Source organism: Haloplanus sp. XH21 (assembly GCF_023276355.1).
Lineage (GTDB): Archaea > Halobacteriota > Halobacteria > Halobacteriales > Haloferacaceae > Haloplanus > Haloplanus halobius.
In genome coordinates this window covers 556,251-613,302 of record NZ_JALLPL010000001.1, presented here as the reverse complement: position 1 = coordinate 613,302, position 57,052 = coordinate 556,251, and the positions used below count along the sequence as shown (strand labels likewise).

The window sequence follows — 57,052 nt, the reverse complement described above, 5'->3', positions numbered from 1 at the left end:
CAGGTGTACGGTCGCGCGATGAAGGCGGTCATTCACGAGGAGTTCGGCGACGGCATTATGAGCGCCATCGACTTCGAGGTCGATGTCCAGCGGGAGGAACACCCCGACGGCGACCACGTCGTCATCACCTACGACGGCAAGTTCCTGCCGTACAAACGCTGGTGAGGCGTCACAGCCGGGTAGCACCCCGCGCCTGAACCACGGCGACCCAGTTCGCCCCGCTTCTACCCGCTCAGGAACAGGACGAGCCAGATGCCCAGGCTCGCCACCGGGGGGATGGTGAGGTTGTCGTCGATGACGTAGCCCCGAACGACGGGCGTGAAGCCGTCGGCGGCCGTCGCTCCCGCCCCGCCGACGGCGGCGGCGACGGCGGCCGTCGGCAGCGGGACGCTCCGGACGAGCACGACGAACGCGAGCGTAAAGCAGACGACGAACATCGTGGCGACGACGCCCGCCCGTTTGGCCCGGCCCGCCTCGTTCGATCCGAGCAGCCCGCTCACGGGATCACCGAGCGTCAGCATGAGCATTCCAGGCACCGCGACTCGCGGGTCGAACACCCACGCGACGGCCGTCATGCTGAACATGTAGAGCGCGTAGCCGGCGACGTTGTCCGCCTCGTACTCACGAGTCAGCGTCTCGTAGACGGTCCAGTCGAGACCGACACCGAGTCTGATGGCTTCGAGACCGGCGGCGACCACCGAGGCAACGACGAGGAGATAGCCGAGCGTCACCCAGTCCACGATGTCGAGCAGATGCAGCGCCGGAAAGCCGACGCCGCTGGCGTGGACCGCCCGCCGCCGGAGTTCGTCGCCCATTATGTGCGCGTCACGTCGGTGTCCACCTGCTCGTAGTCGGCCAGCAGGTCGTCGACCGTCTCCTGGCCGTCGAGGATGGCGCCCAGGCGCGCCGGCAGGTCGGCAACCGGCACCCGAACCTGCGCGGTCGTATCCCGGTCACGGACCGTCGCCGTCGGCGGGCCCTCGCCCTCGACGCCCTCGTGGTCGACCGTCACCGAGAGTGGCGTCCCAACCTCGTCCTGTCGGCGGTAGCGCCGCCCGATGTTGCCCGAGTCGTCGTGGGCAACCGAGAGGCCGGCGTCGCGCAGGTCGGCGACCACGTCGTCGGCCAGCGTCTCCAGCGTCTCGTCGCTCACCAGCGGGAACACCGCCACGTCCGTCGGCGCCACCTCCGGCGACAGCGAGAGGTAGGTCCGCTCCTCGCCGTCGATCCGGTCCCGGTCGTAGGCGTGCGCGATGAGCGTATACACCGTGCGGTCGACGCCGAACGACGGTTCGACGACGTGCGGCGTGACGTGTTCGCCGGCTTCGGTCTGCTCCTCGATCCGGAAGTTCGCCACGTCGGTGTCGACGGTGACCCGTTCGCCGTCCACCTCGACGGTCACGGCGTCGGCGTCGAACGCGTCGGGATCACGCTCCGCGAGCGACCGGAGGGCGTCGGCCACGTCGCCCGCCTGCCCCTCGAACTTCGGGCCGAGGACGCTCATGTCGGGATCGACGACCGCGCGCTCGATGGTTCGGGGTTCGTCGTACTGCTGGAAGACGGTGAAGTCGTCGTCGCTGTGGGCGGCGTGTTTCGAGAGGTCGTAGTCGCCGCGGTAGGCAAAGCCCGCGATTTCGATCCAGTCGCCCGCCGTCGGATCGGCGAGGCCGTCGGCCGCACCGCTCACTTCGCTTTCGGCGTCCCAGCAGTCCGCGGCGTAGTGGGCGCGCTCGCCCGGGAGATGCTGCCGGAAGCGGAACCGGTCGCCGTCGACGCCGATCCGGTCGTACCACTCGCGCGCGACGCCCAGATAGTAGGCGACCCACTCGCTGGCGATAATGCCCTCGGCAACGGCGTCGCCGACCGTCGTCTCGACGTAGCCACCATCGTCGGCGTCCTGCTCGTCGGCCGGATAGAGGCGCACCGAGACGTCGGCGACGCGGTGCAGGGGCGGATCGTCGTCCTCGGGATCGATGAACTGCTCCAGTTCCGCCTGCGTGAACTCCCGCGTGCGGACGATGCCCTTCCGGGGACTGATTTCGTTGCGGTAGGCGCGGCCGATCTGGGTGACGCCGAAGGGGAGTTTGTTGCGCGCGTACTCCTTGAGCCGGGGGAACTCGACGAAGATGCCCTGCGCGGTTTCGGGGCGGAGATAGCCTGCCTGTCCCGAACCGGGGCCGATCGTCGTCTCGAACATGAGGTTGAACGCCTCGACCGACCGGCCGGCCAGGGGCGCTCCACAGGAGGGACAGGCGATCCGATACTCGGCGACGAGGTCCTCGACCTCGGGGATCGGCAGGCTCTCGGCCTCCTCGATGGCCGTCGCGTCCTCGATCAGGTGGTCGGCGCGGTGGCTCTCGCCACACTCCCCGCATTCGACGAGCATGTCGTCGAACCCCTCCAGATGGCCCGACGCCTCGAAGACGGATTCGGGCGCGATGGTCGGCGCTTCGATCTCCTCGTTGCCCTCGCGGACGGTGAACCGGTTGCGCCACGCGCTCTCGACGTTGCGCTTGAGTGCGGCCCCCTCGGGGCCGAACGTGTAGAATCCGGCGACGCCGCCGTAACTCTCGTTCGCCCCGAAGAAAAAGCCCCGGCGCTTCGCGAGTTCGGTGATGGCGCGCGCGTCGCTCATAGCCCCTCGAGGAGGTCGATGTCACGGACGATGCCCGCGAGCGCTCCGCCGTCGGTCAGCGGCACCTGTTCGATGTCGTTCGTGAGCAGGAGTTTGGCCACCTCCTTGGCGGTCTTGCTCCCCGACACCGTCACCAGGTCGTCGCTCATGAACGTGGCGACCGGTTCCCGCGGAATCTCCACGTTCCGGGTCGGGTAGTAGCGGTTACCGACCGCCTTGATCCCTTCCCACATCCACTCGTCGTCCTCGTTGGCGAGGCTCTCGCCGGTGTCGTCCTCGCCTTCGACGACGCGCGCGACATCGATGATGTCGACTTCGGTGAGCATCCCCGTCATCTCGCCCTCGGCGTCGAGGACGACCGCGTACGGGACGTTCGCGTAGTTGATCTCGCGTTCCGCGACCGGTAGCGGCGTCTCGCGATACGTGGTGTTGACATCACGCGTCGCCAGGGAATCGACGCGCGTTTCGCCGTCGATGTCGCCGCGAGCGATGGCCCGCACCACGTCGGTGACGGTGAGGATGCCTTCGAGTTCGCCGTCGACGACGGGCATCCGGCGCGCCCCCTCCGCGGTCATCGTTCGCGCCACGTCGATGAGGTCCGCGTCCGCCGTCGTCGTCGGGACATCGCGCATCAACAGCGCCAGCTGGTCCTCGTCAGGGTTCTCGATCAGATCGTCCCGTGAGATGAGGCCGCGATACGTTTCGCCGCTCTCCGTCCGTTTGACGACGGGGATCGACGAGAAGCCCCGCTCCTGCAGATATTCGAGGGCGTCGTCCCGGGTGCCCGGGAGTTCGACCGTCACGACGTCCGCGCGGGGCGTCATCGCGTCGGCTACGTGCATGTCACCCGTTCCGCCGCCCACCCTCTAATACTCTGCGAACATCTCGAGTAGCGTCTGCGCTGACTCACGACGGTTCCAGGGGCGTCGTATCGATGTTTTTATATGAGGTTGTGACTATCTATCACACATGACGCCCGACGTGACGGCCGCAGGGGGGACGGAATCGGATGTCATGGCTTCCGTGGACGACGCGAGGGATGCCCCGGAGTTCGTCATCGCGGACGTATCCCGTGACGACGCCTGGGTCTCGATCCACCTCACGGACGCGACAGGCCTCGACGACTGGCGATAGCGTTCCGCGAGCTTTATTCGCGCGACTGTCTCAGGGTGAGACATGGCTAGCGACGCCCCCAGCAACGTCCTCTTCGTCGTCATGGACACGGTTCGGGCGGACCACCTGACGCCCTACGGCTACGCCCGGCCGACGACGCCCGGCCTCGCCGACTTCGCCGCCGACGCAACCGTCTTCGAGGCGGCCGTCGCCCCCGCGCCCTGGACGCTCCCCGTCCACGCCTCGCTTTTCACGGGGCTGTACCCCAGCCAACACCGCGCCGACCAGGAGAACCCGTATCTCGAAGGCGCGACCACGCTCGCCGAGACGCTCTCCGGCGCCGGCTACGACACCGCGTGTTACTCATCGAACGCCTGGATCACGCCCTACACCCATCTCACCGACGGCTTCGACGACCAGGACAACTTCTTCGAGGTGATGCCCGGCGACCTGCTCTCCGGCCCCCTCGCCCGCGCGTGGAAGACGATGAACGACAACGACCGCCTCCGGGCTATCGCCGACAAGCTCGTCAGCCTCGGCAACGTCGCCCACGAGTACTTCGCCGGCGGCGAGGGCGCCGCCTCCAAGACGCCCGCCGTCATCGACCGCACCCAGTCGTTCGTCGAGGACGCCGACGACTGGTTCGCGTTCATCAACCTGATGGACGCCCACCTACCCTACCACCCGCCCGAGGAGCTCGCCGAGGAGTTCGCTCCCGGCGTCGACCCTGCCGATGTCTGCCAGAACTCCAAGGAGTACAACTCGGGCGCCCGCGACATCGCCGACGACGAGTGGGACGCCATCCGCGGCCTGTACGACGCCGAAATCGCCCACATCGACGCCCAACTCACCCGTCTGTTCGACTGGCTGAAAGCCGAAGGCGAGTGGGACGACACGATGGTCGTGGTCTGTGCCGACCACGGCGAACTCCACGGCGAACACGACCTCTACGGCCACGAGTTCTGTCTCTACGATCCGCTGGTGAACGTGCCGCTCATGGTCAAACATCCCGCCCTCGACGCCGACCGCCGCACCGACACCGTCGAACTGCTCGATCTCTATCACACCGTCCTCGACGCTCTCGACGTCGACGGCGGCGACCCTGCCGAACCCGGCGATGAAGCGGTCGCCCGCGACCCGACTCGCTCGCTGCTCTCCTCGGACTACCGTGCGTTCGACGCCGCGACGGACCCCGACCCCGGTCAGGAGGCCGCTCCGAGCGGTGAGTACGGGTTCGTCGAATACTCCCGCCCGGTGGTCGAACTCAAACAACTGGAGGAGAAAGCCGCCGACGCGGGCATCGACATCCCGGAAGAGTCACGGTTCTACGCTCGGATGCGCGCCGCGCGCCGCCCCGACGCGAAATACGTCCGCATCGACCGCATCGAGGACGAGGCGTATCGCCTCGACATCGACCCCGACGAAACCACGAACCGCGTCGGCGACGACGAGGCGATTCGGGAGACCGAACGCACCCTCGCGGCCTTCGAAACCGGCGTCGGCGGGGCGTGGACCAGCGCCGAGGCGGCCGACGTGACCGACGACGCCGTCAACGAGATGGACGACGAGGCGCAAGAACGCCTCCGTGACCTCGGCTATCTGGAGTAGTGGGCTGTTTTCCGCCGGGCGCTAGTCCTCCGTCCAGTAGTAGAGTTCCTCGCGCGGCGCTCCGCAGTCCGGGCATTCGTCCGGCATCTCGTCGATGTCGCCGACCGCGCCACACTGCGAACACCGCCACACCAGTTCGGCCTCGCCGAACTCGTGGCCCGCGCGCTCGTGTTCGACCGACAGCGCCGCGATGCCGTCCCGCGTCGTGACGAAGAAGCCGTCCTCGTCGAAGCCGCGGACGACACCTAGTTTCGTCCCGTCGGCGTCGTACACCGTCTGTCCGACCCCGAGTCGTGTCTCCTCGGTCATACCCCACCTTCGCGTTCGCGCCGCTTAAGTGTGTGCGAGCGGTCACGAATCGCCCGACGCGGTTCGGCTCCCGTCGAGGGCGTACACCGTCCCCTCGACGCCGACGAACGCGAGATCACCGGCGGTGGCCGGGCCGGCGAGAAGCGGTCCGGGCGCGAACCGCCAGCGCTCCGTGCCGCTCGCGGGGTCGAGGGCGTGCATTCGGTCGCGGCCGACGGCGGCGAAGACCGTGGTCGAGGCGTGGACGGTCACGTCGACTGCTCCGGGCGTGAACGACCACGCGCGCTCGCCGGAGACCGGATCGAGGGCGTAGACGCCCTGTCCGCCGACGAACAGGCGTTCGCTCGTCCGGACGACGTGCGGTCGAAACGCGTCGGTGTCGACCGACAGCGTCCACCGCGTGCTCCCGTCCAACGGGCTCAGGGCCAGCAGTCGCCCGGCGCGATCGGCGACGAACACTGTCGTGCTCGCGGCCGCGTGCGGCGTCAGCACCCCCGATATCGAGAAGTCGACGTCGCGACGCCAGCGTTCCCGCCCGTCGGCGAGTCCCACCGCTCGTACCGTACCGTCGTAGCCGACGAACACCCGTTCGTCCCGGACGGCCGGCCCGTACATCACGGTCGGACTGTCGATCCGCCAGCGCTCTGCACCCGTCTCGACGTCGAGTGCCCGGAGGCGTGCCGGCGTCCGCGCGAGAAGCGTGTTCCGGCGAACCGCGTGGCCGGTCGCGAGCGCGTCACCGCTCTCTACGCGCCACCGCTCGCGTCCGTCCTCGGCGGCCAGCGCGTGGATGGCCTCGCCGCTCCGCGCCACGTCGTCGTCCCGCGTCCCGACGAACACAGTGTCGCCCGTCGCACCCATCGGGTAGACGCGCCGTCGAGCGGGGGCGTCAAACCCCCAGACGCGCGTCCCGCGCGAGGGGTCGAGCGCGTACAGTTCCGCCGTCTCACTCGACACCCGCGTGGCGACGTAGACGCGCGGCCCCGCCTCGCCCTCGGCGTACACCGGGCTGGTCACTGCCGGCGTCGGGAGCGACACGCGCCACTGCTCGGTGCCGTCCGCCAACCCGATGGCGTGGATGGCGTGGCCGTCCGCGCCCTCGCTCCCGCCGTCGCTGCCGACGTACACCGCCGGCCCGTCGGCGCCGGGCGCGAGCGACACGATGTCGAGCGCCTCGTGTGGCGTCTCGTGTCGCCAGCGGACGGGGACCGATCCGTTCGTGGGCGTCGATGTCGGTGTTGGCGACCCGCGCGCCGTTTCGCTCGGCGTCGCGGTGGGAGTCGCATCGGGCGATCGGTTCGTACAGCCGGCCATCGCCGCCAGCGCGGCGAGGTACGCTCGTCTGGAGGGCATCGTCCATCGATGACGGCCCCCCTCGGTATGTGTGCTTCGCTCGCCGCTACATGAAGTCGTCGAGCCGCGACGGCTTGTTCTGGTCGTTCTGGAAGACGCTCTCGAGACTCTTTTCCAGCACTTCGAGGCGCTGTTTGGTGTACGGCCGACAGCCGAACTCCTCGGCCACGCGGATGGCGGTGTCCATGTACTTGTTCACCGACCCCTCGTGGACAGTCAGGTTGACCCGTCCGCCACACTCCCGGCAGTCGCCCGACAGCGGCACCCGGCGGTAGGTCTTCCCGCAGTCTAGACACCGCGTCTCCTGCCGGGAGAACGCCCGGAGGTTGCCGATCAAATCCGGCAGGAAGTGGTATTCGATGACGCGTTCGGCCACGTCCGTCTCGTCCACCGCCCGGAGCTTCCGCGCCAGCTCCAGCTGGGCGTCCATCTTGTCCATCATCGACCCGAGCGTCTTGTACGCCGACAGGTCCGGTCCCAGGGCGATGTCCGACGTGTCGTGGGTGTGATCGAAGCCGTGGTACGCCCCTTTCGTCTCCAGCGAGTCCTCCGCGATTTCGATGTCCACGTCCTCGGGGTCGGCCATCTCCTGTGTCGCCTCGTAGAACTCCAGCGGATACTCCCGCACCGTGTCCATGTTGTGGGCCTCGTCGTCGATTTCGGTCGGATCGATGCGCGAGGACATGACGAGGGGTGCGTCCATTCTGCCACCTCTTTGGTTTGGCAGGAACTCCTGACTGAAGTTGAGCAGGCCGTCCATGAGGAGCATCACGCAATCTTCGTCGCCATCGCATTGCTTTTGAGACGTGTTGTTCGCGATCAGTGAGTGCGTGTCCGCGACGGTGAGACAGTACGTGTGATCCACATCAGCAGCCGTGTGCGACACGCCCACGACCTCGTCGGGGGCATACGCTCCGCTCCCCCCGTCGAAGACGCGTCGCGTCCGTGGTTCGATTTCCTCGATCCGTGCGTCCAGTCGATCTCGCTTTCGAGTCAGATGCAGGTCGACGTTCTCGTGGAACCGGACTGCGTCCGAGGACGTGATTCGAATGACGAACGATTTTTCCGACATCGCGTCCCCTTCGTCGTAGAACTCGGGGAACTTCTCGACGAGCGGAACGGGGTCGACTGTATCGACACGTGCCGTGATACCGAGGCGAGTGAGCAGCGCCAACAGGTCTTCTTTCAACTCCCGGCTGACCGTGGTCGCCGACACTTCCAACGCCGTCTTGTCTACCGTTCCATCCCCACTGAAGTAGCCACCGAGATACGCTGCGACGATGTCGTCCGGAGCGTCGAAGATACAGCCGGGGACACGCTTGTCTTCGGAGCTGACACCACCGTCGAGTACGGACTCGATGAAGACACGTGGCAACCGGCCCGAAGCGGTGACCTTCTTGTCGTTCTCTCGGTACGCATCGACGCCGAGTGCGGTATCGAACGCGTCGACGAAGAAGTCGCGTGCTTCCGTTTCGACACCCGAGATGGTCGTCTGGTGAATCGTTCCCTTTGGCGTGGGCTGTTCGCGGGCGAAGCCTTCGGCAGCGTAGTATCCGAGGAAGGTAGCGAAGTCCGTGTCCAGGTCGACGAATCGGTCGATTTCGACGGTGTTCCGCTTCATCCCGAGAGTGATGTCATCGGGAACTCGTTCGACGACGGCATCGGCCGAGCCGAGCAACTCGACGAGGAGGGACGCTGGCACGCTATCGCGATAGATATAGTTGCTCAACGCTTGCTTCGTCAGTCCGAGGTGCTCTGCCGTGCTCTTCAACGGATAGAACTGTCCGTCCCAGTCGTCTTCGAGCGTCTCCGTAAAGAGGTCGTAGAGTTCGCCTTTGTCCAATCCCTTCAACATCAGCGACTCGTTCGGAACGTCGTCGCTTTCGAGGAACTCTTCGAGGAGGTCGAAGCGAGTTGCAGAGCCGGATACGTCCAGCTGAGCCGGGACCACGAGTGAGTCCGATTCCGTGACTTCACAGGCTCGTCTCGACGTTAGCCCGCCATCGAAGACGTGGATTTCGTGGTCCGGTGTTACGGTGAGTTCTCTGCCTCCGCGTGTTTCGATCTCGACCAGATGATCGGGCGCCCGGTGTTTCGACACCGCGTCGACCGGCTTCAGCACCTGCTCGCCCTCGTCGTCGATACTCGGAACGTGCACGTCGCCGTCGAGTTCCTGCACCAGCGTCCCGAAATCGTCGGTTTCCGGATCCGACAGCCGTTCCTCCACGAGCGTCTCGATCCGCTCGTGGTGCCACGCGCCGTCTTCGTCCCGATACCACACCTTCGTCGCCGGGTGGAAGCAGTTCCGCCGCTTCGCCGCGTGGAAATACGGATGCGCATAGCCCACCGACGCCGACGTGAACCCGACGACGCGACCCACCACCGCCGCGGACGTGTGCGGCGCCATCCCGAAGACGAGTTCGCCCACGAGGTCGGACCGCTCCTCGACGTCGTAGAACGCCGGCAGATCGTAGAACTCCGTCAGCAGGTCGTCGACGAAATCGGCCGTCTGCAGCAGGTGTTCGGCCGCGCCGTCCGAGAGCACGATGTCCTGCACCTTGAGTTCGACCAACTGGTCGTCGAACCGGAGCGGCTCGCCGTCGATGTCCGTCTCGTAGCCGAGTTCGCGGAAGTCCTCGGCGGTCACGTCGAGTTCCTCGGGACGGACGGCCGTGACCGGCAGGTCCGTCATGTCGTAGCGGACGGTGCCGTCCTTGAACGCGCTCACGTCGTGTTTGGCCCGGAGGACGCCCTTCTCCATCGGTTCGGGCGTCTTGTTCGCCGACGTGAGTCCCTTGACGCCTTTGAGCATCTCGAACGCCGCCTCGCGTTCGCCCACGGCGTCGAGGGCCTCGTGATACCGCGCCCCGATGTCGAGCTGCCGGCGTTCGGCGCTGGTCACGTCGCGGTCACACCGGTCACAGTGGACGCGCCCCGACTCGTCGGGGTCGACGACCTGTTCGCAGGAGCCACATTCGTAGACGGGTTCGGTGTGGCTCCCGCAGTCCGGGCACTGCGTCCGGTAGGTCGTTTCGCCGCAGTCGTCACACGCCCGTCGGCCCACCTCGACGCTCACGACGCCCTGGCCCTCGTCGGTGCGTTCGCGGGCCGCCGCGCCGATGTCGCGCTGACTCCCGCCCGCCTCCGCGATGGGGGTGAGGGTGTGGACGGCCGGCGAGAGGTCGCGGCGCTCCGATTTCTCCGGGCGGCCCATCCGGTTGCCGATCCGGGTCGGTGCGCGTTCCCGGACGGTGAACGGCGCGACTTCGTTGATCGCCCGGACCGCGTTCTCGCCGTCCGCCCACTCCCGGGCCGCCGCCGAGAGGTCGTCGACCGTCCACGCGCCGTCCAGCTCCGCCGTGAGACCGAGCGACCGGACCAGCGGCCGCCAGTCGGCGATTCGCACCTCCCCGTCGGTCGCGACGTGTTCGACCAGGAGGCGTTCGAGGACCCGTCGGACCGTGTCCGTCGCCTCGACGACGAGGACGGTCTCTTCGGCGTCTCCGGAATCAGGCGCCGCCTCCTGGACGCCGCCGTCGCTCTCGACGGGGACGACGGCGCCGTCGTCGACGGCGTTCGCGAGCGCCGCCGCGTCGTCGACGCTCACGTCGTGCCAGAGGAAGGTGTAGGCGGGATGAAGCGGGCAGTCGAACTCGGTGGCCCACCGGAGCGCCTCGCTCGCGGTCGGGTTCGCGAGGTCGGTCCGGGGGTCGTCACGGAGCGCCTGCACGTCCGCGTCGGTCTCGGCGAACTCCTGGCGCCACCATTCGACGGTGTACGAGGACGGCGCGAGCGGATGGTTGTTCTCGACGAACTCGCCGTAGTTGACGAGATACTCGCCCAGATCGAGGATTTCCTCGACGCCGTTGCGGACGGCGAGCGCCTCGGCCGGGTCGTCGATGCGTCGCACCTCGCCGTTGGCCAGGCGGACCGTCGGCCCCTCGATGGTGTCGACGGGAACGACGCCGGCGGCCTTCCCCGGTCGCTCGGTCTTGATCTGGGTCCCCGTCGCGAGGAAGTCGTCGACGAGATGCATCGTCGCGGGATGCACGCCGGCCGTCGCGAAGCCGTGATTGCGCGAGCGACCGTAGCGCAGGCGAAAGCCCCCCGATTCGGAGGGGTGGCCGAACACCGGTCGCCCGGCGATGAGGTCGCGCAGGTATTTCTCGGAGGGGTCGACCCGCTTCGGTCCCGTCGCGTCGGTGTCGCCGTCGGCGTCGCCCTCGTCGTCGTCAGCGTCCGCCGCGTCGTCGTCGTCCGCGTCGTCCGCCTCGTCGCCGCCGATGGTGCCGTCGATGAGGTCCTGTAGCCACGGCCACTCCACCTCGTCCAGGTCGCGCGTGTACCGCTGGATCTTGGGCGCCTTCAGCGCGATCCCCTCCGCGAGGACGAGACACATCCCGCCGCGGGCGGCGTTGGTGTCGACGCGTTCGAGGTCGCGGAAGCCCGACACCTCCTCGTCGCCCGTCGCCTCGCCGTCGAGCATGATCGGCATGTGCTCGGCGATGAACTTCGTCTCCTTGTCCTTCGGCGTGTACTGGAGTCCCGTCTCGGAGTCGTACAGACCGATCTCCTCGGCGTAGCGCTCGATCTCGCCGTCTCGGGGTTTGAACTCGTCGATACCGAGCAGCGACCGGGCGTAGTCGGCGACGAGGACCGACAGCGCCTGGGCCGTCCCGCCCGCCGAGCGAATCGGCCCGGCGTAGTAGACGTTGACGAACTCGGTGCCGTCGTCGTTCTCTAGCAGCTCCACCCGGTCGATGCCCTCGATGGGCGCGGCGACGACGCCCTCGGTCAGGAGGGCGACTGCGGTGCGCACCGCCCCCTCGATTTTGCCCGCCGGGGTGTCGTAGTCGCCCACCGCGCCGTCGACGAAGTCCGTCACGAGCGCCAGCGCCGCCTCCTCGCGGCTCATCTGCCCGTCGAGTTCGCGGACGCGCTCGGCGACCCCGTCGATGCCGAGGATGTTCTCAACCCGGTCGGCCATGTCGCGGGCGACCGGAATCTCCACCTCGGTCTGGGGGTCGGCGCCCTGCGATCGAGCGCGCTCCGCGCGGTCGAACGCCTCCTCTAAGCGGGCTTCGATCCCCTCGAAATACCGCTCGTCTTCCGGCGTCATCTGGGGGTCCGATCGTCGAGTATCCAGTCGAACGGTTCCTCGAAAGCCCGCAGCGCGACCCTGCCCCCGACGGCGGTGGCGGCGTTGAGATAGCCGCCGACCGCCTGCCCGCTCGGCCGGGTGAGCACGGCGTGTGGCCGGGCGGCGGCGTCGCCGTCGTCGGGCGCCGAAACGGCGCCGACGCAGGCGGCCACCGACAGCGGTTCGTCGAACCGAACCGAGCGGTGCTCCTCGGCCGCCGGATCGTAGTGCCACACGTCCGCGTCCCGCACCGTTCCCGTGCCGGTGAACCACGCCGCAGTGATGTCTTCGGCGTCTGCGAAGTCCTCGATCGCCGCCCGCCAGTCGTCGCCGTCCTCGATGGCGACGAGATACTCCGCACTGACGGTGAGTTCACGAGCGTCCATAGACGCGAGACGGACGGCCCGGACTAAACCTTACCGCACCGGCGCCGATCCCGCGGACGGCGCAGTCGCTGGCCGGCCTGAAAAACGGGGCAAACTGAAAAACTGAGATCCGGCGTTAGAACGGCGCCTGCGGTCCTTCGTCTCGACCCTCGGATTCGTCGGTCGTCTCGCCGGGGAACGACGGCTCCATGCCCTCCTGGGCACCCTCGCCGCCCATGCCTTCCATGCCGGTGTCGGCGTGGACTTTCGTGATCTCGGGGATCTCCTTGACCATCCGGCTTTTGATCGCCTGGATCGTCATCGGAGAGATGCCACAGCCGGAACAGGCGCCGCCGAGCTGGATGCTGACCTCGCCCGTCTCCTGGTCGATGTTCTGGATCGCTGCGCTCCCGCCGTGCATCTGAATCTGCGGGAAGTTCCGGCGCAGGAAGTTCGTGATGCGCTCGCGCAGGTCGTCGTCGTCCGTCTCCTGGGCGTCTGTACTCATAGACGTGAGTTGGGTTCCAACGGGCTTAGGCCTTTGGTTCGTCTCGGTCCTCGAGGCCGAACACGTTCCGCAGCTCCGCCTCGATTTCCTCGACGTACCGCTCCAGCGTCGCCTCTACCTTCTCATCGGCGACGACGACGGCGGTCACTCGATCCGTCGGGTTCTCGGGCAGTTCGATTCGGAACTCGCCGTCCTCGTAGAACGGTTCGGACTCGTTGAGCACCTGCTGGTCGATGGCGTGGACGAGTTCCGAGTCGAACCGGTCGTTCATCGTCTCGAAGGCGTTCTTGTACGCCCGCTGGAGTTCGGTGAAGTAGTTGGCGTACTTGTCCTCGAACTTCTCGGGGTCGAAGTCGGTCATACCTGCTCTTTCCCCGGCGTGGGCAAAAGTCGGACGGTCCGGCCGTCGGCGATCCAACAGCTCACGCCTCGGCCGTGAACAGGTCCGTGGACAGATACCGCTCGCCCGTGTCCGGGAGGACGACCACCGTCGTCCCGTCGGGGTTGGCCGTGGCGTACGCTTCGGCCGCGGCAAGCGCCGCCCCGGAGGAGATGCCGACGAGCAACCCGGCCTCGCGCCCGAGACGCCGGGCTGTTTCCCGCGCGTCTTCGGCCGTCACCGCCCGCACCTCGTCGAGCAACTCCGTGCGCAACACGTCGGGGACGAAGCCGGGGCCGATACCCTGGATGTCGTGGCCGTCGCTGGACTGCGCCGAGATGGTCGGCGAGGCGTCGGGTTCGACGGCGACGGTCCGGACGGACCGTCCCTCCGCCTCGAAATACGCCGCAACACCGGTGATCGTTCCGCCCGTGCCCACGCCCGCGACGACGGCGTCCACGTCGCCGCCGGTGTCGCGCCAGATTTCCGGCCCGGTCGTCCGCCGGTGGGCCCGCGGGTTGGCGTCGTTCTCGAACTGGCTCGCCAGGACGGCGTCGTCGGCCGCCGCCAACTCCTCGGCCCGGCGGTTCGCCCCCGTCATCCCCTCCGACGCCGGGGTCAACTCCAGGTCCGCACCGAGAGCGGCGAGCATCGTCCGCCGCTCCTCGGACATCGACTCGGGCATCGTCAGCACGCAGTCGTAACCCCGCGTCGCCGACACCGCCGCGAGGCCGATGCCCGTGTTCCCGCTCGTCGCCTCCACGACGGTCCCGCCCGGCGGCAGGTCGCCCGCCGCCTCGGCGGCGTCGAGCATCTCCCGCGCGATCCGATCCTTGACCGAGTAGGGGTTGGCCGCCTCCACCTTCGCGAGGAGGTTCGGGGCGAAGCCGTCGAGGCGGAGCAACGGCGTGTCGCCGATCAGCTCCTCGATCGAGCCGGCGACGCGTCGCTCCTCCCGTTCGGCCGTGGAGAGTTCGCTCATCAGTGGCTCTACCGGGGAGCAACGCGTAAGGCTTGACGCGAACATATGCGCCGTCGACGTTCGACGGGCGGTCGCTCGGGTTCTCGCCTCACCCGAGTTGGTCCGCGACCAGCTCGTCGACCGCCGCGACGAACGCGTCCCGTTCGGCCGCGGGAATCGTCGCCCCCGCGGCCACGTCGTGCCCGCCGCCGTCGCCACCGACCGACTGCGCCGCCTCCCGCATCACGGCCGAGAGGTCGAGACCCTGCCGGACCAGGCTGTGTGGACTCCGGGCCGACACCTTCAGCTCGCTCTCGTCGTCGTCCCCATCCCTGTCGTCCGCATCCTCGACGGCCGCGAACGCGATGATCGGCCGGTCGCGACGAACGCCCGACGACCCCAGCGCCATCCCGGCGACGATGCCGACGATGGTCTCCCGGATCCGGGTGCCGGCGTCGAACCACTGCACGTGCTCCTCGACCGTGACGCCCTCCGAGGTCACCAGTTCGATCCCCTCCGAGAGGTTCTTGCGATGGTTGCGGAGGAGCGTCCGGGCCTGATCGAGGGGTTCGTCCCGCTCGCCAAGGCACACCGCGAGGCCGACGTCGGCGCGGTCGTACCGCGCCGTCGCGTTCAGCAGGGTGGAGAACTCGCTCACGTCGCGCAGTTCGCTGCCGACGGGTTCGTCGACGAGGGTGTACGTCGTCCCGATCAGGCTGTCCACCTGGTCGGCGGAGACGCCGCTCGCGACGGCGCGCTTGAGCAGTGCGCTCGCGACGGTCTGGCGCTCGGAATCGGTGAGGTCGACCCACCGCTTCCACTCGCCGTCGGCGCGCAGGTCGGCGTCCAGCTCCGCGAGAAAGCCGATCGCTCCGGCCTCGTTTCCCGTGATGCCGGGGATGCGCACGTCGCTCGCGTACTCCAGCAGTTTCGGGAGCGGGCGAGTCTGCCGGCCGTACATCGCGAGGTCGGTCCCCTCGGTCAGGACGCCGGCCGCCTGTCCTTCCTCGACGATTCCCTCGTTCGCGCCGGTGAGGCCGTCCACGCCGCCCTGCATGTCGCCGACGGCGCCGACGACCGCCAGCGCCGCCAGGTCGCGGTTGTCGCCTCCCTCGGGTTCCAGTGCCCGGGCGAGCGTGTACGCCGCCCCCGCCCCGGAGAGTTCGCTCGCGCCGTCGAGGCCGACGAGCAGGGGGTTGCAGTGGTACGCGGTCTCGGCGTCCGCGGGCTGGTGGTGGTCGACGACGACGGGCGTGAAGGCGTCGGCGTACTCGGTGATGATGTCGAGTTGCCCGCTCCCGAAGTCGGTGAACAGCGCCGTCTCGTGGTCCGTCTCAGCGATGCGCGCGACTGCGGCCTCGTCGAGTTGTTTCTCGAAGATGGTCTCGACGGGGATCCCGGCGCGTTCGAGCGCCGTCGTGGCGATGGCGGCGCTCGTCAAGCCGTCGGCGTCGATGTGCGACGCCAGGAGGACGGTGTCGGCCTGGCGCAGGCGGTCCGCACACGCCGTCGCGCGCTCCGCGAGTTCGGGAACGGGACCCATTGTCCCTCTCTCGGCCGTCATCGGGGATAAATCATCGGCTGGCGTCGTCGACGGTCCGTAGTCGAGCCACTGTCTCCCGGGCCAGCGCCTCGAACGTCGCCTCCGCGGGGACTACGTCCACGGTGATTCCGTGGCTCTCGGCCGTTTCGCGGGTCGGCTCACCGATCACGCCCACGACGGCGTCGTTCAGGCCGGCGATGGCGGCTTCACGGACGCCCCGCTCCGCCGCGGCGTCACGGAAGTGTTCGACCGTCAGCGACGACGTGAAACAGGCGGCGTCGAGGCGCCCCTCGGCAGCGAGAGTGGTCGAGTTCCCCGCACCCTCGGGACGGACCAGTCGATAGAGCACCGTCTCGCGTACGTCGGCCCCTGCCTCGCGCAGGCCGTCGAGGAGGACGGCGCTCCCGTGGTCGCTGCGCGCCACCTCGACGCTCGCGCCGGCCGCGCGGTCGGCGAGCAGGTCGACCAGCCCCGACGAGGAGTAGTCGTCGGGGAGCAGATCCACGGCGTAGCCCGCGGCTTCGAGCGCCGCGGCGGTCTTGGGGCCGATGGCGACCACCGTCGCCGCGCCGGGGGTCCAGCCTGCTGCCGCGACGAGTTCCGCGCCCGTCTTGCTCGTGAACACGACGTAGTCGGCGCCGCGCGGCGTCGCGTCCGTCGGCTCGACGGCGAGCATCGGATCGGAGACGGGATCGACGCCGAGTTCGTCGAGGAGCGCCCGCGCCTCGGCCAGTCGGTCGTCGTTCGGGCGGAAGACGGCGACGCGGAGGCGGTCATCGCCCGACGCGGACTCGCTCACTCGTCGGCCTCCTCGCGTGCGCGGTCGATGAGGTCGGCCGCGCCTGCCTCGCGGAGGTCGGCCGCGATCGACGCCGCGGCGTCCGCGTGGTCGGCGATGGGCAGGTCGACGCTGCGTTCGATCGCTTCCGAGCCGTCGAGCGACAGCACCTGTACCGTCACCTGGACGTACTCGCCCTGGACGAGGGCGTGGACGCCGATGGGGGCGATACAGCCACCGCCGAGTTCGGCGAGGATCGTTCGCTCGACCGTCGTCTCGACGCGCGTCACGGGGTCGTCGACGAGGTTGTGGATCGTCTCCACCGCGTCGGTGCCCGCCTTCGCCGTCACCGCGATGGCGCCCTGGCCCGGCGCGGGTACGAACGACTGCTTCGGGAGGCGCACCGTCTCGACGGCGTCGAACAGGCCGCTCCGGCGGATGCCGGCCTCAGCCAGCACGATGCCGTCGTATTCGGTCTCGAAATCGCGCTCCAGCGCCTGGCGCTCCAGTTCGTTCAGCGCGTCGAACCACTCCGCAGCCGTCCGGTCGAAGGCGTCCGGATGCTCGCCCTCGTCCTCGTCTTCGGCGTCCAGTCGACGCTGGTGTTCGCGCTGGAGGGGCGGCGCGAGCAGTTTCTCCAGGCGCGTGTCGACGTTCCCGCGGAGCGGTTCGATCTGCAGGTCGTCGCGTTCGCGGCGCAACTGCGCGCCGCGGCGGAGGGAGGACGTGCCGACGACGGCGCCCGCGGGGAGGTCGTCGAGGTCGGTCCCGTCGGGCGTCACCAGCACGTCACCCGCCGGCGCGCGGTCGGGCACGCCGGCGACGACGAGGTCGTCCGGCGACTCCGTGGGCATGTCCTTCATCGAGTGGACCGCGGCGTCGACGTCGCCGTCGAGCACCTTCTCGTCGAGTGCGCGGACGAAGGCCCCGGTCTTCCCGAGGCGATGGATGAGTTCGTCTCGGATCCGGTCGCCCTCGGTCGACACCTCGACGACCTCGATGGTGCGGTGCCGCCCCGAAAGCGCGTCGCGGACGCTCGCCGTCTGTCGCAAAGCGAGATCGGATCCGCGCGTCGCCAGTCGTACCGTTCCGCGCGTGTTCATACCCAAACCGTCGCTCCGGAGGGTGAAAAGCCCGCCTCTTCGCGGCTATAGTGCGTCCTGATACGCGTCGAGCGTCCGCTGGATGTCGTCTTCGGTGTGGGCGTAGCTCACGAACTGCGCCTCGAACTGGTTGGCGGTGAGGAACACGCCCTGGTCTTTCATCTCCTGCCAGAACACCCGCTCCCAGCGGTTGGTTTCGGCGGCCGCCACGTCGGCGCCGGTCTTGGGACAGGCGTCGTACTGCGGGCAGTCCTCGCGCTGGCGGCAGCCGGCTTCACAGCGCCCATCGCCGCCGGTTCCGTCGCGGGTGAAGATGGTCTTGAAGATGCTCCCGGTGCCGACGACGGTGTACTCCGGCGCGCGCTCCTCCAGGATGTCCGTGATGCCGGCGCGCAGCCGCTCGCCGAGTTCGTTCACGTGGTCGTACACGTCGTTCTCGGCGGCGTAGCGGAGTGTCTCCAGGCCGGCCGCCATCGTCACGGGGTGGCCCGAGAAGGTGCCCGACTGGAACACGTCGCCGCCGGGGGTGAACTGCTCGACGATCTCCGCCCGCCCGCCGACGGCGCCGACGGGGAAGCCGCCGCCGACGATTTTGCCGAGCGTCGTCAGGTCGGGCGTGATGCCGAATTCGCTCTGGGCACAGCCCAGGCCGCCGACGCGAAAGCCCGTGATGACCTCGTCGAAGATGAGAAGCGACCCGTGCTCGTCACAGAGATCACGCAGCGTCTCGTGGTAGCCGTCGACGGGCATCACGACGCCCATGTTACCCAGGATGGGTTCGGTCAGGACTGCTGCGATCTCGTCGCCGTGTGCCTCGAACACGTCCTCCACGGTCTCGGTGTCGTTGAAGGGGACGGGGATGGTGTGGTCGGCGAAGGAGTCGGGGATGCCGGGCGAGGAGGGCTGGGCGCTCTCGGGACCGCCCTCGACGAGCGTCGACTCCTGGGCGCCGTGGTAGCCGCCCTGCATCACGACGATCTTGTCACGGCCAGTGTAGGCGCGCGCGAGCCGGACCGCGGAGACGGTTGCCTCGGTCCCCGAGTTGACGAAGCGGAGCATCTCGACGGAGGGGACGTGTCGCGCCACGAACTCCGCGAGGTCGACTTCGACTTCCGTCGGCGCGCCGTACATCGGCCCGGCGCTCGCGTGTGACTGGATGGCCGCCTCCACCGAATCGGGGAGGTCGTGACCGTACAGCAGCGGGCCGTAGCCCATCACGTAGTCGATGTAGCGGTTGCCGTCGGCGTCGATGAGGTGCGCACCGTCGCCGCGTTCGGCGAAGAACGGGTACGGCATCGACGCGCGCACCGACGAGTTGACGCCGCCGGCGAGCACCGACAGCGCACGGTCGTACAGGGCCCGTGATTCGTCGTGGTTCATGGCTAGCGCTGTGTGCCACGGCGGAAAGAATGTACTGGGTTGCGTCGGTGACTGCCGCAAAAAAAGTCGCGCCGTCGGTGGTGCTCGCGTCGTCTCTCCGCCGATCAGACCGCGTCGGGCCCCTCCTTGCCGGTCCGGACCTGAACGGCGTTGTCGACGGGCATGATGAAGATCTTGCCGTCGCCTGGTTCGCCCGTATTGGCGCTTTTACGGATCGCCTCCGCCACGTCGCGGGCAGGCACATCGGCGACCACGCATTCGACTTTCACCTTCTGGTGCAGGTCGACGGTGTACTCCTCGCCGCGCCACTGTCCCTTCTTCGCGGGCTGTGAACCGCGACCGGAGACGTTCGTCACCGTGATCGAGGGGGCGCCGACTTCGGCGATGGCCTGTTTTACGTCGCCGAGTTTCTCCGGACGGAGCATCGCGACGACCATCTTGATGTCGCGGTCGTCGGTGCCGCCGTCGGTGCGGATGATCTGGTCTTCGCCGCCGTCGGCGACGACGTCGGGTTCGCCGAATTCGGGGTAGGTGTTGACGCCGTGTTCGGCCACGTCGAGGCCCTCACGCTCGTGTTCGGGCGAGACGCGTGCCTGACCGATCGCCTTGAGGACGCCGAAGACGATGGCCGTCGCGGCGATGGTCCACGCGGCGATCACCGCGACGCCGACGATCTGGCCGACGAAGCTCACCGAGTAGCCGGGGATCGCGAACAGCGGGAACAGCACCGCGCCGAGGACGCCCGCGCTCCCGTGGACCGGGAACACCGCACAGACGTCGTCGATCTTGAGCCGTTTCTCGACGAATTCGAAGACGACCGGCAGCTGTGCACCGGCGAGGCCGCCGATGACGAGCGCGCCGATCCACGTGATCGCGTTCGTGTTGCTCGTGATGCCGACCAGGCCGGCGAGCATGCCGTTGGCGACGTACAGCGTGTCGACCTTGCCGGTCTTGGCCAGCGCCGCCGTTCCGGCGCCGATGGCACCCGCGGCCATGCCGAGCGTCGTGGTGAGCGCGACACGGCCCAGCTGGTCACCGAGCAGGCCGCCGTCACTGAAGATGGCCGACGTGCCCACGTTGAAGCCGTACCAGCCGAAACAGAGGATGAGCGTTCCGAGCACCGCGAAGGTGAGCGAGTGCCCGGGGATGATGTTCACGCTGCCGTCCTCCTCGTAGCGGTCCATCCGGGGTCCGAGGACCCACGCGGCCGTGAGGCCGGCGATGCCGCCCATGCCGTGGACGATCATGCCGCCGGCGAAGTCCTGGAAGCCCGGTCCGATGGTCGTCAGGAAGCCACCGGCCCAGGTGAGGCCGGTGACGACCGGGTAGATGACCGCCGAGAGCAGGATGGTGTACGTAACGTACGCGCGGAGTTTCGCGCGGCCGGCGACGGCCCCACTCACGATGGTCGCCGCCGTCATGGCGAAGACGGCGCCGTAGAGCCAGCCGACCCAGCCGGCGGCGTCGCCCATGATGTAGCTGAACGGATCGGCACCGCCGCCGACCATCGTCGAAATCCCAGCGCCGATCAGGAAGTAGACGATGACGCCCACGCTCCAGGTCAGCATGTTCTTCGTGAGCTGGTTCGCCACGTTCTTCGAGCGCACCTGCCCCGCCTCGAGCATGGCGAAGCCGGCGTGCATGAAGAAGATCAGGAAGCTGACCGTCAGGATCCACGCGTTGTTGACCCCGGAGGCGAGCGCCGAGGGGTCGACCTGCAGCGGCGCTACCATTCCGTCACCTCCACCCGCGCTATTTCGCTATCGATACTTGGACAGTCGTCAGTGTTTCCGATTTCTTCTTCCATGTTCGTTCTCCAAGTTGCGATAGAAGGTACTGTTACGGCATAATATAAGATTTAGCGTTTACAAATGTCTATATTAGATGCGACTGGTGGATGTTCGTCCGATTTAATAGTGGATACATGTTGTATAAGGTTGTAAAATTCCTGTTCGATGGGTGGACAACGTATCAAAACCCGACGAACGTAGTGTAAGGTAACTTATAGTTCTCCGCCGCCTGCCAGCAGCGCCGCGCCCTGACGAGGCCGAACGCCCCGTCAGCAGTGCGGAGCGACGTCCTCGGCGAAGTACGTCACGATGAGATCGGCGCCGGCGCGCTTGAGCGAGAGGAGCGACTCCTGCGCCACCGCTTCGAGGTCGAGCCACCCCTTCTCCGCGGCGGCGTGGAGCATCGCGTACTCGCCGCTGACGTTGTAGGCCGCGACGGGCCGGTCGAACTCCCGGCGGATCGTACTCACCACGTCGAGATAGGGGAGGCCGGGTTTGACCATCAACACGTCGGCGCCCTGTTCGACATCGAGCCGGACTTCCCGGAGCGCCTCCCGGCCGTTCGCGGGGTCCATCTGGTAGTGTCGTCGGTCGCCGAAGGCGGGCGCGCCGTCGGCGGCGTCGCGGAAGGGGCCGTAGAAGGCGCTCTCGTATTTCGCGGCGTAGGACATGATCGCGACGTCGGTGAAGCCCGCGTCGTCGAGCCCCTGCCGGACCGCGCCCACCATCCCGTCGGTCATGCTGGAGGGGGCGACCATCTCCGCGCCCGCCTCCGCATGGGAGACGGCCGTCCGCGCGAGCAGATCCAGGGTCGCGTCGTTGTCGACGGTCAGGGTCGGCTCCGTTCGGGCGTCCGGTTCCAACACGCCGCAGTGCCCGTGATCGGTGTACTCACAGAGACAGACGTCCGTGATGACCGTCGCGTCGGTCTCGTCGGTGATGGCGCGCGTCGCCCGCTGCACGACGCCGTCGGTCGCCCAGGCGCGGGAGCCCTCGGCGTCCTTCGATTCGGGGATGCCGAAGAGGATGATCGCCTCGACGCCCGTCGCCAGCACCTCCTCGACGCGGTCGACCGCCTGATCGACGGGCACGCGTTCGTGTCCCGGCATCGACTCGATGGGGACCCGTTCGTCGGTCGTCGCGTCGACGAACACCGGCGCGACGAGGTCGGCCGCGTCGAGGTCGGTCTCGCTGACCAGCGACCGCACGCCGTCCCGGCGGAGTCGCCGCGGTCGGTCGGGCTGATTCATACCGCACCCGTCGGTCGGAGCGCCCAAAACCCCGTCGTTCCCGCCCGTTCGACGCGACGACGCAACCGATATAGTTCTCCGCGCTCCAGAGGCGGGTGTGCTCTCGCCGCTGCAGATCGTCCAGTTGCCGGACACCCTCCGCGAGTTGCTCACGGCCGACTACGGGCTGCTCGTCCTCCTCGGCGTGTTCGTCCTCGAGGGCGCGATGTTGCTGTACATCGTCCCGAGCGAACTCGTCGTCCCGGGGGCGCTTGCCCTCCTCGGCGGCTCGGCCACGGACGCCATCGTCGTCATCGCCGTCGCCGTCGCCGGCGCCACCGTCGGGCAGTTCGCGCTGTTCACGCTGGCCAAGCGCGCGGGGCGCGAGCGCCTGTTGCAGGCGCGGTGGTTCCGCGTCAGCGACGACGCCCTCGCCCGCTTCGAGGGCTGGTTCGATCGGTGGGGACCGGTCGTCGTCCCCGTGAGCAACACGCTCCTGTTCACGCGCGGGATGGTGACGGTGCCGGCCGGTCTCGCGGGGATGGACGACCGGCGATTCGTGATCCTGTCGGCGCTCGGGACGCTCTCCTTCGAAGTCATTCTCGCCGGACTGTATCTCTGGTTCGACACCGTGCTGTAGCGCTCGTTGCTTCGTAAGTCAGTGCACACCTGATCGCAGGGCTGCGTGCGATCAGGTGTCCAAACAGTTCCAAACGACGAGGGAAACGAACGAGATACCGCGAAAAAACTACTCCGTGCGGTCGATGTCGATCCTCTCGCGGAGGGCAGCGAGATCGTCGGACTCCGCGAGCTCCTCCAGTCGCTCGCGGAAGTGGTCCTCGCAGAGGCCGACGCGAACGCCTTCCTTCTCCGCCGCGTAGGCGGCCTCGCGTTCGCAGTAATGGCAGTTCATGGCTCTCGGTAGGGACTCCCTCCGGTTTAACCCTGCGCATCCGGCAGACGCGACGCGAACCGGGCGTACGCGTCCGCCGACAGGCCGGCGACGCCGAGCCGTTCGTCGTGGGCGTCGCTCCCTCCCGTCGCCAGCAGGTCGTGCCGGTCGATCACCCGGTCCAGACGCGTCTCGTCGACCTCCCGATCGTACGGGTAGTACCGCTCGACGGCGTCGAGATCGGCCGCGAGTTCGAGCGCGGCGTCCGTCTCGTCGTAGCGGAACGGGTGCGCGAGACTCACTACGGCACACGCCGCCCTGAGAAGCCGCACTCCCCGTTCGGCGGGCGGCACGTCGCGTGGAACGTAACACGGCCCGTCGTTCCCGATGAGGCGGTCGAACGCCTCCTGGTAACCGCAGTCGGCGTCGCTCTCCGCGATCGCTCGGGCGATATGCGGTCGGCCGACGCCGTCCTCGAACGCCACCGCGAGGTCGACATCGAGCCGCGCTTCCACCCGTTCGGTCATGCGCCGCGCGCGCCGCACGCGGTCGGTCTGGATGTGGTTCAGTTCCGTCCGGAGCGCCTCCGTCTCCCGGACGCCGTAGCCGAGGAGGTCGACTCGCTGGGTCGGCGTCTCGACCCGGAGTTCGATCCCGCGGATCACGGTCACTCCCTCGCGGGTCGTCACGGGCGCATCCAGTCCCGGATGGAGTCGGTCGTGGTCCGTCACGGCGACGACGTCGACGCCGCCGCGCCGGGCCGCCCCCGGCAGCGTGGACAGCGACAACTGACCGTCCGACGCCGTCGTGTGTACGTGCAGGTCGGCGACCACGTCCATACGTGTCCCTCCCCGTCATCGCCGATAGACCTTGTGCTCCGGTAGGGGTCGGGACTGTCAGCATCCCTGAGCGCACGCAGCCCGGGGATTCGACGTGTTCTCCGTGCCCATGATTGGTGTGAGCTACCGAGGGACGAATCCTCAATTAAGGATGATTAAAGACTACTATCGGTCTAAGGATGCGCATGGAAAACCATTATAGTTATCGACCATGTGGAATACAGTGATGATATTCAACGGCACTGTCGATCAGATCGACGCCCTCGACTACCCCGCAACGACGGACGAGATCATCGACGAGTGCGGCGACTGTGAACTCGAACTTCAGCGTGGGACCGAAGAGCTCGGCGACGTGCTCTCCCGCCTGGGCGCCGAGGAGTTCGACGCGCCCGAGGACGTCCGCCTCTCGATTCGCTCCGCCGTCGGTCACAAGGCCATCGGCCGCCGATTCTACAGCGACCGTGATCCGACCGCGCTCGGCGAATCCGGGCCGACGCCGCTGTCGCTCTAACGAAGCGTGTCTAGTTCCAGCGGAACCGTCCCTTTCGTGTATCCAGTCACACTCCCGTCGGGACGCATCCGGTAGACCACCGCCGGTCGGTGCCCTACGTCGGGTTGCCCGTCTTTCACCGCAAACCAGTCGTCGTCGGGGAAGGACGAACAGTCGACGAACAGCACGACGCCGCCGGCGTGGGCCGCGAGTTGGCCGTCCGTCTTCGTCTGGGCCGTATCCCGCACGGCGGCGCTCGGCGTTCCTGCCGACCGCCGGTTCGGCGGAAGCGGGCGCGTCACTTCCACGAGCGGTTGCTCGCTCTCGTCGTCCGTTCGCGCCTGGAAGTCGATGGAGTGACCCGTCGTCACCTCGATCTCGGGCACCGCTTCGTAGCCGGCGTCGACGAGGAGTTTCGCCGCGTGAAACTCCCCCATCGTCGCCGCCATCCGCGTCAGGTCGAGTCGTTCGGACGTGCCGAGTTTTCCCGCCATCGTCTCGCGCTCGTCGTCGAAGACACCCGTCGAGAGAAACGCCTCGTAAAAGTCGAGAACGGCCCCGCGGTCGGCGTCGGGGAACCCCGCCGCGTGCTCCTCGAAGAACTCCCGGGTCGTCCACCGGCCGTCCTTCGAGAGGAAGACGGGGAGGAAGAACCACGAGAGATGGGGGTACGGTTCGAGCCACGGCGACTGGTCGTGCAGCTCCGCGAGCAGTTCGCGCTCCGCCCAGTCGGCGACGGGGTTCGGCACCTCGTCGAAGCCGTACTTCTCGGTGCGCCAGAGGCTCGAGGGGGTCTCCGTGTTGCCGAGCCAGTAGGCGCCGTCGTCACTCCAGCAAAACAGGGCCGTATCGCCGTTGTCGACGTCGAACCGGCGGGCGGCGTACCCCTCGGGCGGCTTGAACCAGGGCTGACGGCTGGTCGCGCCGAGGTTGTCGTCCAGCGGATCGAACACCTCGGAGCGCACGCGGCCGTCCGTCCAGCGTCCGGGGGCGTGTCTGAAACGAAGGGGTCGTGCCACGTCGGCTGTAGGCGGTCGGATGATTTACGCGTTCCGTCCCCCCGGTAGCTATATAATCTCCCCTGTCCAAGGCAAAGCGTACCATGTCAATGGGTGCCTATGACGAGGCCGAACACGAACGTCGCGCACAGAAAACGGGACAGGTCGACGTCCAGTCCGACGACGACCGGTCGCAGTTCAGAGGGACCCTCTCGTACGACGCTGGCGACTCCACCGACGCCCTCCTCGATCAGTTCGAACGGCTTCGGGACGAGTAGCCCGCGCCGCCAGACTGGCAGCCACAGGACTTTCCCGCTTCGCCCACCTCCATCCGGTGATGAGCACCGACCCCTGTGGCGGCTGTGGGAAGGAGGTCCCCGTCGCGGGGGGGATCGCCAACCTCTGGACGTTCGACGCCCAGACGACTGGCGGCATGACGCTCGAACTCGCCGACGGCACCGAGTATTTCCTCTGTTTCGACTGCATCGAGCAACTGCCCGACGACCGCGAGGTGACCGCCGACGACGTGGCGGCGCTGTCCGAATAGTTTAGTTCTCCCACCAGCAGTCACCACCGTGGACCCCGACCGCATTCCGTCTGCGTTTCCCGCCCCCTCGTTCCGCGGTAACCAGCGCGAGGCCCTCGAAGCCATCCGCGACGCCTTCGCCGCGGACAACGACGTGGTGCTCGTGCGCGCGCCGACCGGGAGCGGCAAGTCCCTCCTCGCGAGGGCCATCGCGGGCGCCGCCCGCACGCCCGACGAGGCCGACCCCGCCGACGCGACGGACGCCTACTACACCACGCCCCAGGTGTCACAGCTCGACGACGTGGCCGAAGACGATCTGCTCGACGACCTCAACGTGATCCGAGGCAAGAGCAACTACACCTGTATTCTTCCCGACGAGTCGACGACGCCGGTCGACCGCGCTCCCTGTGCCCGCCAGTCGGGCTACGACTGCTCGATCCAACACCGCTGTCCGTACTACGCCGACCGCGCCATCGCCTCGAACCGATCCATCGCGGCGATGACGCTCGCCTACTTCATGCAGACCGCTGGCTCCGAGGTGTTCGGCAAGCGCGACGTGGTGGTCATCGACGAGGCTCACGGCCTCGCGGAGTGGGCCGAGATGTACGCCACCGTCGACCTGCGTCCGGCGACGGTGCCCGTCTGGGACGACGTGGGCGTTCCCGACGTGGCCGGGGCCGACGATCCGGTGGACCGGACGGCGCGCTTCGCCGAGACGCTCGCCGGCGTCTGTGAACGGGCCGCGTCGGATCTCGCCGCCAGCGCGGAGCTCACGCCCGCCGAGGCCGCGCGCCGGGACCGCCTGCAGGACCTCCGCTCGGAGCTCAAGTGGTTCGTCTCGGACTACCGCGACCCGACGAGCACGACGACGTGGGTCGTCGACCAACCCGACGGCGAGGGGACGCCCATCACGATCAAACCGCTCGACCCCGAGCGATACCTACACCACACCGTCTGGGACCGCGGCAACGCGTTCGCGCTGCTCTCGGCGACCATCCTCGATAAGGCGTCGTTCTGCCGGGGCGTCGGTCTCGACCCCGCGAACGTCGCCCTCGTCGACGTGCCTCACACCTTCCCCCTCGACAACCGCCTGCTCTACGACGTGACCCAGGGGAAGATGACCTACGAACACCGCGACGAGACGCTGCCCGACGTGGCGCGCCTCCTCGTCCGTCTGATGGCCCAGCATCCGAACGAGAAAGGTCTCGTTCACTGCCACTCCTACGCGATTCAGGACCGACTCGCCGACCGCCTCGACGACTTCGGCGTCGGCGCCCGCGTGCGCACTCACGACCGGGAGGACCGGGACCAGGCGCTCGAATCGTGGAAGGCGAGCGGCGACCCCACGCTCTTCCTCTCGGTGAAAATGGAGGAGGCCCTCGATCTGCGCGGTGACCTCGCGCGCTGGCAGGTCCTCTGTAAGGCGCCGTATCTCAACACGTCCGATTCGCGGGTGGCCCGCCGCCTCGAAGACGGCCAGTGGGCCTGGTACTACCGCACCGCGCTACAGACGGTGATCCAGGCCGCGGGACGGATCGTCCGCGCGCCGGACGACCACGGCGCCACGTATCTCGCGGATGCGAGCCTGCTCGACCTGTTCGACCGCGCCCGCGGCGACATGCCGGACTGGTTCGCCGACGCCGTCGACCGGTGTTCGCGGCCGGACCTGCCGACCTTTGATCCGGCCGCCGCGCTGGACGGGATGGCGGCGACGCCGAACGGACGGTCGGGCCGCACCCGTCGGCGACAGTCGGGCGGTAGCGCGGCGTCGCAGAGCAAGGCTCGTGATTACGATTACGCTGACGACGACACCGGCGATGACAACACCGACGCCGACGCCGGTGACGATCACCCGCTGTCGGACGTGTGGTAACGCCGCGACGGCGCCGGCCGATTACTCGGGCAGGACGTGCAGGCCGGCCCGCGTCTTGACGACGGGCACGGTCTCCGCGTCGGGATCGAAGAAATCGGGGCGCGGGATCGTCTTCGCCGCGTAGGTTTCGGGGTCGAGCACCTGGACGGCGTGGTCGTCCTCGACGGTCACGACCGTCGTTTCGGTGGCGTCGTCGCTGGTGGCGAGGCGCCGGGCGGCGATCTCCTCCTCGAAGCGCGCTTCATAGGGGTCGCCCGAGTCGAGACGGACGCCTTTCAGGTTCCCGCTCACGCTCCGGACGAGAACGGGACCGTCTTCGTCGTTGGGGGCGATCACGTCGCCGGGCGCGAACTTCGGCAGACGCACTGCGTAGGTGACGCGGTACACTTCGTTGCCGTCGCCGTCCTCGGTGACGAGGGTGGGGTAGCTCTCGTGAGTGCCGCCGAGTTCGCGGGTGATGCGGCGGGCCACCTCCTCGCCGAGGCCGTTGGTCGACAGTTTCACGTTCGGTCCCTCGTCGGTTTCTTTGACCTCGGTGACGAACGCCTCGCGGTCGCCGTCGCCCTCGCGGTCCGCGACGTGGCTCTCCGCGATTTCGACGGCCCGCTTGCGCTCCTCGGGCGTGGGCGTGCGGTCGGTCGCTCGCACCTGGACGGTGCTCGCGTAGTAGCCGCCGGCGATGCGGCCACAGCGGTCGCAGGTCCCGCGACCGATCTTGACGGGGACGACGACCGACTCCTCCAGCGGTGTCTCGCGCACGACGCCCGTGAACTGGCAGTGCATCCGGATCGTCGTCTCGTCGACCTGTTCGGGGTCGACCGCCCAGGTGACGTCCTCGGCGTCGAGGTGGATGCCGAGCGCTTCGCTCACCTCGTCGATGGCGACATCGGTGTAGTCGCGGGCGCCGACGTCGACCCAGCGGTTGCCCCGCTGGATGGCGCCACACCCCGAACAGACCAGTACCTCGATCCGGTCGGGGGCGTCGACCATATCGAAGTCCTCGAAGTAGCAGGCGTCACAGAGCAGTCGGTCCCGGTCGCGGGGCGCACCCGGAAGCGGTTCGTCGCGAACCGGTCTCGGATCGCCACAGCGGGGACAGAACTCCCGTGACTCGGAATCGCTCATTACCGCGTGGTAGGCGCTCGGCGTGGTTAAGCCCCGCGAAGCGCCCGCGGTTGAGCGACTTCGAGCGCGCCGCTCGCCCCCGGCGACGATATGTTTACCTGCGGCGGCGCGTACCTTCGGGTATGCAGTGGAAACCGGACTGGGGACTGCGGGGCCGCATGGTCCTGACCATGTTTCTCCTCTTTCTCCTCTACATCGTCTTCATCGCCGTCCTCTCGCAGATGGGGATCGGGCTTCTCGGCATCGTCCTCGTGATGGGGCTGTTCTCGCTCGGGCAGTTCTTCTTCAGCGACCGTCTGGCGCTGTACAGCATGGGCGCCCGTCGCGTCGACGAGGACGAGTACCCGCGTCTGCACGCGATGGTCGGTCGACTGTCCCAGCAGGCCGACCTCCCGAAACCGGACGTCGCCGTCGCGGATACGCAGATGCCGAACGCCTTCGCAGCCGGGCGATCACAGAAACACTCGACGGTCTGTGTCACCGACGGGCTGTTGCGAACCCTCGACGAGGAGGAACTCGAAGGCGTCGTGGCCCACGAACTCGCCCACGTGAAAAACCGGGACGTGATGGTGATGACCATCGCCTCCTTCCTCTCGACGCTCGCCTTCATGGTCGTCCGCTGGGGATGGCTGTTCGGCGGCGGTCGTAACCGACAGGGCGGGGGCGGCGTCGTCGTCGCCGTCCTCGTCTCGCTGGTCGTCTGGATCATCTCCTTCCTGCTCATCCGGGCGCTCTCGCGGTACCGCGAGTACGCCGCCGACCGCGGCGCCGCGGCCATCACGGGCCAGCCATCGGCGCTCGCCTCCGCGCTCCTGAAGATATCGGGACGGATGGACGACGTGCCCAGCGAGGACCTGCGCGAACAGTCCGAGATGAACGCGTTCTTCGTCATCCCGCTCCGGAGCGGCGTCGTCGGCAAACTGTTCTCGACGCATCCGCCGACCGAGAAGCGCGTCGACCGCCTCCGCGACCTCGAGGGGGAACTGGAGCGGCGATAGATGGGGCTGTTCGACTCGCTCCGCTCGGCGCTCGGTCTGCGCGCCGAATCCGACGCGACCCGCGAGGCCGATCCCGAGGATCTGTTCGGCATGAGCACGGCGTATCTCACGATGGAGGCGGAACTCGACTTCGCCCCCGTCGACGCCGCGGCGCTCTGTTTCTCCGCGGTCGACAGCACCGACTTCGCCGACGCCGTCGACGAGGTGGAGACCATCCTCCACGCGGGCGAGGAGGATACGGGCACGACGTTCCGGCGCCACGAGGACGACCACGGCTACCACTGGGTCGTCCTCGAAGACGACGACCCCGAGGACCTGGTGACGAGCATCCACTTCGCGGCGGACACGTTCGTCGAACGGGGATATGGCTCGCGCCTCCTGGCGGCCGTGTTCGGCTTCGTCCGCCCACGCGACGACACCCGCGCCTACTGGATCTACTCCTTCCGCCGCGGCGCGTACTACCCCTTCGCCCCGAAGGGGGATCGCGAACGGGACAACGGCGTCGAGTTCAAACTCCAGTCCGTCCTCGACGGCGAACTCGACGTCGAGAGCGACGAACGCTACTGGTATCCGCTGTGGCCCGACGGCGACGGCCACCCCTGGGGGTAGCGCCACTCCGTTTGAACCTCGGCCCAGTGTGTCATCGGTAGCCACGCTGTCGGCGTGTTTCACTTCCACCGTGGTGTTAACGAGGCTTTATGTGCGGAGGGGCACAAGCGGAGTCCATGGCAGAAGACGACCTCGAGAACCTTCCGGGTGTGGGGCCAGCGACGGCGGACAAACTCGTCGAATCGGGCTTCGAAAGCTATCAGAGCATCGCCGTCGCCAGTCCGGCCGAACTCTCCAACACGGCCGACATCGGTGAGTCGACGGCGAGCGACATCATCAACGCGGCCCGCGATGCGGCGGATATCGGCGGGTTCGAGAGCGGAGCGGCCGTGCTCGAACGCCGCGAACAGATCGGCAAACTCACCTGGAACGTCCCCGCGGTCGACGAACTCCTCGGTGGCGGTGTCGAGACCCAGTCCATCACCGAGGTGTACGGCGAGTTCGGCGCCGGGAAGTCCCAGGTCACCCACCAGCTCTCGGTCAACGTCCAGCTCCCGACCGAGTACGGCGGCCTCCGTGGCAGCGCCATCTTCGTCGACAGCGAGGACACGTTCCGCCCCGAGCGCATCGACGACATGGTTCGGGGGCTGGACGACGAGATCATCCAGGCGACGATGGACGACCGCGGCATTGAGGGCTCGCCCGGCGACGAGGAGGCGATGGAGGCACTCGTCACCGACGTTCTCGACAAGATCCACGTCGCGAAGGCGTTCAACTCCAACCACCAGATCCTGCTCGCGGAGAAGGCCAAGGAACTCGCGAGCGAACACGAGGACAGCGAGTGGCCCGTTCGCCTGCTCAGCGTCGACTCCCTGACGGCCCACTTCCGCGCCGAATACGTCGGCCGTGGCGAACTCGCCGACCGTCAGCAGAAACTCAACAAGCATCTCCACGACCTGATGCGCATCGGTGACCTCTACAACGCCGCCGTGCTGGTCACCAACCAGGTCGCCTCCAACCCCGACTCCTACTTCGGCGATCCGACCCAGCCGATCGGTGGCAACATCCTCGGCCACACCTCGACGTTCCGGATGTACCTGCGGAAATCCAAGGGTGACAAGCGGATCGTCCGTCTGGTCGACGCGCCGAACCTGGCCGACGGTGAAGCCGTGATGCGCGTGCAGGACGCGGGTCTCGTCCCCGAGTAACTAGTCTTCGGTCGTCGTTTCGTCGATTTCGAGTTCGCCCTCGTGGATCTTCGCGCCGTCCTGGACCACCTTCTCGGCGAGAACGGCGCATTTGATCCGCATGGGGCTGATGTCGACGCCGAGCATCTCGACGATGTCGTCGCGGTCCATCTCGGCCAGTTCGTCGAGCGTGGTTCCTGGCAGTTGCTGAGTCAGCATGCTCGCGCTCGCCTGACTGATGGCACAGCCGTCACCGGAGAAACTCACGTAGTCGATGGTTTCGCCGTCGTCGGCCAGACGGACGTCCATCTTGATCGTGTCGCCACACGACGGGTTCTCGCCGACGTGTGAGAACGTTGGATCCTCGAGTTCCCCGTGGTTGCGGGGGTTCTTGTAGTGGTCGAGGATCTGCTGTCGGTACATATCCGAACCCATTCCCATAACTGCGTTTTGATAGGGCGCTTTCGCGTAAAAGGATTCCGGGCAGCGCCGTCGTCAGGCCGGGACGGCCTGCGATTCGTCCTCGTAGGCTTCGAGGAGTTCGCGGTAGCGGTTACGGATGGTGACCTCCGAGATGTCGGCCACCTCGCTCACGTCCTGCTGGGTGACCTGCTCGTTGGTGAGCAGGGGGGCCGCGTAGACGGCGGCCGCCGCGAGGCCGACCGGGTTCTTCCCGCTGTGGACGGCGCGGTCCTTCGCGGCCTCGAGCATCTCTCGAGCCAGGTGTTCGGCCTCGTCCGAGAGGTCGAGGTCCGAGGCGAACCGGGTGACGTAGCTCACGGGGTCCGCAGGGGCGACTTCGAGGTTGAGTTCCCGCACCACGTAGCGGTAGGTGCGCTTGAACTCTTCCTCGTCGACGCGGCTGACGCGGGCCATCTCGTCGATGGTTCGCGGGACGCCCATCTGTCGGGCAGCAGCGTAGAGCGAACTCGTGGCGACGCCCTCGATGGAGCGGCCGGGGAGCAGGTCGTCTTCGAGCGCCCGGCGGTAGATCACGCTGGCGGTCTCGCGGACGTTGTCCGGGAGGCCGAGCGCGGAGGCCATGCGGTCGATTTCACCGAGCGCCTGTCGGAGGTTTCGCTCCTTGTGGTTCTGGGTCTGGAACCGGCGGTTCCAGGTGCGGAGCCGCTGCATCTTCTCGCGCTGATTCGAGTTCAGCGTGTTGCCGTAGGCGTCCTTGTCCTGCCAGTCGATGGTGGTCGACAGACCCTTGTCGTGCATCATCTTCGTCGTCGGCGATCCGACGCGGGCCTTCTCGTCGCGTTCGCTCGAATCGAAGGCGCGCCATTCGGGGCCGCGGTCGACCTCGTCGGCCTCGACGATGAGGCCACAGTCGGCACAGGCCGTCTCGCCGTGTTCCTCGTCGCTGACGAGTGAGCCGCCACATTCGGGACAGCGGTGTTTGCGCGTCTCTTCAGTGCTCTCGTCGGCGTGTTCGGTTTCCGTCGTGCTAATATCCGTCTCGTTGCTCGTCCAGGTGCGTGTTTCAGTCATGATGATTAACGGTGTCACGGGTGTCCGGCGCGAGGGAACCGGACCCAGTAACCTTCCTTGAACATTAGTAAGTGAGGTATACGTATAAACCCTTCGCAAATTTCGGCCTGAGGGGATAACAGTTACGTATATTTTGTGATTATTGCTGACAGTTAGCGAACGAGAAAGAGGAATAGAATATAATCGTTGCGGTGTGATGGTGGCACCGACCGCGCTCTCGTGGCGGCTGCTCGCGGGCGGAATGTCGAGAGAAGGAACCGTGAGCGGCGGGTCGACTACTCGCTCTGGATGCGCGGGGCGAGCATGAACGTCACCTGTCCCAGTCCTTCGGCGAACTCGTAGTGGAGTTTCACCGGGAACTCCTCGCCGAGTTCGATCGTGACTTCGGCGTCGCCGGGGATGGCGCGGTTCATGTCCTTCAGATAGTCGAGCGAGAACAGCGAGTCGGCCGGGCCGGCTTCGAGGGCGATGAGGTCGTCCTCGCCGAGCTTGAGGTCGACGTCGTCGGTGTCGCCCTCGGCCTCGATGTGAAACGTCTCCGTCTCCTCGTCGACGCGGAGGTTGATGTGATCGGACACCATATCCGCGGCCGTAATCCCGCGGCCGAGCTGGTTCCCCTCGACGACGATCTCAGCCGGGAGGTCGAGATCGGGAATGTCCGGCTCCTGCCGAATCGAGTCGGGATCGATGAGCGCGAGCGTGTACGAGAGCCCGTCGATTCGGATGTGGAGCTTCCGGGTCTCCTCGTCGAGTTCGAGGTGGACGAGGTCGCCGGCGTTCCCCATCCCGGCGATGTCTTCGAGCCGCGAGAGGTTGACGCCGATGACGCCACCGTCGGCCTCGTAGGATTCGAACGCCGCCGCGTCGAGCGAGAGATCGACCATCCCGACGTTGGCCGGATCGACCGCTCGGATCGCCAGGCCGTCTTCGTTGAGCCGTACCTTGCATTCGTCGACCAACACGCTCACGGAGTCGAGGGCATCCCGGAGCGTCGACGCGCTCACGATGGCCTTGAACATGTATTGAGTGGTACGCCCGGGGCGTTAAAAATACCCCCTGTTTGACGCGAGCGCGCGCCGGGCGCGCGTATCGGAATGAGCGCCGCCGCGACTCTCCCGACGACGGGCGGCGACCCTGCGGGCACAGCGAGCCGCCCCCGAGCTATAGTAGCGTTTGGAACTGTGTGCATACCTGATCGCACGCCGTCTGGTGATCAGGTCTGCGATGACTGACAAAGGCTACTATATCTGAACGGGGATCCGCCACACCCGACACACGGCAGTCCGTCTCAGCGCTCCTGTACGACCCGCCGTGCCTGGGATTCGTCGAGGGGCTCCCCCCGCTCCGCGGCCGCGGTTTCGAGTGCGTCCAGTGCCGCGGCCACCCGCTCGTCGGTCGGTTCGACGCCCACGTCCGTCAGGAGCGCCCGGGCCGCCCCCCGGCCCGTATCGCCGCCAAAGAGGAGCGCCCGCTCGGCCCCGTATCGATCCGGCGTGAACGGTTCGTAGGTCGCTGGCTCTTCGAGCATCGCGGCGGTGTGCATCCCGCTCTCGTGGCGGTACGCGCGCTCGCCGATGACGGGCTTCGACGGGGAGATGTCGACGCCGAGCGTCTCGTGGACCGCTCGGCAGACGGGCACCAGTTCGTCGCGGTCGATTCCGACCTCGTCGCCGCGCTCCGTCAGCAGCACCGCCACCTCCTCCAGCGGTGCGTTGCCGGAGCGTTCGCCGATACCGCCCACGGTGGCGTCGATTTCCGTCGCCCCCGCGTCGACGCCGGCCGCCGCGTTCGCCGTCGCGACCCCCATGTCGTCGTGGGTGTGGATCGCGATAACCGCGTCGTCGTCGAGTTCCGCCGCCACCGCCTCGACCGTCTCGGTGACCATCTCCGGGGTTCCGGCGCCCGTCGTGTCCGCGAGCGTGACGTGTTTTGCGCCGGCGTCGACGGCGGCACGGGCCGTCGCCGCGAGGAAGTCGTTGTCGGCGCGCATCGCGTCCATGAGCGTCGCGCCCGCGTCCACGCCGCCGTCGACCGCCCGCTCGACGTTCTCGGCGAGCAGGTCGCGGGCCTCGTCCCGCGATTTCCCGATGGCGTGTTCGAGTTGCACGTCGGAACTGGTCACGATGACCTCGATTTCGTCGGGAGCAACCTCGAGCGCCGCGTCGATATCGCCCGGCACCGCGCGGGCGAGGGCGGCCGTCCTGAGCCCCAGGTCGTCGGCGTGCCGGTACCAGGACTCCCGGGCGTGGGCGCGGGGGAAGGACACTTCCACGCGGCCGACGCCGAGCGACGACAGGTGGTCAAGCACCTGCGTGCCCGCGTCCTCGGCGATGTGGAGTCCGGGCACTTGCGAGCCTTCGCGAAGCGTGAGATCCTTGAACCCGACCATGCCCGTACAAGTCGCATCACGGTTAAGAATGTAGTCACACGCGATTTCCGGTGGGACTGACTCCCACCAGCCCGTCTCAGTCGTCGCCCCGCCCGTCCCCAGTCCACTCGTCGAGGACCGTCTGCGTGTGTTCACCGACGGATGGCGGGTCACGGTACTGGGTCGGCCCGAACTCCTCGCCGGAGATCGGCGCGAGCACCGTCTGGAGTTCCGGCGTCTCGCTCTCGTCCGGCTGGAACCGCGCCAGGAAGCCGGCTGCCTCCAGCCCCGGGTCGTCCAGCAGGTCGGACGGCTGGTTGACCGGCGCGGCCGGCACGTTCGCGTCCGTCAGCCGGTCGAACAGCGCCTCCCGGTCCTCCTCGCGGAGCCGTCGCTGCACCACGTCGTACAGTTCCTCCTTGTTCTCACGGCGCTTCTCCGGCGTCTCGAACCGCTCGTCCTCTTGGAGTGCGGGGAACTCCGCGGCGTCACAGAACGCGTCCCAGTGGCGCTCGTTGGTGACGCCGATGAACAGCCAGCCACCCTCCGTCTCGAACACGTCGTAGAGCCCCCAGCTCGGGTGGGAGGCGCCGAGCGGTTCGGGGTCTCGGCCGTACTCCTCGGCGTACGTGAGCCAGTAGCCCATCCAGTGGGCCGCCGATTCGAAGAGCGTCCCGTCGACGCGCTGCCCGCGGCCGGTGCGGTCCCGCTCCCGCAGCGCGACCATGATCCCGAGGACGCCGTAGATGCCCGCTCCCATGTCCGCGATGGACGTGCCGACCCGGACTGGCTGGCGCCCCGGTTCGCCGGTGACGCTCATCAGCCCCGACATCGCCTCCGCGACGACGTCCATCCCGGCGTGCGTGCCGTACGGTCCCTCCTGGAACCCCTTGATGGAGAGGTAGATCAACTCGGGGTTCCGCTCGCTGAGGTCCTCGTACCCGATGCCGAGTCGTTCCGGCGTGCCGCGGCCGAGGTTCTCGATGAAGACATCCGCGGCGTCGACGAGGCGATACAGGTCGTCGAGGTCGTCCTCGTCTTTGAGGTTCAGGGCGATGGAGCGTTTGTTCCGGTTGAGCGCGTCGAACATCGGTCGCCCAGACTCGCCCGAGGACCGGACGGCGTCGCCGACGCCCGGCCGTTCGATTTTCACGACCTCCGCGCCGAGGTCGGCAAGAATCGAACTCGCGAACGGTCCCGCGACGATGTTTCCGAGTTCGAGGACCCGAAGATCACTGAGTGGCCCCGTCCGCCCAGCTCCGTCGGCTTGCTCAGACATACGGACCGGTCCGGGGGTCGCGTTCTTAAGCGATGCGCTTACTCTGGTCTCCGTCGTGACGTGGAACCGTGAGCGTCCCGTCCGCAGGGCAGGTCGTCAACCCTTTCCCCGCTCACCGCGTGTTTCCGGGTATGACTGCGGACATCTCGCCCGCGACGGCACGCACCACGCCCGCCGGGCGACACCGGTCAGTGATGAACGTATGACGGGAAAAGACGAATACTACAACAAGGCGAAACAGGAGGGCTACCGCGCGCGCTCGGCCTACAAACTCCAGCAACTCGACGAGACGGCCACCCTGTTCGACACGGGCGACGTGGTCGTCGACCTCGGCGCGGCTCCCGGTGGCTGGCTACAGGTCGCCGCCGAGGCCGTCGGCCCGTCCGGCACCGTCGTCGGCGTCGACTTCCAGCGGATCGACCCACTCGACTCCGACGCCGTCGAGACGGTCCGCGGCGACATGACCGACGAGGAGACGGTCGACCGCCTCCGCGAAACCATCGGCAAGACCGATGTCGACATCGTGCTCTCCGACATGGCGCCCAACATGACCGGCGAGTACTCCGTCGACCACGCCCGGTCGGTGTATCTCGCCCGCCAGGCGTCCACCGTCGCCACGGACGTGCTGGCGCCGGGCGGTGACCTCGTGGTGAAGGTGTTCGAGGGCCCGGACCTCGCGGACCTCCGCGCCGAGATGGAGGAGTCCTTCGAATACGTGCGGGCGATCCATCCGGACGCCTCCCGTGACTCCTCGTCCGAACTCTACCTCGTCGCCAGAGGGTATCTCACGGCCCCCGTGTCCGAGGGCGACGAACTCACCGTCGAAATCGTCGACCAGGGGAGCGAGGGCGACGGCATCGCCGATGTCGACGGCTTCACGATTTTCGTCCCCGGGGCCGATGTCGGCGACACCGTCGATATCCGCATCGACGACATCAAACCGCGGTTCGGCTTCGCCGAGCGCCTGGACTAGGCCTCGTCGACCGTCTCTGCGGCGGCGGCCTTCGCCTCGCTGTCGGCCCGTGAACGAACGAGTCCGACCACCAGATAGACAAAGGGCGTGTCCACGAGCGCGATGAGCAGTTTGAGGAGATACTGTCCAAGCATGAGCGCGACGACGACGTTCCAGGGCGTCACGCTCCCGATACCCACGTACTGCGGCAGGAGGTAGAACGCGAGACCGACGAAGATGACCGTATCGATGGCCTGGCTCGTCGCCGTCGAGAGGATGTTCCGCAGCCAGAGGGAGTCGCCGTCGGTCGCCTCGCGCAGACGGTGAAAGACGAGGACGTCCCAGTTCTGGCTGACGAGATACGCCAGGAGGCTCCCGGCGACGATGTTCGTCGCGGGGGCGAGGACGCCCGCGAACTGCGCGCCGAACTCGGGATCGCGCCCGGGTGCGACGATGGTCGTCCACACCAGCGCCAGGAGGATGAAGTTCATCACGAACCCGACGTTCACCATCACCTGCGCGTCGCGCCGGCCGTAGAGCTCGGCATAACAGTCCGACGCGAAGAAGGTGAGCGCGTACGCGAGCGCCGCGCCTGGCAGGAAGACGGTGCTCCCGATCCGCGGCAGCGCCTGGGGAAGCGGAATCGCCAGCACCTTCGCCGCCGTCAACTGCGCCGTCACGAGCGCCGTGATGAACAGCGCGAGGATCGCGACGCGACTGACCGACGCGTTCCCCGTCCCGGCGCTCATTCCTCAGCCTCCAGGCGACCGTGTCGGGAGTCGATCTCGTCGAGCACGTCCAGCGTCTTGCGGATCGACGCCCTGACCGCGTCGCTCCGGTTCACGAACTTGCCGTCGTCGCCCACGTGCTCGTCCAGATCCGCGAGCAACTCGTCGGGGATCTCGACGCTTATCTTGGCCACGGTCGACCCTCCATTCGGTAGCCATCGCCGTTCGCAGATGATATGCTCATGGTACTCTCTTGATCATATCGGAGAGCGGTGCTTAAGCCCGACGGTCGTAACTATTAGCTACTGGCCGGCGTAGACGCCGCAGATGACCGTCGCTCCCATCGACGCGGTTCACGCCAGAGAGATCCTTGACAACCGACTGGAACCGACCCTGCGAGTCACCGTCGAAACCGAGACGGGGACCGGCCGGGCCGACGTGCCCTGCGGGCGGTCCCGTGGCGAACACGAGGCCCACGACCTGCGCGACGGCGACGACCGATACCGCGGGCGGGGCGTTCGGCAGGCGGTGGCGAACGTCACGGAGCGCATCGCGCCCGAACTCGTCGGCCGCGACGCGACCGACCAGCGCGCCATCGACGCCACCCTCCTCGACCTCGACGGGACGCCGACCAAGACGAACCTCGGCGGCAACGCCATCACCGGCGTCTCGCTGGCCGTCCTCCGCGCGGGCGCCGACGCGACCGGCCTCCCCCTCTATCGCTATCTCGGCGGCGCCGACGCCCACGTCCTCCCGCTGCCCTTTTTCGACCTGATCGAGGGCGGCGAGCTGGCCGGCGGCGACCTCCCCTTCCAGGAGCACCAGGTGGTGCCCGTCGGCGCCGACTCCGTCGCGGAAGCCGTGCAGTGGAGCGCCGAGGTGTACTACGAACTCGGCGACATCGTCCGCGCCGAATACGGCGAGGCGTCGCTCAACGTCGGCGCCGAGGGCGGCTACAACCCGATCGGTATCGACGACCCCCGCGAGGCGTTCGAACTCGAACTCGCCGCCATCGAGGAGTGTGGCTACGAGGGGGAGTTCGCCCTCGCCGCCGACGTGGCGGCCTCGCATTTCTACGACCCCGAGACGGAGACGTACGCCCTGTTGGGCGAGGCGATGACGCGCGAGGACCTCATCGGGTTCTACGCCGACCTCGTCGACACCTACCCGGTCGTCTCGCTGGAGGACCCGCTGGATCAGCACGACTTCGCCGGCGTCGCCGACTTGACCGACCGTCTCGACATCCAGATCGTCGGCGACGACCTGTTCACCACGAACCCCGATCGCCTCCGGACGGGCATCGACCGGGATGCGGCGAACGCCCTCCTGTGGAAGGTGAACCAGGTCGGCACCGTGACGGAAGCGGTCGAAGCGGCACGAATGGCCACTCGAAACGGCTACGCCGTCCAGGTGTCCGAGCGCTCGGGACAGACGCCCGACACGTGGCTCGCGGACCTCGCGGTCGGCCTCGACGCCGGGCAGATCAAGACCGGCGTCACCCGTGGCGAACGCACCGAACAGTACAACCGCCTCCTCGAAATCGAGGCGGCACTCGGCGACGCCGCCACGTTCGGCCCGCCGGGCGACACCCCGCTCGACCGATGACGACGGTGCGAAACCGCGACGCGCTCACGGGGCACGGCAACCGCGAGGCCCGCGAGACGCTCCTCGACGTGGCGACGGCGGCCCTCGACGCCGTCCACCCTCGCCGGACGGTTCCCGCGGCCGTGCGCCGCGACGGCGACCGACTCCGCGTCGGCGATCGAACCGTCGACCTCGGCGCCGTCGAAGACGTGTACGTCGTCGGCGCTGGGAAGGGCGCTGCCGCGGTCGCCGCCGAACTGGTCGCCGTCCTCGAGGATCGCGTCACCGACGGCATCGTCGCGGCGAAGGCCGCTGACCAGCGCGCCCCCGACCTCGGTAATCTGTCCGTCGTCGACGCCGGGCACCCGCTCCCCGACGAGGCGAGTCTGGCTGCGGGCCGCCGAGCGCTCGCCGTGGTGGACGCGGCCGGTCCCGGTGACCTCGTGTTCGCGCTCGTCACGGGCGGCGCGTCGGCCACGCTCGCCGCCCCCGCCGACGACCTCTCGCTATCGGATCTCGCGACGACGACCGACGTCCTCCTGCGTGCGGGCTTGCCGATCGACGAGATCAACGCGGTGCGGAAGCACTGCTCTGCGCTCAAGGGCGGCCGTCTCGCCGAGCGGCTGGCGCCGGCGACGGTCGCGACGCTCGTCGTCGTCGACGAAGTCGCGGGCGAGCCGTGGGGACCGACCGTCGGCGACGCGACGACGTTTGCCGACGCCCTCGACGTGCTGCGACGCCACGACCTCACCGACGCCGTCCCGTCGGCCGTCGTGCGGCACCTCCGTCGTGGCCAGGACGGGGCCATCGACGAGACGCCCGACACGGTCGACGGCCACGCGGTCGTCCTGGCGGGACCGACGGACGCTCCCGAAGCCGCGCGGGACCGGGCGGCCGAACTGGGCTACCAGCCGCTGATCCTCTCGACGACGATCGAGGGCGAGAGCCGCGAGGTGGCGACCTGTCTGTCGGCCATCGCCAACGAAGCGGCGACACACGGCCGCCCGATCGATCCGCCCTGTGTGCTCATCACGGGCGGCGAGACCACCGTTCAGGTCGGATCCGAGGCGGGCGAGGGCGGGCCGAACCAGGAGTTCGCGCTCCGCGCCGCGCTCGCTCACGCCGATCAGGCGTCGGTGACGACGCTCGCCATCGGCACTGACGGCACCGACGGGCCGACCGACGTCGCCGGTGGGCTCGTCGACGCGACGACGGTCTCGCGCATGGAACGGGCGGGCGTCGACGCCCGGGCACACCTCCGTCGGCACGACGCCACGCCGGCGCTCCGGGCGGTCGACGACGCGGTGATCACGGGGCCGACCGGAACGAACGTGATGGATCTTCGGTTGACGCTCGTCGAGGACTGATCCGGACTGTGAGGCGCTCTCGGATCACGTCTCCCGTGCCGGGCGCCGGCTCGGTGCCAGGGTCCGGCGCCCCCCCGAGGGCCACCCCGAACCACACGAGGCGGCCGACGCCCGCAGTAGTGAAGAAGGGTGGGGCGGTAGGCGATGATCGTGTTCGCCCGCACGCTGTCGGCGACGAGCTAAGAGATGCCAGTGGTGTAGCCGAGGACGACCCCGGCGAACGGGACGACCACGAGAGCCGTGATGAACAGCTCAAGGATCGCGCCCCGACCGATCGACAAGTGAATATCGAGAACGGTCGAGTAAACACTCGCAGTTCGTCGGCGCTAGCCGGAACGCCAGGTCCGGAGCGCGACGACGCCCAGCGCGACGAGGGAGACGACGACGCCGAAACCGGGGCCTGAGGAGGAGGTCGGTTCCGGCGAGTCGCTCTGCCTGTCCGCCTTGACCTCTCCGCCATCCGCTGACGACTCATCCCCTCTGACATCGGTCGGTGATGCCGTCCGAGTCGCCGCGGCCGTCGACGTGTTGATCGTGGCAGTGTCGTCGGACGCGGGTTCATGCACCGTCACGGTGTGGTTCGCTCGCTTCGAGAGCGAGAGCGTGTGCGTTCCGGTCTCGTCGAACGTGCGATTCAGGACGACGGTCCGGGTGGCGCTCGCCGCGACGGTCCGACTCGCGTGTGCGACTCGACGGTCGTCGACGTACCAGACGGCATCGAAGGTGGCCGCGTCGTCGCCCCCGTTCGTCACGCGGGCGGTGATCGCTGCCTGTTCGCCGGCGGTTAGGTTGGCGGGGGCGTTCGCGAGACGGACGCTGAACGACGGGCCGCTGGTGTCTTCCCCGCCGCTCGGTGCCGAGCCGCCACCACCACCTCCCGATGCGTAGCCGCCGTCCCCATCCGTCTCGTCCTCGGACCCGGAGCTGTCGGTCCTGCGCTGCGGCCCGGTGACGACGGCGAACGGCGAGAACTCGTCAGTCTCGGCGGCGACGGTCACCGACTGGTTGGTCGTGGCGACGACCGTCGTCGGGAGCACTTCCCAGTCACCCGCGGTCGCATCGTAGTGGGCGATGCGAAGGGTCGAGGGCGCGCGGTTCAGGTCGTCCCGGTCGATGCGCATCTCCACCCGGCCGCCGGTGTCGCGGGCCGGGGCCGGAACGGCGATGTCGACGACTGAGACCGTCTCGTTCACCTCGGGATGTGTCGCCACGTCCCTGGGGACCGAGGCCGGGTCGACCACGGTCACGTCGACCGACCCGGCGGCGTCCGCAGCGACGCGGACCGAGACTTGGTCGACGGGGGGTCCGTCGTCGACCACGTCGACCGGCACCGTCGCCGTCGATACGTTCCCGTCGCTCGTGAGGTCGTCGGTTCCATCGCCGAGCGCGAGCGTCTGGCGTGTGCGGTCCGTGTAGAACGGCGCGAACCTGACATCTCCGACGACGGTCGCGCCGCCCCCGTCTGCGACGACGCCGGCCGGTCCGGTGACCTCGCCACCGGGTCCAGACCATGCGCCCCACCAGTTGTGTCTCGCGTCGACTGCGGTGGTCGACTCACCGGTTGTACGGACCGTCCCGTTGACCCCGACGTCCGTCTCGAAGCGACTCTCGGTCACGCGCATCGCTCCCGTCCCCGAGCCACGCACCGCGGTCGTGGTGTTCAGCACGGTCACGGATTCGACCGTCCAGTCGCCGTGGGTTCGCCGGGCATCGATTCCCCGCCCGGGGTGGGCTGTCGGTGCCTCTTCTTCGGTGCTTAGGGTCGGCTCCGGCGGTTCGACAGCCGTCTCGGTCGCGTTTCGGATGTCTTCGATCCGAACGTCGCGGACGAGCCAGTTACCGCTCGTTTCCGTGGCGTTGACTGCTGCGCCGCTCGCACTGCGGATGACGACGTTGCTAACCCGCCAGTCACGGTCGCTGTGATAGGCGTTGATGGCCGTTCCGTCGGTGTCCGTGATCACGGCGTTGGTCACGGTCCAGTCACCGCCCGCCCCGCGCGCGTCGATGGCCCGGTCGTAGCCGGTGATGTCGAGCCCATCGATGGTCGGCGCGGCCCGCGACCCGAGGTCGATGGCCGTACTCGGGCCGGAGGAGGACTCGACCGTCGTTCCGTTCAGCGTCGCGTTCGTCGCGCGAATCGTCACGTCCTTCTCGACGGTCAGCTGTTCCCTGTAGACGCCCTCGCGGACGGTTATCGTCGCGTTCTCGCTCGCGTTCGCGACCGCCCCCGAGATGGTGCTCGCATCGCCCTGGCCGGGTTCGGGGTCCACGACGATGTCATTCTGGTACGGTCTGACGGTCAGCCGAGCACGCTCGGCGTGGGGCACGGGCGTGTCGAGGGGCTCCGACTTGAACCATCTCGTGAGGCGGACGACGTACGTCGTGTTTTCGGTGACCTCGTCACCGAACCCGGCCACCTCCATCTCGACGTCAGTCTTCGGATTCGTTTCCTCGTACCAGGTCACGCGGTCGAGCGGTTCCGAGAGGTTTTGCGTGTCGTCGTTGGGGGAGAGGTCCTCGTAAATCAGGACCTTGTACCGGTCTCCTCCGGTCCGGTTGAGCCGGTCTATCTGCACCGTCTGGGTCCCGCCGACGACGCTCTGGTTCGCGAACGTGATGTTCGGTATCGGCTGGAGGGCGACGTAGCCGTCGTCGGCCACGGGGTCGCCATTCGACGTCAGCGGCGACCCCGGTCCGTCTTCGTCCGCCAGGTGAACGACGGCGACGTAGGTCCCGTCCTCCGTGAGGGCGTCGACGTCGTCGCGGGCCGAGACGGTTGCGTTGATGTCAATCGGGATGTCGTCGTGGACCCCAGGTGAGAGTCGCGTCGAGACACCGATGGCCGGCGAGAGCGACCCGTCGCTGGTGCGGTTGTGCAGCGCCACGTAGTAGTCGTTGCCGGTGAAGGTCACCCGGGAAACGTTGAGCGTTCGGGTGTGATTGTACGGTCGCACCGTCGACGGGCTCTCTCCGGTGTAATTCGCCAGGCGCACGCCGGCGAGCTCTGCCCGCGTGGCGTCGGTACTGAGCGTCGTCAGCGCCCGGTCGACGTAGAACGGGCGGACGGTGACGTTGCCCATGACCTTGGTGCCCACGCCGCCGGCGGCACCGCCGGGACCCGACCCGTCGCCCCACCAGTTGTGCGTCGCGTCCAAGGGCGCCGAGCCGTTGCGGTTCCGCAGGCCCGCCCACCCGTCGGACCCCTCGATGACGTTGTCGACGACGGTCACCGACGAGGGCGCTACTCCGCTTGTCACCTCGATACCGTAGTCGTAGTTGTCGACGATATGGTTGTCGCGAATCGTCGCGCCGTCGGCGGTGACCTCGATGCCGACATCATAGTGGTCGCGGACCGTCGTGTTCGTGACGGTCGTGTTCCTCGCGCCGTTACGGATGCGGATTCCGTAGTACTGGTTGTTGACGAGTCTGCTGTCGGCGATGGTGACGTTCGCTGTCCCGCTGACCAGGACGCCGATGTTCCCGTTCTCGACGAGCGTGACGTTCCGGAGGTCGGTCCCGTTCGTCGAGACGAGTTGGACTCCGCGCCCCGGCGGTGTCCGCCAGTTGTTCTGCTCCCCGTCGACTGCGCGACTGTCGGCGAGCAGGGTCCCGGTGGTGTTCTCGATGTAGTACCCGGTGTTGTGACCGCGCGTCTGTGCGCCCAGGACGGTCGCATTCGTCGTGTTGACCAGCGTGAGGCCGTCGTGGTTCCCCGTCAGGGTCGCGTCGGCGACGGTGAGATTCTCGGCGTTGGCGACGCGAACTCCGTGGCCGTTGTCGCGTGCAGTTACGTTGGCGATGACCGCGTCGTCCAGCCCGGAGACGGAGAGGCCGGCCTCGGCGTTGTGCATCAGCACGTTGCCAGCGAGTTCGGTGGACGACGAGATGGCGATTCCGTCACCGGTGCTTCCCGTGACACGGTTGTTCGTGACCGAGTTGTTGGGTGCCGCCCGGATGTGGATGCCGTCCTCGTCGTTATAGAAATCCCCCGGCTCGCCCGTGCCGACGATGACGTTGCCGTCGATGACGTTGCCGGAGCTACGATTGACGAACAGCGCGTCGCGCTTGGAGCTACGGAGGTGGTTGTCCGCGACGGTCACGTCAGTCGTTCCGTTGCGTAAGACGACGGCGTGAATCGGATTCCGGGTGACGTTGGTCTCGGCGATTGTACCGCCGGTCACGTTGTCGAACGTGAGGTCGTCCGTGATGATATGCGTGTCCGACGAGAGAGTGGCGTTCCTGACCGTCACGTTTCGGGCGTTCACCGCGTAGACCCCGCTAGCCTGATACCGCTCGTATCCGGTCACTGTCGCCGTCCGAAGGCTCGAATTCGCCGTGTCGGCGAACTTGACGCCCCCGTGATTTTCTGTGATTCGAAGCTGACGCAGGTGTACTGCATCCCCGCTGACCGTGACGCCCCACTTCGAGTAGTTGCGGACGGTGAGTCCGCGAACCGTCACGTCGTCGGCGGTCACGGCGACACCGACGTCGAGGGTATCGCTGCCGGCGAGCGTCGCGTTGCCGTCGGCGACGATGGTGACCGACCGGTCGACCGTCACCTGCTCTTCGTAGGTTCCGTTCCGGACGGCGATGGTGTCGCCGGCGCTGGCGTTCGCGACGGCGGCGTCGATGCTGCCGTACTCGCCCGTCGACGGGTCATCGTCGACCACGATGGTGCTCGTGTTGCCCGTTGCACCCGCGGCGGGCCCGACGCCGGCCGCGAGGACGGCGAACACCACGACGACCGTCAACGCGGGTGCCCCGAGGGCACGTGACGGGCCGTCTCCGGTCCGGCGCCGGCCCCCGCTCACGGGTCGCGCTCCCGAGCCGTTCGACGACCGGAGATACGTTCCGACCAGGGAGGATATCACGTTCAGCTCTGTCCAATCGACCGGTGACATTCCGGATACTCGCGCGATTTCAGCCATCACTACTCAAGTGGCCAGGATATTTTTATACTATCACTAAATAGTAGTGATTCATACATTTCCTCGATAATAAAACGTCCGATATACATCAGCTGATAAGAATTACTGGGCGGAGTTCGGATACTGCACACGGACGTACCGATACGATTCGACTCGATTCTCCTCGAAATATCAGGTATACATGCAATCTCTATTCTTGAGATGATCCCGTACGCGCACCCACGCCGGACAGGGGTCCCGCTGACAGACCGATGTTGCCCTCGGTGACGGGTGTTCCCCGCGGAACATCTCGGCCTACGCTTTCGTCGTCGGCTCCGGCGCGAGGTTGCGCCGCCCCCCGAGCGTCACCACGAACAGCACGGCGACGCCGACGCCGTAGGCGACCATCAGTGGAATCGTGACCATGAACATCGTCATCACGTCGGCCGGCGTGGCGACGGCGGCGAAGGCCATGATCCCGACGGTCACCTCGCGCCAGCGCTCCCGCATCGACTGGTAGGAGACGCCCGCGGTGTTGAGCAGGAGCATGAGCACCGGCACGTCGGCCAGCAGACCGATTCCGGCGGTGGTGAAGAAGATGAGCCAGAAGAAGTTGGTGATGCGGTAGGCAATAATCATGTTCGCCCGCACGCCGTCGGCGACGAGATAGGAGATTACGGTGGGCGCGACGGTGGTGTAGCCGAGGGCGAACCCGCCGAACAGACCGACCACGAGGGCGGCCGCCCACCCGAAGATGACGTTTCGGTTGCCGCGGACGAAGTCCCGCTCCCGGAGCGCGGGCCAGGCGTAGTACATCACGACGGGCAGCGTCACGATCACGGCGATCAGCGTCGAGAACTTCACCTCGAAGATGAGTGCCTCCATCGGGTGGAGCGCGACCACGTTGATGTCCTCGGGCGTCACCTGACTCGGCAACTGCGAGAGGAACTGCTCGAACACCCGTCCGATCCCGCCCGTATAGAGCCAGCCGAACGTCGACGCGAGGACGATGCCGAACACCGCCGCGATACGGAACGCCCGCGAGGTGAGGCTGTCGAGGATGAACGTGATGTCGGCGTAGTAGCCGCCGACATCGTCCTCGTCGGCCTCGCCCTCGGTGAACTCGTCGAGGAACGTGCCGGAGGCGCGACTCGCCCGGTCGGCCAGGCCGTCGGCGGACTCCTCCGGCCCCTCGCCCTCCTCGCGCTCCGCGTCGACTTCGTCGAACCGGTCGAGGATGGCTCGCGCGCGTTCTTTCTCACCCTCGTCTATCGCCTCGTTCGCCATCGCTACGGCGTCGTCTTCGCTCAGATCCGCGAACGCCTCCGGCGGCGCGGCCCGGACGCCCTCCGCGTCGAGGGTTTCGAGGTCGATGGCCGACGGATCGCCGATGTCGCGCGGGGTCATCGCCGCTTCGAGTTCGGCGTAGACGTAGTACATGAAGGCCACCGCACCCGCGGCGAGGGTGCCGATCCCCGCCCAGAGAGCGAGGCCGACGGTGCGCGAGAGGCCGAGCGTCGCCCCGGGCCGCGCCAGGCGTCGGTCGCTCCCCAGCCGCGCTAGCAGGTCGTTCGCGGCCGGCAGCCCGCCCCACGTGACGAAGGCGTACGCCAGTAGCCCACCCACGAGCGCGAGCCCGAGGATGACGTTCCAGTGGCGGCGAGCGGCGGTGCCGACGCTGATCTGTTGGCTTCCGCGTTTCGCCGTCACCACGACCTTCGTGAGATAGAGGCTGAACCCGTAGAGGATGAGCATCGGGATCGCCCACATGATCTGCGTGAAGGGGTCGGGCGGGGTGAACAGGGCGCCGAAAGCGAACACGCCGACGACGGCGTAGCGCCAGCGGTCACGGAACGTCTCGTAGGGGACGATGTCGGCGTACGCGAGGCCGCTCATCGCCAGCGGGAGCTGGGCCGCGAAGCCGAACGAGAGCGTGAGCAGGAAGATGAACTGCGCCCAGAGCACGATGGAGTAGGTCGGGGTAAACCCCGCCGAGATGGCGTTGTTGGCGAGGAACGCGAACATCACGGGGAAGAAGACCAGATAGCCGTAGGTGAGCCCCGCGAGGAACAGGCCGGTCGCCAGCAGGCCGCCGAGAACGAGCTGCCACCGCGGGACCGGTGCGGACGGCCACAGGCCCCGCTCCTTGAGGGCGTCGCGGGAGAAATAGAGGAAGGGCGGCAGTCCGAGGAGGATGCCGACGACGAGACCGATCTTCGCCTGGAGGAGGATCACGTCGAACGGCGTCTGGGCGATGATCTGGAGTTCGCTCGCCGTCGCGGCGTTCATCTTCGCTCGCGTGATGCCTTCGAGAAAGCCCCAGACGTAGAGCCGGAGGGCGTAAAACGAGCCGATGAACCCGACGAGGAAGACGATGAACACCTTCTGGAGATCCTTCTGTGCGGACCGGAGCATCGCCCCGGCAGTCTCCCGACCGGCGTCCAGCGTCTGACGGGTCTCCTCATCGAGCGCGCTCGACATACTGCATCGAACCCGTCTCGCCGCTATCAATCTTTTCTCTCCCGGCGTTCGTTCGCGCGTCGGCAGCGCTCACGCCGATGGAAAAAGGCCTATAACAGCACAGGGAATACGTCGGGTGAATGGTTGAGGAATCGGAGTCGGAATCGCCGTCCGAGGCGGCGGCTGACGACGAGTCGTCGGAGCGCGACCCGTCGGACAGCGGCTCCGACGCCGACGAGAAGACGCAGATCGATCCCGATACGGACCGGATGTACGACCCGGACGGGTCGGATGTCGACGGCTCGATCGAGGAGTTCCTCGACGACGGCGAAAGCGTCCACCCCGACGAGTACGCGCCGGCCGGCGACACGGGCCGGGACGACCCGTTCGACCGAGACGAGCGCCGGAGCGTCTCGGAGGCCGTCGGCGCACCCATTCCGGACGAGGAACTCGACGACGACCCCGAACTCGACCTCGAACCGGCCGTCGACACCGATGACGCGGACTCGGTATCCGACGAGAACACGGACGCGCCGGACGACAGTCCGGAGACGACCGACGAGGACGACGACACCGCGGCCGAAACCGCAGACGAGCCGGCACCGCCGGGAAGCGCGCCACCGAGCGCCGAGGCCGACGCGGCAGCGACCGCCCAGCCAGAGGCCGAGTCGACGGCCAGCGTCGACGAGGGCATCCTCGGCGAGGGGCCGGCCTCGGACGAGGAGATGCCGCTCGCGGCACACATCGAGGAGATGGTGCGCCGACTCGCCGTCGTGCTCGTCGTCGGTGGCGTCGTCGCCCTCGCGGTCTTTCCCGTCGCCGACCAGCTCATCAACTTCCTCTGGAACTCCCACATCCCCGGCGCGGAGACCATCACGGATCGCCGGCCGCGGCTCTACGGCCCGCTCGAACTCCTGGTGACCGAACTCAAAGTCGCCGCGCTCGCCGGCTTCGTCGTCGGCCTCCCCATCGCGGTCTACGAGACCTACCTGTTCATGCGCCCCGGTCTCTTTCCCCGCGAACGCCGCTACTACCTCGCCGCCGTGCCGACGAGTCTGGTGCTGGCGCTCATCGGCGTCGCCTTCGCTCACTTCGTCGTCCTCCCCGCCATCTTCGCGTACTTCACGTCCTACACCACCGGCACCGCCGTCGTCGCCTTCGGCCTCAAGGAGACGTTCAGCCTCATCCTCGTGTTGATGGGCTACATGGCGCTGGTCTTCCAGATTCCGCTGTTCATCATGCTCGCGATCATGATGAACCTCACCACCCGGGAGTGGCTGGAGGGTCGCCGTCTCCTCTTCTGGGGCGGGTTCCTCGGCGTCGCCTTCCTCATCAGCCCCGACCCCACGGGGATGGCGCCCATCATCGTCGCGGCGACGATGATCGCGCTGTTCGAGGGGACGCTCGCGCTGTTGCGCTGGACCGGCAACTGACCGGTGGGATGTCGCCTCTCCATCGTCCCGAGGAACGCTCTTGTATCCGACCGTCGTAGCCGACGCCATGACGACCCTCTTGCTCGCCCGCCACGGCGAGACCATGTGGAACCGCGACGGCCGCCTGCAGGGGTGGGCGCCGACGCCGTTGACCGACCGCGGGCACGACCAGGCCCGGGCGCTCGCCGACGCCGTCGCCGCCGACTACGACGTGGACCGCATCCTCGCGTCGGACCTCCGACGCGCCAGACAGACCGCCGACCACCTCGCCGACGCCGTGGGCCGTGAGCCGACGTTCGAGTCGGCGTGGCGCGAACGCGACTTCGGCCGTTACCAGGGACTCCCCCGCGAGGCCGTCTTCGAGACCCACGACCGTCTGTCGATTCCGCGCGCCGGCCAGGACGCAGTCGACGCCCGCCCGGAGAGCGGCGAGAGCCTCCGCGACCTCAACGAACGTGTCCTCGCCCGCTGGGAGCGAGTCGTCGCCGAGAGCGCCGCCGACGAGACGGTGGCCGTCGTCTGTCACGGCGGCCCGCTCTATCTCCTCCTCGGCGCCGTCACCGGGCGCGACATCGCCACGGCCGTCACCGAGGGCGAACAGCACAACTGCGCGCTGAACGAACTCCACGTGACCGACGACGAAGCGACCGTCGTCGCCGAAAATCACACCGGGTTTCTGGACGCCCCGACCGCGTAGTCGGCGGCGAGGCAACGAACTGGGGACGAACAAGACACTTACCGCGAGCGGATAATGGCCGAGCATGCTCCAGCAGTCGCGCCGCTCCATCCTCCGGAACGCGGTCCTCGGTCTCGGCGTGGCGACCACCGGCTGTGCCGGCTCGTCGGTCGACGAGCGCGTCGACACGAAACCGCCGGGGTCGCCGCCGCTTGACCCAGACGGCGAGTGGCCGTCGTATCGCTTCGACGCCGCGAACACGGGGGCCAACCTCGACGGCAGCGGCGTGCGGGACGGCGAGCAGTACTGGCGACTCGACGCCGGCGGTGCAGCGACCGTCTCGAACGGGACGCTCTACAACACGCGGAGCAGGGGTGAGGGTGCCACGAAACTGACGTACCGCGACCCCACGACTGCAGCGGTCACCACCCGGCGCTCGCTGGTCGAATACGGCGTGAACCCTCCGCCGACCGTCGCTGACGGCTGCATCTTCGTGAACACGTTCATCGAGGTGTTCTGCTTCGACGCGGAGAGCGGCGAGCAACGGTGGCGTGGCCCCGCGATGAACGGAATTCGTGGACAGCCGACGGTCGCCGACGACCTCGTTTTCGTCGCGACCGTCGGCTTCGACGACGCCCGCCCACAACTTCGCGCGTTCGACGCGGAGAGCGGAGAATCGGTGTGGCAGTACGACGCGGCCGACCCGGCGACGCTGACGCCAGCCGTTGCTGACGGTCTCGTGTTTGTCGGGGACGTGGACGGTCTCCACGCCGTCGACAGCGCGACGGGCGAGGCGGCGTACGTCGCGGCGGACGCGCCGAGCGAACGGGGCAGTCCCGCGGTCGACGCCGGAACGGCGTACGTCGTCTCCGAAACCGAGGCGGGAAGCGACCTCGTGGCCGTCACGACCGACGACGGGACGGTTCGGTGGCGAACGGCGCTCGACAGGAGCAGCGCCGACGTCGACCCGACGCCGGTCGTCGCGGGCGACGTCGTCTACACGCTCACCGACGATGGGCTGACCGCACTCGACCCGTCGGACGGGTCGGTCGTGGTGACGAATCCCGAACGCGCGTGGCCGGTCGGCCGCGTCGGCGACGTGGTGTACGCTGCAGCCGATGGGACGGTGTTCGCGTTTGACGCAACCGCTGGCCTCGAATCACTCTGGTCGATTCAAACTGAGGACGTACAGGTACAGGATACGGCGGGTCGGATCGTCCACCACGTCACGCCGGTCGATGGCGCCGTGTACGTGAGTGCCCGTGATGCCTTCCACGGTATCGGGCCGGCTGGGACGTAACGCGCTACAGTTATCGCTCAGTCCTCGTTGACCGGATACTCCTGCTCGAACACGTCCTCGACCACTGGCTCAGACTCCTCGCTCTCGGGGCTCACGCTCCCCGTCTCGTAGCCGTGCAGGTCGAGGGTCACGTGGTCGAAGCCCACGTCGCTGAGATGCTCGCGGGCGGCGCGGACGAACTCCCGGTCGAGCGCCGCGTCGAGTTCGTCGGGCGCGACTTCGATGCGGGCGAGGCCGTCGTGGTCGCGGACGCGGAACTGCGAGAAGCCCCAAGTCCGCAGGAGGCGTTCGGCCTTCTCGACGCGCGTGAGGCGCTCCTCGGTGACCTCCAGGCCGGTCGGAATGCGCGAGGAGAGACACGCCATCGAGGGTTTGTCGGCGACCGAGAGGCCGTATCGCTCGGCGGCCTCCCGCACGTCCGCTTTCGTCAGGTCGTGGGCGAGCAACGGCGAGAACACTTCGAGTTCCTCGACGGCGCGGAGGCCGGGCCGGTGGCCCTCGCCGGGGTCGGAGGCGTTCGTCCCGTCGCACACCGTCCCGTACCCCAGATCACGGGCCACGTCGTACATCCGCCCGAGGCGCATCGTCCGGCAGTGGTAACACCGGTCGTCGTCGTTGGCGACGAAGTCGGGGTTGTCGAGTTCGGAGAAGGTGACCGTCTCGTGACGGATGCCGATTTCGTCGGCGACGCGGGCGGCGTCGTCGAGTTCTTCGGCGGGGAGGGTCTCGCTCCGGGCCGTACACGCCACCGCGTCGTCGCCGAGGGCGTCGTGGGCGAGGGCGGCGACGACGCTGGAGTCGACGCCACCGGAGAAGGCGACGACCACGCCGTCGCGCTCGGCCAGCGCCGCCCGCGCAGCGTCGAGTTTCGCGTCGAGGCTCCATGTCATTAGCGTCTCTACCGCGCCGACGGGCAAAAGCGCGTTGTCTACCGTACTAGACGCAGACGTTGAGACCAATCATATCAATGTGTATGCTATTGCTGAGGGGAGTAAGGCGCGGCCATCCGTCTATTTGAGTAGCGAGTTAGACATCCGTTTAGGGAACCCAACAACTAGTTGATAGACGCTCAGCTGTTCCACATCGTCGCCCTCACGGAGATAAGAGCGTACTCGCTGACTAATCATTTCAACGGAGATGACGAGTACCACTATGAATAGAATCGTCGCCATCATATTCGTGAACTGAAAGGTTTGTTGCTCGATCGTTAGCGTCACTCCGAGACCACCCGCGCCGATGATACCGAGACTGACGGCGGACCGGACGTTATTCTCCAGAACAAACATTGCCCACGCGATGAACGGTCGAACCATCTGTGGAAGCATCCCGAACGTGATTATTTGAGGCTTGCCTGCGCCAGTGCTTCTGATTCCTTCGATGGGTCCGTCATCGACCTCTTCAAGCTCGTCGGTGAGTAGTCGGCCTAGTTCTCCGATAGTGTCTGTACCGAGGGCGAGCGTTGCGGTTACGGGAGTGATACCACCCAGAGGGACGTATATTATCGCCCAGACGAGTGCCGGGATGGACCGGATGATACTCATCACGCCTCGGAAGAAGAAATTGAGTGGAAACGGGGTGACCCGCTCGTTTCCGAGGATACCGAACAGCAGTGCCAGCGGCGCGCCCATAATCGTACCCGCGAGCGCAATTGCCAGCGTGATTCCAGCTTCTCCTACCAGCCCAGCTTCCTTCATGAACTGGTAGTAGCGGCCGAGATCGACGAAGGGGAGTAGGTCGAAATACAGCTTCGGCGGGAAGTACAGCGCGAGTGCCTCGACGAACTGAGGCCAGTACTCCACCCATTCTGTACTCCAGAATCCGGCTGCGTTCAATGACACGTACAGCAGTACCGCAATGCCAGCCAGTAGCGCTGATTGAGACAGCCGACGTACCAGTCGGGCACGCTTCAATTCGCTGTACCGTTGTTTGATGGCTGTATTTTCTCGACTCCCACCGAGGAATCGTCGACGTAGCCTCTCGACGAGGCGATCGCTATCAGTACTCATAATTCGACTCCGATACTGGCAGTTTCGCTCTGTGTGGATTCGTTCGAGTCGGTAGCCTCAGTTCCTTCGCGGAGTTCCTCCGTCTGGATCTCACCGTATATCTCCTTGAGAATCGAGGATGTGAGTTCCGAGCGTGAGCCAGTGAACATCACCTCACCCTCTTTCAAACCGATAAACTGCTCGCCGAACTCCCGGGCGATATTGACTTGATGGAGGCTTGCCAGCGTCGTGAGGTCGCGCTTTTTTGCAGTCTCACGAAAGTACGTCATCACCGTCTCAGCACTGGCAGGGTCCAGACTGGCGACGGGTTCGTCGGCGAGGAGGAGCGCAGGTTGTTGGACCAGCGCGCGTGCGATTCCGACGCGTTGTTGCTGGCCCCCGCTCATACGGTCCACTTTCTGGCCTGCCTCGTCGAGCAATCCGACTGTGTCCAGTGCCTCTAGTGCGAGCTCTCGATCCTCGGCAGGCTGTACATTGAGCAGGCTCCGAAGGAATCCAGTCCGATTGAATGTCCCGGTCAGAGCATTATCGTAGGCACTCAGCTCGTCGACGAGATTGTGCTGCTGAAACACCATTCCGATGTCCGATCTCGAGTTGGTGATTTTCTGACCATCGAGATATACGCTCCCCGAGGTGGGTTCGGTCAACCCGTTGAGGATCCGCAACAGCGTTGACTTGCCAGCACCGGACTCTCCGAGTAGGACGGCAAAGCTCCCGTCGGGGATTTCGAAGGAGACGTCTGACAAGGCCGTCGTGTCCCCGTATTCTTTTGTCACATCCTGCACGCGAAGACCCATGTATAGCTAGAGATCTCCCAGGTCGATGCCTAGCGTATCGATTACGTCGAGAATCGGCTGGTAATCCTCCTGACTACCCGGTGTGACTGCACTGATCGGGTTGTCCACGTCACCATCTGGTTCCCGAAGCGTGCCCTCCTGGATCGAGACGATCGCCTCTTCAATGTCGGATCGCAGCGGGTGTTCCCAGTTGCTGCGTGCGATGATAGGCGAGAAGGGAAGCGATTGCGACGCTTCGACCAGTTCCAGTTCCGTCGAACTCGACCCGACATTGTCGTCCCATCGGCCGGATTGTTCACGAACTCGATCCGGCCACTGGTCTTCCGAAATGTACTCTAGGAGAACCGCGATGTCACAGCCGACGGCGGCGAACTCGTCCCGGTTGAGGAAGTTTTCTATCGCACCAGCTTGGCCGCTCGTCCACGTGCCGTTGTAGTCGACCGGATCGCCGTACGGTGCCTCTCCGGTGTCGAGGCCGGCTTGGTGGAGCATGTAGTTGGGATACAGCGACCCGCTCGTCGAGAGCCGGTCGGCGAACACGATGCTCTCCCCTTCGAGATCAGCAAGCTCCTCGATATCGGAATCCGGGCGGGTCGCGATTCCAGCGAAATACACTGCAGCACCACCCTCCTCGACGATGCCGACGACGTCGAGTTCCTCGGGATTCGCGAGCATGACGATGTCGCTGCGCGTCAACTCGGCTTGGTCGTTGAGGAGAGATTGACCGATTCCCGAGGTGCTATCGGCGAAACTGACCTCCAGGTTCAGCCCGTCGACTTCCGAGCCGAGATACTCCTGGAACGGCTCCCACATCTCTTCAGTGTCCCCTGGAGTCTCACCCGGCGTCTCTAGGAACGTGACTGGTTCAGAGCCGTTGCTCGACGATCCGGCGGTTGAGCCGGATCCGCCGGACCCGTCCCCAGAACTACTATCAGAACCACCACCAGCACCACCCGCGCTACAGCCTGCGAGGCCGGCAGTCAGTGCTATCCCAGTACTCTGCAGGACGCGACGGCGCGTCTTATCTGGCATCACATATCGATCTGGGGGTAATTAAAAAAACAGCTTATAATTTTTATACATAGCGGTGCGGTCTGCTATGCCGTAAATTATGATACAATGGTGGTATATATCACAATTATCTTCCGAGCGATGGCGATGAGGCCGGCGCCGAGGACGATGCGGACCACGGACTCGTCGCGACTGTACGCGATGACGGTCAGGAACCCCTCGACGATGATGAACAGGAGCAGCGCCGTGTCGATGAGGCCGACGACCGTCTGCGGGTCGGTGACCCGGCCGGAGGTCCCCAGTTCGAGTATCTGGAGCCCGAAGTCGACGGCGCCGATGGCGAACAGGACGACGACCAGTCCTGCGGTTCCCAGTTCGAGTCCACGCATCACGCGCTCGAGTCGGTGGCTGATGCGTCGCTCGTCTATGGTTTCGACCTCCGGCGGCCGAACGCCGACCGCCGCTATCGGGACAGGCGCTACGGCGTCCTCCGGACATAAACCTTGTCGACCCGCAACGTTTTGCCCGACGCGGCGATATGCTCCCTCGTATGGAGTTTACGGCCATCCCGGGTGTGGGCGAGAAGACGGCGGCCGCCCTCGCCGACCTCGCTGACCCCGAACGGGCGCTGCGGGAGGGCGACGTGGCCGCACTCGCGGCGGCGCCCGGTATCTCGTCGGGCCGAGCCGCGGCCATCGCCCGCGCGGCCATCCGCCACGAACACGGCGCCGACGGTGACTTCCTCGCGACAGACCGCGCTCGCGACATCTACGAGGACATCCTCTCGCTCCTGCAGGAGCGGACGGTCACCGACTACGCCGCGCGGCGGGTGGAGACGTTCGTCCCCACCGGCGCCGAATCGCGCATCACGGAGGTGCGGTCGCTCGTCGACCGGGCGATGGACCACGATGTCGACCCCGCGGTCCTCGACGCGCTGGCGGGCGTCGAACCGCTCTCGACGCCGGCCCCGACGCGGGTGCGCGACCGCTGTCTCGCGACCACCGACGCCGAGATGTACG

The 57,052-nt window shown here is 67.2% G+C and carries 52 protein-coding genes (2 of these 52 only partly in view); 18 read left to right on the top strand and 34 right to left on the bottom strand.

All coding sequences use genetic code 11. The features are described from left to right. Window positions 1-165: the final stretch of a cyanase gene (gene cynS / locus MXB53_RS03205; protein WP_248895765.1), read on the top strand. It extends 309 nt beyond the left edge of the window; only the last 165 of its 474 coding nucleotides appear in the window; its start codon lies off the left edge, out of view; it ends in the stop codon at window positions 163-165. A gap of 59 nt (window positions 166-224) precedes the next feature. Here cynS and MXB53_RS03200 read toward each other — a convergent pair whose 3' ends face one another. Genes MXB53_RS03200 through MXB53_RS03190 form a run of 3 tightly spaced genes read right to left on the bottom strand, consistent with a single transcriptional unit; the run spans window position 225 to window position 3,477 of the window. Continuing rightward, window positions 225-815 (bottom strand): diacylglycerol/polyprenol kinase family protein, encoded by a 591-nt coding sequence (locus MXB53_RS03200; protein WP_248895764.1) that lies wholly within the window; start codon window positions 813-815, stop codon window positions 225-227. Then, on the bottom strand, window positions 815-2,635 hold the full coding sequence (glyS, locus tag MXB53_RS03195) for a glycine--tRNA ligase (protein ID WP_248895763.1): 1,821 nt from the start codon (window positions 2,633-2,635) through the stop codon (window positions 815-817). Before glyS ends, MXB53_RS03200 begins: the two co-directional genes overlap by 1 nt. Then, a complete protein-coding gene (locus tag MXB53_RS03190; RefSeq protein WP_248895762.1) occupies window positions 2,632-3,477 on the bottom strand; it encodes a CBS domain-containing protein in 846 nt (281 codons plus the stop codon). Before MXB53_RS03190 ends, glyS begins: the two co-directional genes overlap by 4 nt. Window positions 3,478-3,604: 127 nt before the next feature. On the opposite strand from MXB53_RS03190, the gene MXB53_RS03185 reads away from it, so the two are divergent. Continuing rightward, window positions 3,605-3,769 carry a DUF7556 family protein gene (locus MXB53_RS03185; RefSeq protein WP_248895761.1) on the top strand — a complete coding sequence of 55 codons (165 nt, stop codon included), beginning with the start codon at window positions 3,605-3,607 and terminating at the stop codon, window positions 3,767-3,769. A 42-nt stretch (window positions 3,770-3,811) separates the two neighbouring features. Further along, window positions 3,812-5,356 (top strand): sulfatase, encoded by a 1,545-nt coding sequence (locus MXB53_RS03180; protein ID WP_248895760.1) that lies wholly within the window; start codon window positions 3,812-3,814, stop codon window positions 5,354-5,356. 21 nt (window positions 5,357-5,377) lie between these two features. Here MXB53_RS03180 and MXB53_RS03175 read toward each other — a convergent pair whose 3' ends face one another. The 13 genes from MXB53_RS03175 to hemB form a co-directional block, all read right to left on the bottom strand. Further along, window positions 5,378-5,665, bottom strand: coding sequence for a DUF7130 family rubredoxin-like protein (locus tag MXB53_RS03175; RefSeq protein ID WP_248895759.1), 288 nt, complete (start codon window positions 5,663-5,665; stop codon window positions 5,378-5,380). A gap of 42 nt (window positions 5,666-5,707) precedes the next feature. Next, window positions 5,708-7,018 (bottom strand): outer membrane protein assembly factor BamB family protein, encoded by a 1,311-nt coding sequence (locus tag MXB53_RS03170; RefSeq protein ID WP_248895758.1) that lies wholly within the window; start codon window positions 7,016-7,018, stop codon window positions 5,708-5,710. Between the two features lie 46 nt (window positions 7,019-7,064). Further along, window positions 7,065-12,137 carry a DNA polymerase II large subunit gene (gene polC, locus MXB53_RS03165; protein WP_248895757.1) on the bottom strand — a complete coding sequence of 1,691 codons (5,073 nt, stop codon included), beginning with the start codon at window positions 12,135-12,137 and terminating at the stop codon, window positions 7,065-7,067. Beyond that, window positions 12,134-12,544, bottom strand: a complete 411-nt coding sequence (locus MXB53_RS03160) for a PPC domain-containing DNA-binding protein (RefSeq protein WP_248895756.1) — start codon at window positions 12,542-12,544, stop codon at window positions 12,134-12,136. The genes polC and MXB53_RS03160 overlap by 4 nt, the downstream gene beginning before the upstream one ends. 115 nt (window positions 12,545-12,659) lie before the next feature. Next, on the bottom strand, window positions 12,660-13,031 hold the full coding sequence (locus tag MXB53_RS03155) for a NifU family protein (RefSeq protein ID WP_248895755.1): 372 nt from the start codon (window positions 13,029-13,031) through the stop codon (window positions 12,660-12,662). 25 nt (window positions 13,032-13,056) lie between these two features. After that, window positions 13,057-13,392: a DUF5783 family protein gene (locus MXB53_RS03150; RefSeq protein WP_248895754.1), complete on the bottom strand. Its 336-nt coding sequence runs from the start codon at window positions 13,390-13,392 to the stop codon at window positions 13,057-13,059. Window positions 13,393-13,453: 61 nt separating this feature from the next. After that, window positions 13,454-14,392 (bottom strand): cysteine synthase A, encoded by a 939-nt coding sequence (cysK, locus tag MXB53_RS03145; RefSeq protein WP_248895753.1) that lies wholly within the window; start codon window positions 14,390-14,392, stop codon window positions 13,454-13,456. A gap of 88 nt (window positions 14,393-14,480) precedes the next feature. After that, complete coding sequence (gene recJ / locus MXB53_RS03140) at window positions 14,481-15,914, bottom strand: RecJ family nuclease (RefSeq protein WP_425601188.1); 1,434 nt, start codon at window positions 15,912-15,914, stop codon at window positions 14,481-14,483. A 31-nt stretch (window positions 15,915-15,945) separates the two neighbouring features. After that, entirely contained in the window at window positions 15,946-16,713 is a 768-nt protein-coding gene (locus MXB53_RS03135; protein WP_248895751.1) for a uroporphyrinogen-III synthase, read from the bottom strand. After that, window positions 16,710-17,771: a hydroxymethylbilane synthase gene (gene hemC / locus MXB53_RS03130; RefSeq protein ID WP_248898057.1), complete on the bottom strand. Its 1,062-nt coding sequence runs from the start codon at window positions 17,769-17,771 to the stop codon at window positions 16,710-16,712. The genes MXB53_RS03135 and hemC overlap by 4 nt, the downstream gene beginning before the upstream one ends. 69 nt (window positions 17,772-17,840) lie before the next feature. Next, window positions 17,841-19,175, bottom strand: a complete 1,335-nt coding sequence (gene hemL, locus MXB53_RS03125; protein WP_248895750.1) for a glutamate-1-semialdehyde 2,1-aminomutase — start codon at window positions 19,173-19,175, stop codon at window positions 17,841-17,843. Window positions 19,176-19,279: 104 nt separating this feature from the next. Further along, on the bottom strand, window positions 19,280-20,908 hold the full coding sequence (locus tag MXB53_RS03120) for an ammonium transporter (protein WP_248895749.1): 1,629 nt from the start codon (window positions 20,906-20,908) through the stop codon (window positions 19,280-19,282). Between the two features lie 326 nt (window positions 20,909-21,234). Next, complete coding sequence (gene hemB / locus MXB53_RS03115; protein WP_248895748.1) at window positions 21,235-22,215, bottom strand: porphobilinogen synthase; 981 nt, start codon at window positions 22,213-22,215, stop codon at window positions 21,235-21,237. A gap of 97 nt (window positions 22,216-22,312) precedes the next feature. Between hemB and MXB53_RS03110 the strand changes: the two genes are divergently transcribed. Next, on the top strand, window positions 22,313-22,834 hold the full coding sequence (locus MXB53_RS03110; RefSeq protein ID WP_248895747.1) for a DedA family protein: 522 nt from the start codon (window positions 22,313-22,315) through the stop codon (window positions 22,832-22,834). Window positions 22,835-22,942: 108 nt separating this feature from the next. Here MXB53_RS03110 and MXB53_RS03105 read toward each other — a convergent pair whose 3' ends face one another. Beyond that, complete coding sequence (locus MXB53_RS03105; protein ID WP_248895746.1) at window positions 22,943-23,107, bottom strand: DUF6757 family protein; 165 nt, start codon at window positions 23,105-23,107, stop codon at window positions 22,943-22,945. Between the two features lie 26 nt (window positions 23,108-23,133). After that, entirely contained in the window at window positions 23,134-23,925 is a 792-nt protein-coding gene (locus MXB53_RS03100) for a PHP domain-containing protein (protein ID WP_248895745.1), read from the bottom strand. A 226-nt stretch (window positions 23,926-24,151) separates the two neighbouring features. Here MXB53_RS03100 and MXB53_RS03095 point away from each other — a divergent pair, with 226 nt between their 5' ends. Then, on the top strand, window positions 24,152-24,436 hold the full coding sequence (locus tag MXB53_RS03095; protein WP_248895744.1) for a DUF5789 family protein: 285 nt from the start codon (window positions 24,152-24,154) through the stop codon (window positions 24,434-24,436). Here the strand turns inward: MXB53_RS03095 and MXB53_RS03090 are convergent. Beyond that, window positions 24,433-25,434 carry a DUF5784 family protein gene (locus tag MXB53_RS03090; RefSeq protein WP_248895743.1) on the bottom strand — a complete coding sequence of 334 codons (1,002 nt, stop codon included), beginning with the start codon at window positions 25,432-25,434 and terminating at the stop codon, window positions 24,433-24,435. The two genes, MXB53_RS03095 and MXB53_RS03090, sit on opposite strands and share 4 nt — an antisense overlap. An 83-nt stretch (window positions 25,435-25,517) precedes the next feature. Here MXB53_RS03090 and MXB53_RS03085 point away from each other — a divergent pair, with 83 nt between their 5' ends. From MXB53_RS03085 to MXB53_RS03075, 3 genes are read left to right on the top strand one after another with little or no spacing between them, the layout of a single operon-like run. Further along, entirely contained in the window at window positions 25,518-25,691 is a 174-nt protein-coding gene (locus MXB53_RS03085) for a DUF5786 family protein (protein WP_248895742.1), read from the top strand. Between the two features lie 59 nt (window positions 25,692-25,750). Continuing rightward, entirely contained in the window at window positions 25,751-25,960 is a 210-nt protein-coding gene (locus tag MXB53_RS03080; protein WP_248895741.1) for a DUF7561 family protein, read from the top strand. Between the two features lie 28 nt (window positions 25,961-25,988). Continuing rightward, complete coding sequence (locus MXB53_RS03075) at window positions 25,989-27,812, top strand: helicase C-terminal domain-containing protein (RefSeq protein WP_248895740.1); 1,824 nt, start codon at window positions 25,989-25,991, stop codon at window positions 27,810-27,812. 21 nt (window positions 27,813-27,833) lie between these two features. Here MXB53_RS03075 and MXB53_RS03070 read toward each other — a convergent pair whose 3' ends face one another. Then, window positions 27,834-28,937, bottom strand: a complete 1,104-nt coding sequence (locus MXB53_RS03070) for a 60S ribosomal export protein NMD3 (RefSeq protein WP_248895739.1) — start codon at window positions 28,935-28,937, stop codon at window positions 27,834-27,836. A gap of 122 nt (window positions 28,938-29,059) precedes the next feature. Here MXB53_RS03070 and htpX point away from each other — a divergent pair, with 122 nt between their 5' ends. The 3 genes from htpX to radA all read left to right on the top strand — a co-directional run bounded on the left by htpX (window position 29,060) and on the right by radA (window position 31,692). After that, window positions 29,060-29,935, top strand: coding sequence for a zinc metalloprotease HtpX (gene htpX, locus MXB53_RS03065; RefSeq protein ID WP_248895738.1), 876 nt, complete (start codon window positions 29,060-29,062; stop codon window positions 29,933-29,935). Then, on the top strand, window positions 29,936-30,544 hold the full coding sequence (gene pspAB / locus MXB53_RS03060; protein ID WP_248895737.1) for a PspA-associated protein PspAB: 609 nt from the start codon (window positions 29,936-29,938) through the stop codon (window positions 30,542-30,544). 116 nt (window positions 30,545-30,660) lie between these two features. Then, window positions 30,661-31,692: a DNA repair and recombination protein RadA gene (radA, locus tag MXB53_RS03055; protein WP_248895736.1), complete on the top strand. Its 1,032-nt coding sequence runs from the start codon at window positions 30,661-30,663 to the stop codon at window positions 31,690-31,692. On the opposite strand, the gene sufU is transcribed toward radA, so the two are convergent. The 5 genes from sufU to MXB53_RS03030 all read right to left on the bottom strand — a co-directional run bounded on the left by sufU (window position 31,693) and on the right by MXB53_RS03030 (window position 36,812). Beyond that, on the bottom strand, window positions 31,693-32,112 hold the full coding sequence (gene sufU / locus MXB53_RS03050) for a Fe-S cluster assembly sulfur transfer protein SufU (protein WP_248895735.1): 420 nt from the start codon (window positions 32,110-32,112) through the stop codon (window positions 31,693-31,695). 54 nt (window positions 32,113-32,166) lie between these two features. Continuing rightward, window positions 32,167-33,165: a transcription initiation factor IIB gene (locus MXB53_RS03045; RefSeq protein WP_248895734.1), complete on the bottom strand. Its 999-nt coding sequence runs from the start codon at window positions 33,163-33,165 to the stop codon at window positions 32,167-32,169. A 275-nt stretch (window positions 33,166-33,440) separates the two neighbouring features. Further along, window positions 33,441-34,184, bottom strand: a complete 744-nt coding sequence (locus MXB53_RS03040) for a DNA polymerase sliding clamp (protein ID WP_248895733.1) — start codon at window positions 34,182-34,184, stop codon at window positions 33,441-33,443. Window positions 34,185-34,453: 269 nt separating this feature from the next. Beyond that, entirely contained in the window at window positions 34,454-35,554 is a 1,101-nt protein-coding gene (locus tag MXB53_RS03035; protein WP_248895732.1) for a LeuA family protein, read from the bottom strand. Window positions 35,555-35,630: 76 nt separating this feature from the next. Continuing rightward, the gene (locus MXB53_RS03030) at window positions 35,631-36,812 is read right to left on the bottom strand and encodes a CaiB/BaiF CoA transferase family protein (RefSeq protein WP_248895731.1); all 1,182 of its coding nucleotides are present in this window, start codon (window positions 36,810-36,812) and stop codon (window positions 35,631-35,633) included. Window positions 36,813-37,014: 202 nt separating this feature from the next. Here MXB53_RS03030 and MXB53_RS03025 point away from each other — a divergent pair, with 202 nt between their 5' ends. Then, a complete protein-coding gene (locus tag MXB53_RS03025) occupies window positions 37,015-37,785 on the top strand; it encodes a 23S rRNA (uridine(2552)-2'-O)-methyltransferase (protein ID WP_248895730.1) in 771 nt (256 codons plus the stop codon). On the opposite strand, the gene MXB53_RS03020 is transcribed toward MXB53_RS03025, so the two are convergent. Beyond that, window positions 37,782-38,513: a queuosine precursor transporter gene (locus MXB53_RS03020; RefSeq protein WP_248895729.1), complete on the bottom strand. Its 732-nt coding sequence runs from the start codon at window positions 38,511-38,513 to the stop codon at window positions 37,782-37,784. The genes MXB53_RS03025 and MXB53_RS03020 overlap by 4 nt on opposite strands. Next, complete coding sequence (locus tag MXB53_RS03015; protein WP_248895728.1) at window positions 38,510-38,686, bottom strand: ribbon-helix-helix domain-containing protein; 177 nt, start codon at window positions 38,684-38,686, stop codon at window positions 38,510-38,512. Before MXB53_RS03015 ends, MXB53_RS03020 begins: the two co-directional genes overlap by 4 nt. A 133-nt stretch (window positions 38,687-38,819) precedes the next feature. Here MXB53_RS03015 and eno point away from each other — a divergent pair, with 133 nt between their 5' ends. Both eno and MXB53_RS03005 read left to right on the top strand, forming a co-directional pair. Continuing rightward, window positions 38,820-40,097 carry a phosphopyruvate hydratase gene (gene eno / locus MXB53_RS03010; protein ID WP_248895727.1) on the top strand — a complete coding sequence of 426 codons (1,278 nt, stop codon included), beginning with the start codon at window positions 38,820-38,822 and terminating at the stop codon, window positions 40,095-40,097. After that, on the top strand, window positions 40,094-41,443 hold the full coding sequence (locus tag MXB53_RS03005) for a glycerate kinase type-2 family protein (protein ID WP_248895726.1): 1,350 nt from the start codon (window positions 40,094-40,096) through the stop codon (window positions 41,441-41,443). The genes eno and MXB53_RS03005 overlap by 4 nt, the downstream gene beginning before the upstream one ends. A 326-nt stretch (window positions 41,444-41,769) precedes the next feature. Here MXB53_RS03005 and MXB53_RS03000 read toward each other — a convergent pair whose 3' ends face one another. Next, window positions 41,770-46,314, bottom strand: coding sequence for a right-handed parallel beta-helix repeat-containing protein (locus MXB53_RS03000; RefSeq protein WP_248895725.1), 4,545 nt, complete (start codon window positions 46,312-46,314; stop codon window positions 41,770-41,772). A 351-nt stretch (window positions 46,315-46,665) separates the two neighbouring features. Further along, window positions 46,666-48,831 carry a twin-arginine translocase subunit TatC gene (gene tatC / locus MXB53_RS02995; RefSeq protein WP_248895724.1) on the bottom strand — a complete coding sequence of 722 codons (2,166 nt, stop codon included), beginning with the start codon at window positions 48,829-48,831 and terminating at the stop codon, window positions 46,666-46,668. Window positions 48,832-48,950: 119 nt separating this feature from the next. Here tatC (MXB53_RS02995) and tatC (MXB53_RS02990) point away from each other — a divergent pair, with 119 nt between their 5' ends. From tatC (MXB53_RS02990) to MXB53_RS02980, 3 genes are all read left to right on the top strand, one after another. Continuing rightward, window positions 48,951-50,243, top strand: a complete 1,293-nt coding sequence (gene tatC / locus MXB53_RS02990) for a twin-arginine translocase subunit TatC (RefSeq protein ID WP_283102225.1) — start codon at window positions 48,951-48,953, stop codon at window positions 50,241-50,243. Window positions 50,244-50,310: 67 nt separating this feature from the next. Next, the gene (locus MXB53_RS02985; protein ID WP_248895723.1) at window positions 50,311-50,940 is read left to right on the top strand and encodes a histidine phosphatase family protein; all 630 of its coding nucleotides are present in this window, start codon (window positions 50,311-50,313) and stop codon (window positions 50,938-50,940) included. 64 nt (window positions 50,941-51,004) lie between these two features. Beyond that, on the top strand, window positions 51,005-52,219 hold the full coding sequence (locus MXB53_RS02980) for an outer membrane protein assembly factor BamB family protein (RefSeq protein WP_248895722.1): 1,215 nt from the start codon (window positions 51,005-51,007) through the stop codon (window positions 52,217-52,219). 17 nt (window positions 52,220-52,236) lie between these two features. Here the strand turns inward: MXB53_RS02980 and larE are convergent, their stop codons facing one another. From larE to MXB53_RS02955, 5 genes are all read right to left on the bottom strand, one after another. Next, complete coding sequence (gene larE / locus MXB53_RS02975) at window positions 52,237-53,109, bottom strand: ATP-dependent sacrificial sulfur transferase LarE (RefSeq protein WP_248895721.1); 873 nt, start codon at window positions 53,107-53,109, stop codon at window positions 52,237-52,239. Window positions 53,110-53,229: 120 nt separating this feature from the next. Further along, window positions 53,230-54,225, bottom strand: coding sequence for a phosphonate ABC transporter, permease protein PhnE (phnE, locus tag MXB53_RS02970; RefSeq protein ID WP_425601187.1), 996 nt, complete (start codon window positions 54,223-54,225; stop codon window positions 53,230-53,232). After that, window positions 54,222-55,022, bottom strand: coding sequence for a phosphonate ABC transporter ATP-binding protein (phnC, locus tag MXB53_RS02965; RefSeq protein WP_248895720.1), 801 nt, complete (start codon window positions 55,020-55,022; stop codon window positions 54,222-54,224). The genes phnE and phnC overlap by 4 nt, the downstream gene beginning before the upstream one ends. A gap of 6 nt (window positions 55,023-55,028) precedes the next feature. Next, window positions 55,029-56,054: a PhnD/SsuA/transferrin family substrate-binding protein gene (locus MXB53_RS02960; RefSeq protein ID WP_283102224.1), complete on the bottom strand. Its 1,026-nt coding sequence runs from the start codon at window positions 56,052-56,054 to the stop codon at window positions 55,029-55,031. 77 nt (window positions 56,055-56,131) lie between these two features. Continuing rightward, window positions 56,132-56,422, bottom strand: a complete 291-nt coding sequence (locus MXB53_RS02955) for a phosphate-starvation-inducible PsiE family protein (RefSeq protein ID WP_248895718.1) — start codon at window positions 56,420-56,422, stop codon at window positions 56,132-56,134. 161 nt (window positions 56,423-56,583) lie between these two features. Between MXB53_RS02955 and MXB53_RS02950 the strand changes: the two genes are divergently transcribed. Beyond that, window positions 56,584-57,052, top strand: partial view of a MutS-related protein gene (locus MXB53_RS02950; RefSeq protein WP_248895717.1) — the start only. The gene runs 1,529 nt beyond the window's last position; only the first 469 of its 1,998 coding nucleotides appear in the window; its start codon is at window positions 56,584-56,586; its stop codon lies off the right edge, out of view.

Excerpts from the sequence above, each read along its gene's own strand:
- MXB53_RS03200 (WP_248895764.1), bottom strand. The coding sequence starts at position 815 with ATGGGCGACGAACTCCGGCGGCGGGCGGTCCACGCCAGCGGCGTCGGC.
- glyS (WP_248895763.1), bottom strand. The coding sequence starts at position 2,635 with ATGAGCGACGCGCGCGCCATCACCGAACTCGCGAAGCGCCGGGGCTTT.
- MXB53_RS03190 (WP_248895762.1), bottom strand. The coding sequence starts at position 3,477 with ATGCACGTAGCCGACGCGATGACGCCCCGCGCGGACGTCGTGACGGTC.
- MXB53_RS03185 (WP_248895761.1), top strand. The coding sequence starts at position 3,605 with ATGACGCCCGACGTGACGGCCGCAGGGGGGACGGAATCGGATGTCATG.
- MXB53_RS03180 (WP_248895760.1), top strand. The coding sequence starts at position 3,812 with ATGGCTAGCGACGCCCCCAGCAACGTCCTCTTCGTCGTCATGGACACG.
- MXB53_RS03175 (WP_248895759.1), bottom strand. The coding sequence starts at position 5,665 with ATGACCGAGGAGACACGACTCGGGGTCGGACAGACGGTGTACGACGCC.
- MXB53_RS03170 (WP_248895758.1), bottom strand. The coding sequence starts at position 7,018 with ATGCCCTCCAGACGAGCGTACCTCGCCGCGCTGGCGGCGATGGCCGGC.
- polC (WP_248895757.1), bottom strand. The coding sequence starts at position 12,137 with ATGACGCCGGAAGACGAGCGGTATTTCGAGGGGATCGAAGCCCGCTTA.
- MXB53_RS03160 (WP_248895756.1), bottom strand. The coding sequence starts at position 12,544 with ATGGACGCTCGTGAACTCACCGTCAGTGCGGAGTATCTCGTCGCCATC.
- MXB53_RS03155 (WP_248895755.1), bottom strand. The coding sequence starts at position 13,031 with ATGAGTACAGACGCCCAGGAGACGGACGACGACGACCTGCGCGAGCGC.
- MXB53_RS03150 (WP_248895754.1), bottom strand. The coding sequence starts at position 13,392 with ATGACCGACTTCGACCCCGAGAAGTTCGAGGACAAGTACGCCAACTAC.
- cysK (WP_248895753.1), bottom strand. The coding sequence starts at position 14,392 with ATGAGCGAACTCTCCACGGCCGAACGGGAGGAGCGACGCGTCGCCGGC.
- recJ (WP_425601188.1), bottom strand. The coding sequence starts at position 15,914 with ATGGGTCCCGTTCCCGAACTCGCGGAGCGCGCGACGGCGTGTGCGGAC.
- hemL (WP_248895750.1), bottom strand. The coding sequence starts at position 19,175 with ATGAACCACGACGAATCACGGGCCCTGTACGACCGTGCGCTGTCGGTG.
- MXB53_RS03120 (WP_248895749.1), bottom strand. The coding sequence starts at position 20,908 with ATGGTAGCGCCGCTGCAGGTCGACCCCTCGGCGCTCGCCTCCGGGGTC.
- hemB (WP_248895748.1), bottom strand. The coding sequence starts at position 22,215 with ATGAATCAGCCCGACCGACCGCGGCGACTCCGCCGGGACGGCGTGCGG.
- MXB53_RS03105 (WP_248895746.1), bottom strand. The coding sequence starts at position 23,107 with ATGAACTGCCATTACTGCGAACGCGAGGCCGCCTACGCGGCGGAGAAG.
- MXB53_RS03100 (WP_248895745.1), bottom strand. The coding sequence starts at position 23,925 with ATGGACGTGGTCGCCGACCTGCACGTACACACGACGGCGTCGGACGGT.
- MXB53_RS03095 (WP_248895744.1), top strand. The coding sequence starts at position 24,152 with ATGATATTCAACGGCACTGTCGATCAGATCGACGCCCTCGACTACCCC.
- MXB53_RS03085 (WP_248895742.1), top strand. The coding sequence starts at position 25,518 with ATGTCAATGGGTGCCTATGACGAGGCCGAACACGAACGTCGCGCACAG.
- MXB53_RS03080 (WP_248895741.1), top strand. The coding sequence starts at position 25,751 with ATGAGCACCGACCCCTGTGGCGGCTGTGGGAAGGAGGTCCCCGTCGCG.
- MXB53_RS03070 (WP_248895739.1), bottom strand. The coding sequence starts at position 28,937 with ATGAGCGATTCCGAGTCACGGGAGTTCTGTCCCCGCTGTGGCGATCCG.
- htpX (WP_248895738.1), top strand. The coding sequence starts at position 29,060 with ATGCAGTGGAAACCGGACTGGGGACTGCGGGGCCGCATGGTCCTGACC.
- pspAB (WP_248895737.1), top strand. The coding sequence starts at position 29,936 with ATGGGGCTGTTCGACTCGCTCCGCTCGGCGCTCGGTCTGCGCGCCGAA.
- radA (WP_248895736.1), top strand. The coding sequence starts at position 30,661 with ATGGCAGAAGACGACCTCGAGAACCTTCCGGGTGTGGGGCCAGCGACG.
- sufU (WP_248895735.1), bottom strand. The coding sequence starts at position 32,112 with ATGGGAATGGGTTCGGATATGTACCGACAGCAGATCCTCGACCACTAC.
- MXB53_RS03045 (WP_248895734.1), bottom strand. The coding sequence starts at position 33,165 with ATGACTGAAACACGCACCTGGACGAGCAACGAGACGGATATTAGCACG.
- MXB53_RS03040 (WP_248895733.1), bottom strand. The coding sequence starts at position 34,184 with ATGTTCAAGGCCATCGTGAGCGCGTCGACGCTCCGGGATGCCCTCGAC.
- MXB53_RS03035 (WP_248895732.1), bottom strand. The coding sequence starts at position 35,554 with ATGGTCGGGTTCAAGGATCTCACGCTTCGCGAAGGCTCGCAAGTGCCC.
- MXB53_RS03030 (WP_248895731.1), bottom strand. The coding sequence starts at position 36,812 with ATGTCTGAGCAAGCCGACGGAGCTGGGCGGACGGGGCCACTCAGTGAT.
- MXB53_RS03025 (WP_248895730.1), top strand. The coding sequence starts at position 37,015 with ATGACGGGAAAAGACGAATACTACAACAAGGCGAAACAGGAGGGCTAC.
- MXB53_RS03020 (WP_248895729.1), bottom strand. The coding sequence starts at position 38,513 with ATGAGCGCCGGGACGGGGAACGCGTCGGTCAGTCGCGTCGCGATCCTC.
- eno (WP_248895727.1), top strand. The coding sequence starts at position 38,820 with ATGACCGTCGCTCCCATCGACGCGGTTCACGCCAGAGAGATCCTTGAC.
- MXB53_RS03005 (WP_248895726.1), top strand. The coding sequence starts at position 40,094 with ATGACGACGGTGCGAAACCGCGACGCGCTCACGGGGCACGGCAACCGC.
- tatC (WP_248895724.1), bottom strand. The coding sequence starts at position 48,831 with ATGTCGAGCGCGCTCGATGAGGAGACCCGTCAGACGCTGGACGCCGGT.
- tatC (WP_283102225.1), top strand. The coding sequence starts at position 48,951 with ATGGTTGAGGAATCGGAGTCGGAATCGCCGTCCGAGGCGGCGGCTGAC.
- MXB53_RS02985 (WP_248895723.1), top strand. The coding sequence starts at position 50,311 with ATGACGACCCTCTTGCTCGCCCGCCACGGCGAGACCATGTGGAACCGC.
- MXB53_RS02980 (WP_248895722.1), top strand. The coding sequence starts at position 51,005 with ATGCTCCAGCAGTCGCGCCGCTCCATCCTCCGGAACGCGGTCCTCGGT.
- larE (WP_248895721.1), bottom strand. The coding sequence starts at position 53,109 with ATGACATGGAGCCTCGACGCGAAACTCGACGCTGCGCGGGCGGCGCTG.
- phnE (WP_425601187.1), bottom strand. The coding sequence starts at position 54,225 with ATGAGTACTGATAGCGATCGCCTCGTCGAGAGGCTACGTCGACGATTC.
- phnC (WP_248895720.1), bottom strand. The coding sequence starts at position 55,022 with ATGGGTCTTCGCGTGCAGGATGTGACAAAAGAATACGGGGACACGACG.
- MXB53_RS02960 (WP_283102224.1), bottom strand. The coding sequence starts at position 56,054 with ATGCCAGATAAGACGCGCCGTCGCGTCCTGCAGAGTACTGGGATAGCA.
- MXB53_RS02955 (WP_248895718.1), bottom strand. The coding sequence starts at position 56,422 with ATGCGTGGACTCGAACTGGGAACCGCAGGACTGGTCGTCGTCCTGTTC.